Raw genomic sequence first — 53,279 nt, forward strand, 5'->3', positions numbered from 1 at the left:
CTTTGTATCTTGATGGTATTCCTTTAATGAAACGACTCTTTCAAGCTTGTTGCTCTACTAATGCTCCTCCTACTCTTGCTATACCTGTCTAAACCTTATTCTTTGTCTTTTTAAAAGAGCCGCACCCAAAAGAAACAGGACTTACCTATTGCGTAAGTCCTGAAATAATTATCTCTGCCAACAGCTTCGAAATCCTTCTATCACTTTCACTCGTGTGTAAGTTTTCCCCAAACTATTGCAAAAGCTCTAACACAGCTTTCGGTGAAAGTTTATCCTTAAACCAAACAACTTGAGCTGGTAAATTCTTCACCGTAACCCCAGCTTTATCCAAATTTAACCGTTCCGAAATCGCCAGAATCAAATTGTCACATTCGGCCTTGCGCACCTGAGCGAATTTCTTCCTTAAATACTCTGGACGCCAGTAACCAATAATTTCTAATAGGAAATTTCGCCCATCAGGATGAACAAGCCGAAAATCCGGCACCATCACACTACCAGGAATAGGAATTAAATCCACTTCTCGCTCTAACACCCACTGAGTTTTCTGAGATTCCCAACGCTTCGCAAAGGAAGCCTCTAACATACTGTCGTAGGGTTTACCAGGGGGATAGTGAGTCACCAAGCCACAGCGGTCATTAAGACTAAAATGCCCCGTTTTGATCGTACCGCTGTAAGAGTCACGGCTTTGTAACGTCGCCTTGAGACTCCATTTAGTAACGTGTAGTAAGGCTGGAATCAGTTTAGCGATCGCTAAACCATAGCGAGTACTCGGCTTAAATAAACTAGTCGGTCCATCAATAGTAATCGTGAAGCCATGATCCGCATCCCCTTCAATGTAGGTCATCAGCTGAAACAACTTCAAATAGCGGATTAATAGCTTATACTCCCCTGGAACATTGCGGTGAGCATTCAGAGTCATCTCAGATGCTCGATAAAAAATACCCTGGACTTGAGATAAATTATAGCGATGCAGTAATGCTTCTGGTGCTGGGTGATCGAACTGAGTCAGAATACGATTTTCGTGTAAATCCGCATAAAGTCCTTTAGAAATTTGCTCAGGCAACACTTCCTGGTTTAATTCCTGAGATAAAGCAGTGCTCACGCTTTCTAGAGTGGTCTGAGTTGCCTGGCGACTAGGGACAGATTGAGCCGCCAGAGCAAAGACTCGTTGGCGGAGTTCCTTAGGGTCTATGGGGCTAACAACTTCAAAGGTACTGAAGCTCGTTTTAAGAATATGGGCTAAACCTCGTTTAACCCGGTAGTCAGGGCTATCTCCTTCCCAATCGGACAACTTACGATCTAGGTTCCCTTGGGTACTACCAGTAGCCTCAATAAAGCAGTCGATTAACTCAGCTGCCATAGCACAGGTCTGATTGTTAATCAGCAACCGTTTGGGAATGATTTCTTCGCCATTTTGTCTACTAATTAGCAAATCAGTCGGTAGCATTAATAATTAAGTCGTTTTTTTCTTTCTTTGCTGTGATATCTTGCTTTTCTTGGCGGTGTCATGATAAAAGTAAACGGGTAAAGACATTGCCAGGTTGCCTGGTAAAGAGAATAAATGGTCAAGGAGGTTTTCAGCCAACTGTCTTTTCTACCATCAAAATTTATTCTTTACTCGCAATACTTCCTTTGACCCTAACCATTAAGGTTGGCTCGATTGAATTATACAGAGGTGCGAAATAACCATGAAAACCGCTCTATCCCCAGAATCCGCATTTTTCAGTTCCCATCGACCAAACCATAAATCTGTAGCGTCTACATCCGAACGCCAATCCAAGCTGGACATAGAGACAATGGTAAACCAGATGATTACCAGAGGTCAATTGAGCCGTCAAGAGTATTTACAGCTGACGAGTGCCTTCCTCTGCGATTACAATATAAACGACGCAGAACGCCACCAGATTAACCGGATATTTGATAATGTTCAGACTGGTCGTGTGAAATTAGTTGATTATCAAGTTAGTTAATTATAGACCCACAGTGACAACCACCCACACTTTACTATCTTGAAAGTGTGGGATGACAACCAAGCCTTTGTTATTAGCCGCAGGGTTCCGTGAAGCCATCCATCTTGGTTGTGATTATGTCAGAAACACTACCTTACCCCAGACTTATATACGCAATCCGCCCTGAGCATCCTTATGGATGGAGTATTGTTTTAATTATTGTCAAAGCGCGTCTGACAGCCATTGAATCCCACAACCCCCTTACCGCTAGGAGGTGGGACTTGAAGCCAAAATAATTAACCGGAATAATGAATCAGCTTGACTATTGCGTCACAATTAGGTTTCAGCATCACCAACTCAACTCTGGCATCTACTAATGGGATTACTATTGTACCGAAGTTTGCGGAATTATAAGTCATCCCAGGGAATAATTTGGTAAAAGCAAAAATCTAGACTAGCGAGGTATTCAAGTGTCGCAATCCAAAGCAACTGTGCTAGTTACGGGGGGAGCCGGATATATTGGCTCCCATGCTGTATTAGCACTCTTGGGAGCTGGCTACAATGTGGTGGTTCTAGACAATTTAGTCTATGGTCATCGAGACATAGTCGAAGATGTTCTCAAGGTGAAGTTAGTTGTCGGTGATACCAATGACCGGGTATTACTCGACAATCTTTTTAGTGACTATGATATCAGTGCAGTCATGCACTTTGCTGCCTATGCCTACGTAGGAGAGTCGGTAACTGACCCTGCTAAATATTACCGTAATAATGTAACCGGGACACTAACACTCCTGGAAGCTATGGTAGCAGCATCTATTAAGAAATTGGTCTTTTCCTCTACCTGTGCTACCTACGGGGTACCAAAAACTGTACCGATTCCAGAAGATCATCCCCAAAACCCAATTAATCCCTATGGGGCGAGTAAATTAATGGTAGAGCGGATTCTATCGGATTTCCATACCGCCTATGATTTAAAATCCGTAACCTTCCGCTATTTTAATGCCGCTGGTGCTGACCCAGAGGGTAGGCTAGGGGAAGACCACACTCCCGAAACCCACCTTATCCCCTTAGTGCTGCTCACTGCTTTAGGTAAACGGGAGTCCATCTCCATTTTTGGTACCGATTATCCCACACCTGACGGAACTTGTATTCGGGACTATATTCACGTCCAGGATTTAGCCTCTGCTCATGTTTTGGGGTTGGACTATTTGTTAAAGGGTGGGGATAGTGAAATCTTTAACTTAGGCAATGGCAACGGCTTCTCAGTCAAAGAAGTCATTGAAGCAGCCAGACTTGTAACTAAACAAGAGATCAAAGCTATAGAATGCGATCGCCGTCCTGGTGATCCGCCCGCTTTGGTCGGTAGTAGTGACAAAGCCAGAAAACTTCTGGGTTGGTATCCCCAATATTGCGATCTAAATACCATCTTATCCCACGCCTGGCAATGGCATCAGAAGCGCCATGGGGTCACCGATGCTGGCCTTAGGGTTCCCGCAGCATAAAGGATTAAGGATTAAGGATTAATGATGTTAGGCTTAGGGGTTCTATGTAAGGTATATTGAAGTCTTAACTATAATTGCCTAATCAAACGATGGAGTAGGAACATAGGGAGGGTGCATCTCATTTTTGCTGTTTGACACCGTGGTGCGTTACGGGCAGCAACATAACCAAGGGCTAGAGGCGGAAAATGAGGCCCCCCTGAAGCACCACTAGCAACTTTTTTACAAATATGAGATGCACCCCATAGGGACAGGGTTGGCGATTGGCTGGGTGTACCGGTGCGCTTACAGTCGTCGAATTAAATTCGCCACGGGTCGCACCGCAATGATAAACTTTTACTTCCCTGTGTTCCGATACTTTTTAGCTACCAAAGTCTACCAAAGGCAGACCTTAGCTCGCCAATGCAAGATGCAATAGCATCCAGGGGGTATCTCCGCGCTTCTCTGACGGAATATCCCGCGAGCGCCATAAAAATGTCAAAAAAGTTGGTTCCACCGGGATAGAGAGCGCAACTATTAAACCCTTGGTTTTCGGCTTTAATTTAAGTTACATAATAATCCCTGTCGGTGTTACCCTAATTTAAGTCTAACAAATCATAACAGTTTTTGGTAGACTCTGCGACATTTTCTCTAGTTGTTTACTAACCCTCTGTTTCCTTTCTTTCCCTTCTTACCTAGTATTCTAAATTTCTATCTACCACACCCCTGAAACGTTCAACGCTTTAGGGGTTAGTGTCGTTCGTCGATTTTTTGTTTGATTAGATTAGGGTGTGGAAAGGGTGATAGTTGATCACACCTGAGATTATAGCACTTGAAACGGGAATACTGATTCTATGCGCCATTTTCCATTTCCCTGAAAAAAGTGTTTATCTAGCAAAGTGTCAATCACCCCACCTAAATCGACAGGTAATGGTTGGTCTTACTGAGATTTGACCCTTAGCACTAAGGGTTTAGCTGGTAAGCACTTCCGAATAGCTCCCGAGTTGAGATTATCGGACAATTCCATAATTATGAGTGACCATTAGTAGGGTGGGCAAAGTAATCTAATCATGAATACTCACCCATAACCAAATGGTTTTTGCCCACCCTACAAGCTCCCGACTCCTAACTTACTATTTAGTGACCATTAGCGCGTGGTAATTGGGACATCTTGCTAAACCCAAGGGGACTCATCACTTTCACACGAGAGGTTGATCACCATGTATCGTGTACCAGTTTTATCAAAATCCGATGAACAGAAAAGTTTCCCTAGTTGTCAGTGACTTGTCCGGTGGTGGTGCTATCCGGGCATTTTTGCTAGGACAAGTCCTGAAAAAGCTCAACTATGCCATAGAGATTGTGGGATTTATGTTTGGGAAGGAGTTATATGCCACTCCTCCCTCTGGTTTTACCATTACTTCCGTCCCTGGTGGTAAATATCCTGGAGTCTTAACCGCTGCCCGAGACCTGTTAAAAAAGATAGATGGCGATATTATCTATGCCGTAAAACCCAAACCCACCAGTTTTGGTCTGTCTCTGCTGAAAAAGTTTACTAGCCGTCGTCCAATCATACTGGATATGGATGATTGGGAACTAAGTTGGTATGGTGGCGACCAATGGCAGTATCGTCCAACCCTTAAACAGTTCGGTAGGGATATTCTTACCAAAGATGGTCAATTGAAATATCCAGACCATCCCCTCTATATCAAATGGCTAGAAAAGTTTGTCAATTATGCTGACGCTATCACTATAGATACTCAGTTTCTCAAGGAACGCTTCGGTGGTGTCTATCTATCCAATGGTAAAGATACCGATATGTTTGACCCGGAGCAGTATGACCCAGAACTCAGCCGCAAGCGTTATGGGTTATCGGAGTATCGGGTGCTCATGTTTCCTGGTGCGCCACGACCCCACAAAGGAGTTGAAGATATTTTAGTAGCGCTAGAATATCTCAATCAGCCAGACTTAAGATTGGTGATTGTCGGAGGCAGTCCCTATGATGATTATGATCAACAACTCATTAAAAAATGGGGACGTTGGATTCTTAAATTGCCCAGAACCCCAGTCGAAGAAATGCCAGAGGTTCTGTCAGCAGCTCATATTGTGGTGGTTCCCCAGCGAGATACTCTGGCGGCTAGAGCTCAGTTTCCCTTAAAATTGACAGATGGTATGGCAATGGCTAAACCAGTTTTGTCTACCCGTGTTGGGGATATCCCAACAATTTTAGGTGATACCGGTTATCTGGTTGAGCCTAGTTCGCCACAACAACTAGCTGAGGCGATTCAACAGGTATTTCAGAATCTAGATGCTGCCAATCATAAAGGACTTCAAGCCAGGGAGCTATGCGTAAAGTACCATAGTGTTGATGCCATGGCGGCAGTTCTTGCAGATGTTATTGCTGATTTATAATCTGCTAAGCTGTTCAACATATAATTTGGCTCACTAAGTAAAAGCTTTTTTGTTGACTGTTTATGCTTGAATGGAGCATACGTAAGTCTTCCCCTATACCAACAGTCAACAGTCAACACTCAACAATAAAGAAACAGTAATCATGTCTCCTAATCGATTACTCCTAAGCTACGCACTACGGCATCCGACCTGGATTGTATTGACTGTCCTGCTGGGATTTTCCAGTGCCATGTTTAATAGTGTTGGTACAACCATAATTGTGCCGTTAGTGCTGGAATTTTTAGGTCAAAAGAAACTAGAGCTAAGCAAAGCCCCGCCTATCATTCAGAAAACCATGGGTCTTTTTGAGGGCTTTGAAGGGGGCGATCGCTTGCTGATTATGGTACTTGTAGTTCTCTTAGCCATTGTCCTGAAAAATGTAGCTAACTATGTCAATATCTTAGTGTCTACCCATTTATCCAAAAAATTAATTAATACCTTTCGTAAAGAAGGGATTAAATTACTTCTGGATGTGGATCTAGATTTTTATGCCAAAACCAAAATTGGTGATATTATAAATCGGATTAGTCAAGAAATTGGTCGAGGTGCAAATGCCATTAAACTTGCCATTCAATTATTTACGACGGTAATCACCATTTTTGTATTTGTATTTCTTCTAATCTCGATTTCGTGGCAACTCACTATTGCAACAAGCATTCTCTTACTTGGTGTATTCGTTATTAATCAATTTTTTGTTAAGCGCTCTAAAGAATTTGGTAAGGTTCTATCAGAAAAATCCCGAGGATATTCAGGAGCATTACTGGAAATTTTAACGGGAATTAGGTTAATTAAATCAGTTAGTAGTGAACAAGATGAATATCAACGAATTGAAAAATTTATTGATGAACGGGAACAGGCTGAATTTCAATCTCAAGCTAATTTTGCGGCAATTAACCCCATTAATGAAGTCTCGGGAATATTGGCAATTTTAGCCATCGTCTTTGTGGGTAAAAATCTCCTGTTGAAAGATAGTTCAGCAGAAGAACTGGAAGCGATATCTACTGTTTTGGGGATTTATTTATTCTTACTATTCCGTTTGTTACCAGTAATCAGTCAGTTGAATGGCCAAAGAAGTCGGTTTGCTAATGTGTCTGCTAGTACAGCAATCGTGGCGGATTTTTTGCGGCGAGACAACAAACCGATCATGAGCAATGGCAAAAATATCTACACGAAGCTATCCCAAGAAATTCGCATTGAAAATCTATCCTTTGCCTATCCTGGTCATCAGGATTCGGTACTCAATGGGGTGAATTTGTCGATTCCTAAAGGCACTACTATGGCATTGGTAGGTGCTTCCGGTGCCGGTAAGTCAACCTTGGCAGATTTGTTGCCACGATTTTATGACCCAGTTGAAGGACGAATCACTATCGATGGCACAGATTTGAAGGATTACGATATCAGTTCCCTCAGACAAGCGATGGGGGTTGTCAGTCAGGATACGTTTTTATTTAATAATTCGGTGCGCAACAATATTGCTTATGGAATGAAAGATGTTACCGAGGCAGATATTATTGCAGCAGCTAAACGAGCCAATGCCTATGAATTTATCATGCAATTACCCCAAGGGTTTGATACCAAAGTAGGCGATCGCGGTGTAATGTTATCCGGTGGACAACGCCAACGTATGGCCATTGCCCGGGCACTGCTGCGGAATCCAGATATTTTAATTTTAGATGAAGCAACCAGTGCCTTAGATACGGTTTCCGAACGGCTAGTACAACAAGCTATTGATGAACTCTGTCGCGATCGCACAACGGTAGTGATTGCTCACCGACTGTCAACGATCCAAAAAGCTCATCAAATCGTGGTTATGGACAAAGGGCAAGTGGTTGAGATTGGCACCCATGAAGAACTGCTTAAGAAGGAGGGTTACTACTCTCGTTTGTACAAGATGCAGTTTGAGCACAATAGCAATGGAGAGGTTAAAAATGTGGTCAAAAAGGAGTTAGTCAAGACCTCCCATGAAGTGCGAACTCACCTGACCCCAATGATTGTTTGCTTGCAGTTAGTGGTTAATGACCTAGTGGATAGCCCTCAGGAACGTCAGGAATTAACTGAAGAAGCCTATCACTCAGCAGTTCGTCTGCTTAAAACCTTGGAGTATTTAGAAGAAAGCTCAACTATAAAATCAATAGCCTAATTTGTGACCCCTTTTATCTAAAATCCCTAAAAGGGATGCAACATAGGATTGTGGGGTTATTGGTAATCGGTAAGCGGTCATTGGTAATCGGTAATCGTACTCCAGTTAACAATTGTAAGCATTCAGCTATCAGCGATCAGCTGAATGCTTAGTAGATAATTAATCATCATTTGTACTAATCGAGCCAATCCAGATCTCGAAGTCATAACCCTCTGCACGCTGGTCAACTCGCTTACCAATCACCCTCACCTTGCGATTAACAAATCGATCCAATATTTCTTCTTCACGACTGCTGACGTAGACACTCAGGGTTTCTGTTTGAGTTTCAAGCTTGAAGGGCATATCTCGTGTATTGGGACCAACCCGAACAGGGGATGATTGCAAAACTCCTGTTAAAGTTATCTCAGGTTCTGGTCGTTCACGATAAAAGGGTTTGTCCGCAAAAATTGTTAAAGTCTGTCTGTTGTTATCCATACTCGCTTGGGTGAGGAAGAGAGCCTCAGGTTTGACCAATCGCCTGTACCAAGGTGATACTGGTAATACTCTCAATGGTGTAGTTGAAGGTTTCCAGACGGTTGCCAAACCGTCTGGAGTGGTTTTGCCCAGTTCACATCCAAGACAACTAGCGCCCAGGAAGATGATTGCTATGAGTAGGATCCGATAATTTGTTTGCATAACATTTATCTTCCTGTGTACTATAAGCTAGTACTATGTGCTAGTTACGGATTAGTTACAGATTAGTTACGGATGTGGGATGCCCAGTAAACCACCTGGGAGCCTGTGGGGACATTAAATCCACGAATCCGAATCTTCCAAGTACCAGGTGTCAGACTACCGGAAACCCTTGCTCGCTCGAATACACTCACAGCTGAGAAACCCCTGGCTCTTTCAGTTCCTGTGGGATCAATCAGGTGGATATCAATGTCGTTGTGAGCCTGGGATGCAGATTCGGGCCACCACAGTGCACCATCAAAATCTTTTTTGCCAGCAGTGACATTAATTGGAATGTCAATAGTCATTCCGTTGCCTACTACTACTTTACCCCAATTTGCCCAACCATTAGTTGCCATCTTTAGAGGGCCAGCACCTTCTGTATTGTTATAGGGATAGGGATTCTGTCCGTAAAGAATCATGAAGGCGTAGGTTTGACCATGATCAAATGTTCCGAACTGTCGGAGCCAATTGCGGGAAAGCATAGCAGCAGCGGCGGCGTAAGGGGTTGCCCCACTAGTTCCTCCAAAGACCCTCAGAGCATTGTCAGAGACGTTACTAGCGGTTTCGCTAAATGTGGGAGTTTGGATATCTGGCTTGTAGCGACCATCAGTAGCTGGACCACGACCCTGGCTATTGTACTGGGTCTGATCAGTTGTCATGAAGCCGCCGACTCCGATTACCTTGTGAGCAATTCCGGGAGAACGAACTGTGCTACTGCTAGGTCCGAAGTTGCCATTAGCAGATACAAAAATCACACCAGCATCATAAGCATTATCAGCAGCGGTGGCGATTGTTCCTGTTTCCGACTCGTTGGCTTGAATCTCTCCAACAAGTACTTTATCAAACAGAGCGATTCCTCTTTGAATGCCCCTAAGGGTGGCGGTGGTATTGAGACCAAAGTTGCTATAGATGTTCCAACTGTCTAGCCGTATTCCAGTCACACCCCGATAGGCATTCCCCAATCGATTGTTACCACTGATAATGGCGGCGGAGCTAGTTCCGTGATTCCAGAAAGTGTCAAAGGGGTCGTAGCCAGGGTTTGAAGTATCGTTGCAGTTTGGACCACCGTTAACGCAATCTCTTACTAAGGCAATATTGCTTGGGGAGTTGAATAGGACATGGGTGCGTCTGATTCCAGTGTCGAGAAGACCAATCCAAGGTTGAGTTAGTCCCAGATTGAAGTAGGGATCGGATACAATTAAACCTCTACCGTCATCAACATCATTGTTGCTAATGGAGTCCGGTGGCTTTTCCCCTCCTTCTACTGGTTGAATGTAAGCAACATCTTGGGATTCAACCAATTGGTTAATCTTGCCAATCTGTGTCTTTCCAGCCACAGCATTGACAATCCAAAAGTGTTCAGTTGGTTTAAATGTACGGAATGCCTGGTTTTTTTTAATTAGATTCAACTGGGATTTAGTTCTTGCTGCTTTGAGCTCTTCAATCGCCTTGTGGCGTCGCGTACCTCGCTCTCCACGCTTCTCCCCTTGCCCTAATTCTGGCATGAGGGGAATTCGCCGGTCTTCCTTGAAAGTAACAATGACTTCAATATCATCACTCGGTCTCTTAATCTGGCGCAACCGCTCTAGGGCTGGGCTGATCTTTGAGGTCGGGCGAAGTTTACCTATGTCAGGTTTCTTTTCTATGGGAAAGTTCACCTTGTAGATATTCTGGTCTGGGATAAAACTGCTTTTAAAGTCAGTAAACGAACCAGTCTTAGGAATGAACACGGAATTGATAGTGTTAGCCCGGTCTACCGGTACTTGGTAAGGATTGTAAAACTCACCACTGATGGTTTGCTTGCCCTCACCCTTTACCATTAACGGGAACATTAAGGAAATGAGCAAACCTCCCGTCAACAAGAAAAAGCTTTTTCTCGTTACCATTTTGTTTTCCCTCGCGATCACTTAGAGAAATTTTTTTGAATTTACAGACCAGGACTATTGAAACAGTCAAGTTTTACTGTCAAACTTGACTACAGCAGCTATAGTAATTAGCAACATGTTGTGATCCTGCTCTATTGATATATCTGGAGAAGATCATGATTTTTATGCCAAGCGGGCTGGATTTGTTGTAAATGTTTACAATAAAGTCTTACCTTGATCGATATTTAATCGATAGTTATGTGAGCATGTGACAATCAGGGAATGATCTATCAACCACCACGCCCAAAAATTCCTGAGTGTAGCTGGCAGCGTCCCCTGGGACTAGGCTGGGATAACCCTTATACTGTCCGTTACCCAAGTAATCTTGATGATGGTCCCTGGCACGGCATGCCCTTGGGGGGATTTGGTGCTGGTTGTATTGGTCGCTCTCCCCGAGGAGATTTTAATTTATGGCACTTAGATGGGGGAGAACACATCTTTAAAAGCCTCCCCCCTTGTCAATTTAGTGTATTTGAACAACCAGAGCATTCTCTAGCCCAGGCTTATGCTTTATGTACTCAACCACCAGAGGATGCTCAGCTGGGCTCTTGGCAATGGTATCCAACACAAGGCAAAGGTGAGGAAAACAGCTCAGAGGTTTCTGGTCACTACTATGCTTTGTATCCTCGCAGTTGGTTTACCTATAAAAATGTCTTTCAGACTGAACTAAGCTGTGAGCAGTTTTCCCCAATTTGGGCAGGATGTTATCAGGAAAGTAGTTACCCAGTGGCGGTGTTTGAGTGGTCGGCTCACAACCCTACTGATACTCCCATTACCCTTAGCATCATGCTCACTTGGCAGAATATGGTGGGTTGGTTTACGAATGCGATTAAAAATCCAGAGGTGCGGGTAAGGGATGATGGTAGTCCGGTGTATGAGTACCAGCCTCGGTGGGGAGATAGTACGGGGAATTTGAATCAGTGGGTTGTGGATCACTATCGGGTCGGATTTGTTCTAGACCGGGTGAGACTGGGGGATGAGATTAAAGAAGGGGAAGGACAATTGTGCCTCGCTACAGTTACTAATCCCAGTATGGAGGTATTTTACCACGGTCGCTGGAATCCAGTTGGTGATGGTGCTGAGGTTTGGGATACCTTTGCTACGGATGGTAGCTTGGTAGACCATCAAGATGAAACCCCAGCGGCACCAGGAGAACAAATTGCGTGCGCGATCGCAATTCGCTTTACTCTTCGTCCAGGTAAAACCCGCAAAATTCCCTTTATCCTGGCTTGGGACTTCCCGGTGACAGAATTTAAATTAGGTATTAACTATTACCGGAGATACACGGACTTTTTTGGACGCAACGGTAATAATGGCTGGTCAATGGTGCGCACTGCTCTCAAGCACCATGATCTGTGGCGAGAACAAATTGAATCATGGCAAGAACCGGTATTAAATCAGGAAGATTTACCCAATTGGTTCAAGATGGCCTTGTTTAATGAGCTTTACTTGCTCACGGATGGCGGTAGTCTCTGGACAGCAGCAACTGAACTTGACCCGATTGGACAGTTTGGTGTATTGGAATGTCTAGATTACCGTTGGTACGAAAGCCTGGATGTGCGGCTCTATGGTTCTTTTGCCCTAGCAATGCTGTGGCCGAAACTGGATAAAGCGGTGCTAGAAGCCTTTGCCCGAGCTATCCCGACTAGCGATCAAACACTGCGTATTATTGGTTACAACCAAGCTCAAGCTGTACGTAAAATTGCGGATGCTACTCCCCATGACTTAGGAGCTCCCAATGAGCATCCTTGGCAACAGACTAATTATACTAGCTACCAGGATTGTAACCAGTGGAAGGATTTAGCCAGTGACTTTGTTTTACAAGTCTATCGGGATTTTGTTTTCTCTAGCGCTACAGATATAGAGTTTTTGTGGGAGTGCTGGTCATCCATTGTCAAGGCACTGGCTTATCTCAAGGGGTTTGACCAAGATGGGGATGGGATACCAGAAAACTATGGGGCACCAGATCAGACTTTTGATGATTGGCGATTGCAGGGAGTAAGTGCTTACTGTGGAGGGTTGTGGTTAGCGGCTTTGGAGAGTGCGATCGCAATTGGAGAAATTCTGACCAAGAATTATCCACCAACATCCCCATTAGTAGAAGTACCTGAGCTAGATTCCATTCAAGACACCATTGAGTGCTATCGTCAGTGGTTAGCACAAGCCCAACCAATTTATCAAGAAAAGCTGTGGAATGGGCAGTACTATCAACTAGATAGTGAAAGTGGCTCAGATGTGGTGATGGCAGACCAGTTATGTGGTCAATTTTATGCTCAGTTACTGGGATTACCGGATATTGTACCACCAGAGTGTACTCTCTCAGCCCTCAAGACTGTGTATGATGCCTGTTTTTTAAAGTTCCATCAGGGTCAACTCGGAGCAGTTAATGGAGTCAGACCCGATGGCACACCAGAAGATCCCGATGCGACTCATCCGATGGAAGTGTGGACAGGAATTAATTTTGGATTAGCAGCATTTCTGATTCAGCAAGGCATGAAGGATGAAGCTTTACGTATGACTGAAGCAGTGGTAGGGCAGGTTTATGATCATGGCTTGCAATTTAGGACACCAGAAGCGATTACAGCAGCAGGGACATTCCGGGCTAGTCACTATTTGCGAGCCATGGGGATTTGGGCAGTCCATTTAATGCTTAACGATAATACCAACTAGAAAAAGACAGGTAATGGCGGGGGTTGTGTACCCTTAGTTATGGCATTAGTGATGCGATGCTCCTTGGCCTTGGCCTATTGGCCACGCTACGCGAATGGGCCACGCTACGCGAATGGAGCCGCTACGCGAACGTATTGCCACACTATCAGCAAAATGGGCTAATCGCTGGTTTCCCAACAAAACATCCCATAGCCAAATTTTCTAATGTCCTGATTATCAACTAACCAATAAGAAGGTAGGTAAGGGAGCAAGCCTGATTGATAGTCCAAGCTACAGAAGCTTGGGTATCATCAGGATCATAGTTAATTTTATTGCTGTTTCGGTAAATTTTTTACCTGGTTGAGTGACTTTTTTATCTGCCAGAGGTTATTTTAACATAGTGAAACCAACCTTGGCAATAATTTGCTTTGGTTTCGCTACTCCTCAACTGCTCTCTACATAAAATCAAGGGTTTTAGGAGTAAAGTCAGTCAACCAGATTTGTTACTTATAACCATTGAGCTATCAGCACTTCAACAGTCAGTTTTTCAATAAATGAAAACTTACAAATTTGGCTGAGGGGAGCGAGTATATGAGTTATCTTCCACAACCTTGGCCTTTGGGCCACGCTACGCGAACAATCAGCGGATAGCTGATAGCTCTAGGCTGAATGCTTACTGTTCCGTTAGTCTAACTTTCGGTAATTATCTAAGTATAGGCTCTGAATTGGAGTGGTCAATTACAGATAAAACAAACAATTAAGAGGATCAAATAATGAAATTCACTTACCGTGGTATTACCTATGAAAATGAACCGGTAACTTTTGAGATGAAATCAGAAAAAATTGTTGGTAAGTATCGTGGTGTCCGTTGGCGACAACCAAAGCTCAACGGTGTGCTTTTACCGGAAGCGATCGCCAAATTAAAGTATCGTGGGGCATATTATCTTCACGTTCTTTGGGGTAAACCGATTGATTTTACTAAGCAACATTACGGAGTTAAGCATCCTTGTTCTAAATAGCTAAGCTATTGGCTTGTCCTGCATCAGCTATAGCGCAAATTGGCCTTAGCTGAATGCTTACATACATAAGCTATAGAGTATCTTGAAATTCTTCCTTAAGTTAGGCTTTGGGTAATCTACCATAGCAACACTATTACTAAACTAAGGCAAAAGGCTTCCATGGAAAAGGCTTCAATTGCTTACCCAAATTGCCACAATACTTGGCACAATACTATAGATGCTTTGGATGCCTTCCCGTAGGGGTGCGGAAAGCCCGTTATATCCTTGGGACGCTTCTGCTGAGGACAACCTCTGGATGATTGGTTCAGCTAGTGCGCCTCCTTATAGCTAGAAACTGGTGGCGAACACCAGGTTATGATATAGGTTAGTACCCAAAGACTAACTAGTCGAAACTAATCACCGTTCGCGTAGCGTGGCCCAAAGGCCATGGATGGATATGGCTGGAAGCTCCACCCCTGCAGTGGACAAGGGAAGTTCCGTAGCACTCCTTCTCAGGAGAATGACAAAGGCTTCCGAAAGAAAGTAAAAAATATTGTCAACAAGTCGAATTATGGAGCTAAGATAAAGGCAGAAAAACTTGCACCAATTCTAATAGGTGCGCTCTTACTTGGCGAATTTAATTCGCCACGGGTCGCACCTGAGGATGGCAAACTGATCACCGCTCCTGCAAAATCGACACTCCAATACACTCCCTCTGGTTCCTTAGAAACCGTGCCTTCAACTTCTTAAATCAGGATAAAAAGCAGAAGTCACTCGGCGAAGGAATTAGTCACAAGGTCTTTTACAACAGTCTTCTGGAAGTAAAACGGACACATCAACCTCAAAGGTAACTAAAAGGGAATAAGTCCCCCTAGGATCGAGGCCTAACCTATTGGAGTTAGATAAAATCTAAGCTCTATGATAGAGTAAAATTAAAAATCGTAGGCAAAACAACCTATCAAATACAAACCTATCAAACACAAATCTATATTTAGATACTGCGAATTAGCATTTGTCTATGACTAACTGATTCAGAAGCGAATAGTAGCAGGTGCTTACAAATTTTTTCCGATATCCACCCTAAGGTAATACTAGTTAAGAGGTTTTGCGTTTTATTCGATAGTAACTATGTCCCATCATCTCATCTTCAGAGAATCACGGACTCAGGTTTATGTACCTGTGAAAATTGCATCCTCACCTCCATCTACCATTCCCAAGACTTCTGTCTCTGCTGGGCAACTGGGGAGTTTGAATCATTGGATGTTTGTGTCTATTGGACTAGCTTTAGTGGTGATTGGATTAGTGGTGTATGGTAAGCTCCAATTCAAGGATAAGGACAAAAAGCTGAAATTGGAGCAGTATAAAACTGCTGATCTTCGGAAAAAGTTAAAGCTGGCGCTTAATACTATCCGGAAAATGGAATCCAATCCTGATTTGGTTCACTCGCGGGAATTTAATCTGGATTACCTCAGAATGCGAATGGAAGAAGAAGTATTCCACTTTGCAGTTATCAATCAAATTAAAATTAGAATAAAACAGTTAATCAGTATAGCATTACGACCTACTCAAGACTCTAGAAATGTTATCGGTGTCGCTAGTACGTCAGGTCGTCAAATTAATGAAACATTTGATGTTAAGTACGAGACAGAAATTCGAGGTAAACGCAGTGTGGGAGTGCTTTTCCGCATTCAAGTTAAATTAATGAAATTACCCACTCAACGCACCTCGGCAACCGTTAGCCAAATTATTGACTGTATAGAAACATTTCTTAGTCCAGATGCAGAAAATGATACCTGGCAACCAACAATTCAAGGACGTATTGTTTGCATGCGTTGGGATCAAAAGGCAAAACCAACGCCATTATTAGTATTAGAACAATCCACTGAAGGGGTTAACGTTACTCTAAGAACCAAACGGGTTGGGATGACGTAATACCAATTTTATTCATATTTTAGGAAATAGAGAGTAGGGAGTAGGAAGTGTCGGGAGATGGGGAGATGGGGAGATGGGGAGATGGGGAGATGGGGAGATAAAATTGGTATTAGCAATTAGCCATTAGCCATTAGTCATTATCGATTACCAATTACCGATTACCAATTACCGATTTCCCAAGCTTTGTCTTGATGCAGCGCGGTCATGGGGACGTTGCTGAATTAAGGAATGAATGCGCAATCATCTGGTGCATGTTAAAGCCCCCTAAATCCCCCAATTTTGGGGGACTTTGAACGTCTTATTCCCCCCAGAATTGGGGGGTTAGGGGGGCAAAACCATACCCAGAATCAGCAACGCCGTCATGGGGGAAACCACGGCAGTTGCTCATGGGGGGAACCACGGCAGTCGCTCATGGGGGAAACCCCCAAGACCGCGCTGCCTCCCCAAGACCGCACTGCCTCCCCAAGACCGCACTGCCTCCCCAAGACCGCGCTGCACCGCTGCTCCCTGCTCCCTGTTCCCTGTTCCCTGTTCCCTGTTCCCTTTGCTATATAGGGTGCCTTATTAAGGCACCCTACTATTTATAGAGTTTGGTTTCCAGTTTGACGTAAGTCCTATTTGGGTATTCCTTAACCAATTTTTTAAACAGGCTTTAATAATCTTTATGCAGCTAATAAATTGATTTCGATACTATAGATAATAAACGAGTAAAATACTCACAATGTTTATTAATCCTAGGGGGTGGTTCGGGAAGATTATTCCTTCCCATACACCAAATCAGTATACAGATATTTCTACAAAGAAAGATACATCATCACAGGATAACACTCCGTTAAAACCAGCTAGATTAGGTTTCCTACTAGCTGTTTTTTTTCCCCTATTCGGAGCAATTTCAACAGCTCGGGATGGGGAGGGAGTGCAACGGATGGAAAAACAAACCCAAACTTGGTTTTTTAAACTTAGGGGTCCGGTGACTGGCCCAGACAATATAGTGATTTTGGCAATTGATGAGGAGTCTCTGAATTTAAATCAATCCTATGATGATAATGATGAGTCTCAAGCACTAACTGATTTAGAACTTATCAAGAGCTGGCCCTGGAAACGAGCTGCTTATGCTAAAGCGATTGAGCGTGTAATGGCTGCTGGAGCTAAGTCTGTTGCCGTCAGTATTGTGTTAGATAGTCCCAGTAGTTACGGTGAGGCAGATGATAAACGGTTAACAGAGGTGCTGGAAAATTATGGCGAAAAGGTTACTCTGGCCGCTATATATGATACTTACGAAACTGTTGAAGGTGAGGCTATCAAGCTAGTTAAGCCAAATTCTTTGTTTGAGACACCCCAGCTATCTGTAGGTTCGATTAATTATCCCATTGAGCCAGATGGCAGAATCTATCGTCTAGCCAATCAGTTTCCCAAAGTTTGGGCTAAGAATAATCCAGAATTGGCACAAACATCTGATCAGCTGATTTTTACAGTACCTTCCTTTAATGAGGCTACCTTGGCAGCTGCTCAGGAATCAGGACTGAAGACGAAGCCCAAACCAGAGAATATTTTCTTCTACGGTTCGGATGCATTTAGATCTATTCCCTTCTGGTATGTCTTAGATGATAATCGCTGGCAGACTCGCCTAGACGATGGTAAGTATTTCCAAGACAAGATTGTGTTAATTGGACCAACTGCTAGCTCATTACCAGATTTTCATCGGACTCCTGTGTCCGATAGAATGGCTGGGGTAGAAATCAATGCTAATGCGATCGCAACACTACTCGAAGGTCGTACCATTGTTCAAGCAATTCCCAATCCTATCCACAGAGGAGTGTTGATCTTCTTGGGGGTTACAGTAGTAAGGTCCCTATTCAGTCGGATTAAGCGATGGCAAGTTTGCCTAGGCTGGACAGTGCTCGGGGTAATCACTTGGGGAGGAATCAGTTATCTATTTTTCGTGTATGAGGGGCTAATTTTGCCTACAGCAGTCCCTATAGTTAACATAACTCTCAGTGGTGTTTTCTGTAGCGCTATGGGAGCAATGCAAGACCTGAAGAATAAACAGCAACTACGCCAAACTCTCAAACATTACGTTTCTGCCCCCATTGTCCAAGAAATTATCTCTGGACAAGATGATTTACGCAATTTGCTGGAGGAAAGGGAAGAAGAACTATTTGCTACTAAGTTAAGTGGACGCTATCAAATCATCAAACGACTTAGTGCTGGAGGATTTGGCGAAACCTTTATTGCTGAAGACACCCAGCGACCGGGAAATCCGCACTGTGTGGTCAAACAGCTCAAACCTGCTAGCAATAATCCTCAACACTGGCAACTGGCTCGACGGTTATTTCAAACGGAAGCAGAAATTCTCGAAAAGTTGGGCAAACATCACCAAATCCCTGAGCTGTTAGCCTATTTTGATGAAAATCAAGAATTTTATCTAGTTGAAGAGTTTATTAAAGGTCATCCTCTCAGCGATGAGTTACCAGCGAAACCTATTCCTGAAGCCAACGTCATTGCCATAGTGGTAGATATTCTAAAGGTATTGCAGTTTGTCCACAGTCACAGTGTGATTCACCGAGATATTAAACCCGATAATCTAATTCGGCGCAAATCAGATCAGAAGCTGGTGCTAATTGACTTTGGCGCTGTTAAAGAAATTACTAATCAATTGCATTCAAGACGAAACCTGACTAATTTCACTGTCGCCATTGGTACTAAAGGTTATATGCCTAATGAACAAGCTGTGGGTAGTCCAAGATTTAACAGTGATATTTATGCCACAGGTATGATTGCTGTGCGATCGCTTACTGGCATAACTCCTAGCAAATTACCCACAGATCCCATAACTGGAGAAGTAATTTGGCTCAATAAAGCACAGGTCAGTCCTGAATTAGCTACAGTGGTCAACAAAATGGTGCGCTATAGCTTCCGAAGTCGCTACCAGTCCGCTGAGGAGGTATTAGAAGCACTGAAACCTTTAACCAAAACCTTGCCAACATTCTCGTTTAGTAGCCTTGATTCATCGGTAGCGCTAGAATCTGAGGCTTCCACCGTGCCAGCACCACAGAAAACCATGGTTGATAGTGACTGTTCGAGTTCACAGAAAACTGTTCCGTTGTCGGAATCTACCACAGTGCTAGAGGAGGAAACCATGGTTGATAGTGACTGTTCGAGTTCACAGAAAACTGTTTCGTTGTCGGAATCTACCACAGTGCTAGAGTCTAAGGAAACCTTATTCTAGTGATTATAGCGGTTTTTAATTAGGTGAGGTACAAATTTTGGAGTTTTAGGGAACAGGGAACAGGTAACAGGGAACAGGGAACAGGTAAAAAATCATGTGTACCTCATTAGGCTATAAACCGCTATAGTCGTCAGTCAATAGGGCAGTTGAATGTTGAGTGTCCACTTTCAAGATTAAACCTTCAACCTTCAACCTAGCAACCTGGTAACCTTGAACCTTCAACCTGCTAACCTTAAGCCACTGCTAGAGGATTCAACCATCGCAAAATTTCCCGTTGCAAGCGATTTAAATCGCGATAGACTTCTTGCTTGACCCACTGACCTACGGCATCCAATGGGGTAAACACTGCCCCTGGGTTTAAGGTGACATCTTGCCCTAAAGGTGTTAAATGATTTCCTGGTATCCGCTGTAGGACAACCATATTTGGAAAACGTTTCTGTAAGGCTTGGGTCAAGCTAACACTTTGGTCAATCTCGTCATCAGTGAATTTAATCAGTAAATTACGCTGGATTTGATAGCGTTGAGTAATCAGAGAGTTAGTTTCTTGGGGTGAGGGAGTAAACTCGACCTGGAAGATAGGATTGAGGTTTAACTGTTCCACAAAGGGAATGGCACGGTCAGCGGAATAGTTGTTATAGGAAATCAAGATATTACCAGCTCGTTCTACACTGAAGAGGCTGCCAATCAACAAATGCAGTTTGCACCCCATGCTGTGGCCGATACCATAGATGGGTAGATACCGTTTCCGTAAAGCATTGGTTACCTGTAAGCGATTGAGAGTAGTCTCGAAGCGATTGAGTACATCTCGTGCGATCGCAATATGGTCGAGGGTATTCACAAACGGTGTCGCAATCACTGCATACCGTTGACGTGCTAATTCTTCCAGTAACAATCGGTAGGTTACTTGGGGAGCTGTAGCAATAAATGCCCCACCCAGAAAATGGATAATCCCGGTGGGACGATTGGGGATTAAAACCCAGTTACCAGATATCTCTTGCCAGTCCATGCCATACTATATAGGGTTTACTTCTTTTATTGTAAAGATGTTTGTAGAGTACTCTAGAGTATGGTATTAATCTAGTAATATCTAGAAGTTAAGAATTCTGAATTTACAATTCAGAATTCTCTTGACCTGGTACCATTAGTCGAAATTCATAAGTGTTGGGAGTAGACAATAATTCTGCACCCCTAGGATTAAGATATCGCCCGTTGAATTTTAACTTCATGCGACTCTTGAAGCTACCAGCGCAGTAGCTGGGATTAGTATTAGCTCCAGGTGTGAAGGAAATCCTGTATTGAATTTATCCTAGTGTAAGGTAGGCTTCGATATTAGGTAAATCTTGAGTAACACTCGTCATATCTTCAATTATTAACTCTTTACCGCACTCATTAATAATTTGCTTGTTAGAAGCTAAGGCTTGAATTGCCGAGGTAATAAATTCTGATGCGGTGTTGATATCACCAATAACTGGTTCTTGAGCATTTAACCCTGAGGCAAAAGCGAAAACCATAAGCGAAAACCATAGCAGTTGCAGCAGCAATTAACGTATTTTTTACCTTCATCTTGAGCCTCGTTTAGTTGAGATTGATTATGAGCACACAGTTGAGAACAAATCTTGAGTGCCCATGACAATTAGCACTGCTAATGGCGCAGTATCAGGAAAACTGGTTAGCGGCACTTATCCATACAATTCCCCAAAGTGTCTAGTGAGGTAACAGTCTATAGGCAACTATAGGTAGAGGGGAGATGAAGAAGATGAGGACTAGTGATTTTATAAAAAAAGCTATACTTTATAGATAGATTTCCAACTATTTTGAATGAGATTGAGACTTTATTAGTTAATCACTCTGATTCTTTGTCTATCGTTTCTGATATATTCTAAGTATCGCATTACTTTGTAAAAGTGTAGGCTACACAACTCTAAAGCACTTAGGCAATAACTCTACTTGTGAGGGTGGGTTAGTCACACACCCTACTAACTAAAGACTCATCACTAACTCACTAAAGATTCAGCACTGACCTTAGTCAACTCTCGAATCTGCTCAATCAAATTGTTAATACCATCAGTATTGAGGCGATAACTGATGGGATGGGCAATCAGTCGTGCTGTACTCTCATACAAAATGTCAATTTCAATTAAGCCATTCTCTTTTAAGGTACGACCTGTGGACACCAAGTCCACAATTGCCTCCGACATCCCGGTAATTGGACCAAGTTCAACAGAACCGTAGAGGGGGATAATTTCCACTGGCAAATCCAGGTTATTGAAATATTCCCGAGCACAGTGAACAAACTTGGAGGCTACGCGACCATGAGCTGGCAAATCCAAAGGGCTTCGATAAGAGCTAGCTGCACGAACTGCTAATGACATCCGACAATAACCAAAGTGTAAGTCACCTAAGGTAGCGACTATTGGGGCTTTTTCCCGTAGCACATCGTAACCAACTATCCCCAACTGAGCTTGACCATATTCGACGTAAACCGGTACATCTTGAGCTCGTACCAGTAGAGCTTGAGCAGTTTGACTGGGGTCTTGAATCTGGAGTTGGCGGTTGGCGGAGTCTAGGAAGGTACTAAAGTCTAAGCCAACGGATTGCAGTAGCTTGATGCTGTCTTTTAGGAGTGCGCCTTTGGGTAATGCGATGGTAATCATATGGGGAGCTTCGGGAGCTTTGGCAGGAGGTCAATTAGTTGACTGATCAGATCAACTATACCTGTAGAAGCTCCATTATAGAAGCCCGTGCTCCTCAAATTATCACCAACCCGACATATCCTTAGGTGCGCTCTTAGCATTAAGAATTAAATTCGCTCAAGGTGCGCTTTCCAATGGGCGAATAAATCGCCCTTGGGTCGCACCTTTCGGCAAAGCCGACGCTACGCGAACGGGTCGCACCTGTTGAATACTTATGATTCCGGAGGGTACGTCATTAGTTATTTGTTAAACCTTTAAATCAGGAATCAGCTCTAGCACAGTTTTTTTAATGAAATCCCGCTGATAAAAGTCAGGATCAACAATCCTTCGATTCCAGACCACAATGTCTAAATCTATACAGCGCGGTCCATTTTTATTGGATTGCTTAACCCGCCCTTGGTCAATTTCGACTTGTTTAAGTTTTTGACGAAAGGTCTCAAAACCGTCTTCTGTGTGAATTAAAAAGGCACCATTTAGAAAATCAGGTTGCTCAGTAAAGCCTATGGGTTTTGTTATGTAAAAGCGAGATTCATTAACAAAATTATCAGTTTTTGATAAATTATATTTGGCTAGTTTTACATTTTTATCAGGTTCAATGTTAGAGCCAACACTTACTACTACTTCATTCACTACCACTTCATTCATCGTTTAGCACTCAATTCTATAGACACAGAATCGGAAAATCGCAAAGCAAAAGGTTTATCAACTTTCACCTTAGCCCATACTATCCGGGGATTTTCCATTACAATATCTAAAATCATCTGGGTTAGCTTTTCTAGTAAATTAAACTTACTTTCTTCCACTGCTTTAATTACACGCTTGCTTAGGGTTTTATAATTTAGGGTATCTTCAACGCGATCGCTTTTTGTAGAATTTCCTGGGGTAAAGCCAGCCTTAATATTAATCACAACATCTTGTTTAGTTTTTCTTTCCCAGTCATTAAATCCTATTATCGTGCGGAGTCTTAAATTTTTTATTTCCAGCAGCGCTTCAACATAACTGTGTTGTTTTTTGCTCCCGAAATCATTAACTTTTATTGATGTGATATCAGTAAGTTGTGTCATATCTTTGATGTATATAGTCTTGATTAAGTGTTCAGCTATCAGCGGTCAGCTATCAGCGGTCAGCTATCAGCGGTCAGCTATCAGTTATCAGTTAAGCTGTTCAGCATTTAGATTGGGATACCTTTGCTCAAAGGGAACAGGGAACAGCGGATCTGGGAACGGGTAATAACCAATTTAAATGCACATTAGCTGATCAGTTATCAGTTATAATTGAAAAGCTTACGGCTTACAGTTGATTACAAATGTTGACCGCCATCCACAAATAAAAACTGTCCGGTAACAAATTGATTAGAGAGCAAATAGCGAACAGCCTGACAAATCTGATCCACATTGCCCTGGCTATGCATGGGTACTCTTTGTCTAAGTGTTTCGATATACTGTTCACTTGCCCCGGCTGGAAGTAAAATCCACCCAGGGCAAATTCCATTCACTCGAATATCTGGAGCCAACTCTAAAGCTGCCATCTCCGTTAAGTTAGCCAAGGCTTTCTTAGCTAATGTATAAGCAGAATAGGAAAAATCATTCTTGTTGATTCTGGTATCAATAATATTGATAATGTTCCCTTTTTGATAAAGACGAGCAAAATCACGGGTAAAGAAATACGGAGCCTTAAAGTTTACAGCAAAGTGACTGTCAAACCAGTCAAGTTCCGTTTCTTTAAGGGTTGCTGGTTCAAAAATGGAAGCATTATTCACCAACACATCAAGCTCAGGAACATCTGCTTTCACCTTTGGCAAAAGATTGAGCATATCTTCGTCACAGGTTAGATCAGCTTGGTAAAACCGACAATTTCGCTCTAGGGACTGGATCTGTTCTGCTAGGATTTCCGCGTCTTGGCGAGAACGGTTGTAATGAATCGCTAGATCATAGCCCTGTTTCGCCAAGTCTAATGCGATCGCTTTACCAATCCTTTTGGTGCCACCTGTAACCAATGCCCAAGCCATACTGGTTTATCTTTCTAGGTTTTAAATTATAATTACTCTGTGATTCACTTTATCTTAACTAAAATAGTATATCAAGTAGCTTGTCGTGTCTATCAATGACTTGGCTGTTAACTACAGGTAGTAGGCTTCGTTAATAACCCAAGCTACAGATAAAGTCGCTGCGTAAGTCTTATAATTGTGTTGATAGTCAAGCGTCAACCGTCAACTATCAACAAAATCAATGCGTATCCTTTTAGTAGATGATGAAATTGAGCTGACTGACCCCCTGTCTCGGGTATTAACTCGTGAAGGTTACACTGTAGATGTGGCTTACAATGGTGCCTCAGGAAATGAGTTAGCTTGCGTTGGCGCTTATGACTTGTTAATCTTAGACTGGATGCTACCGCACATGTCTGGGTTAGAAATTTGCCAACAAATGCGATCGCATGACACCACTACCCCAGTTCTTTTTCTAACCGCCAAGGACACTGTAGATGACCGAGTGATGGGATTAGATGCTGGTGCTGACGACTATCTAGTTAAACCATTTGAACTGCGGGAGTTACTCGCTAGAGTCCGGGCTCTGCTTCGGCGTTCTGCTGCGACGGATGCCAATCCCAGCCAGCGGTTACGGGTTGGACAAATAGAATTAGACTTAACCAATCAAATAGCTTATCGCCACGGACGCCCAATTGAGCTATCGGAAAAAGAAAGCCAACTGCTAGGGTACTTCATGAGCAATGTTGGTCTATTATTATCCCACAAGCAAATTTATCAACATTTGTGGCCATCTGAGGAAATCCCAAAAAGTAACAATTTAGCTGCTCTAGTTCGTTTGTTGCGTCGCAAAATCGAAGTTAAGGGTTCCGTACCTCTGATCCATACAGTTTATGGTAAGGGTTATCGGTTTGGTTGATTGTTATTTGTTAATAAATAATTTAAATGATTTATTGATTAGCCTGACTACAGGGGCTAAAGGAAATGCGATGCAGCCGACATGGTCCGTATTTTTGCAGTGCTAACCGATGCTTTTTGGTACCATAGCCCATGTTGGCTGTCAAATCATACTCTGAATACTTGGTAGCTAGACGAATGATTAAATCATCACGCCACACCTTGGCTACAATACTGGCTGCAGCAATATGAAGCGATCGCTGATCCCCCTTTACTAGATTTCGTTGTGCTATCGGTAAATCTGGCAACCCGTGTAACCCATCAATCAGACAAATATCGGGCTTAACTTTTAATTTAAGCACAGCCCGTTTCATAGCTAACAATGAGGCTTGTAAGATATTGAGCTGGTCAATTTCTGCACTAGTGGCATAACCAATAGTCCAATCCAGTGCCAATCCCTGAATTTCTTGAGACAGCCTTTGGCGTCGTTTCCGGGACAACTTTTTACTATCTTTAACGCCAGCTATAGCCAGTTGTGGCAGGACAGATACAGGTAAAATCACTGCTGCTGCCACAACTGGACCAAATAAGGCACCTCGCCCTACTTCATCTACTCCAGCCACTAAGGAAGGAGTACCGGATAAATCCGGTAACTCAAACACTTCAGTGACTTTGTCCGTTGTCATTTATCTGCTGAAGAGCGGCGACGGCGGCGGCGCACGATGGGGGGACTGTTAATGGTGCCATTGGCAGTAGTGAGTTGATCAGATCCAGTTTCTGGAATTGGTGTGGCAGCACTAGATTCCACCAAGTCGGATTCCTCTAACTCTAGCTGATCGTCGATGGAGGATTGACTATTAGTTGAATCGGTAGTTGAATCGGTAGTTGAATCGGTAGTTGAATTGGATAATTCTTCTTCATTATCCTCGATTTTTTCTCCCGGCAGTAACACTGAGATAATTGCTGACCTAGGATCTTTCACCTCTCGGTCTAAATTTAGTATAGGGGAAATGCCCATCAACGCATAAACATCTTGTTCTTCTGGGCTCATTTCAACCCTGACCAATTCTGGTGGTTCTTTCTCTTGAGCAAACTTGACTAGCTGGGGTTTTTCTACTCCTGAGGTCGATACGTCGGTTTCTGTGATGGCATCAAAGTTGGATGAGACAGAGATCACCCGATTGACTCCCCTAGTAATTGGTTCTTCCCTAATCACCGGGTCATCAATACGACGGCGGCGGCGGCGGCGATTATTTACCGCTCCCCGTTCCTGATAACTGGGGTGATTGAGCAAGTCCAAATCATTATCATTCTCAGAAGATAAGTCTACGGGTTCGGGGAACTGTGGAATGCTTCGCTCCGCCGGTAAGGGGATCGGTGCTAAGGTCTCTAGTGCTTCTGCTTCGACTTCACCGGGAAGATGTGCCAGATGTCCTAACCCGCCACAGGTAGCACAGGTTTTACCAAACAACTCGTAAATATTTTGCCCTTGGCGCTTGCGAGTCAGTTCCACTAAGCCAAGTTCCGAAAGCTGGGCAATCTGTGGTCGGGCTTTGTCCTCTTTTAGGGCTTGATTGAAGTGTTCGAGAACCTGTAACTGATCCCGCCTGGTGTCCATATCAATAAAGTCAACAACGATCACCCCAGCTAGATTACGTAGGCGCAGCTGGCGGGCAATTTCTGTTGCTGCCTCACAGTTAGTCCACAAAACCGTTTCCCGCGCTGTAGCTGAGCGGGTAAAGGAACCAGAGTTCACATCAATTACGGTTAGAGCTTCGGTAGGTTCAATGATAATGTAGCCACCAGATGGTAAATCTACTCTTGGCTTGAGGGCTTCTCGAATTGCAGCATTGACCCGGAAATATCCCAAAATTGGCATGCGATCGCGATGATGGTCAATCAAGACCCCCTCTGGTGCTTGACCTCCGCTCCAGCTCAACAAGTGTTGTTTAACCCGTTTAACTGCAGTACTAGAATCGACCACAATCCGATTAACATCAGCAGTGTACATATCCCGCAGGACACGCTGAATAAAATCATCATCCCGATTAAGTAGGGCTGGTGCTCTGGTAGAGGTTGCTTCGAGCTGGACAGCTTCCCATTGTCTTTGCAGGTTTTCCAAATCTTCCATAATGGCTTCTTCGGCTCTGCCTTCAGCTTCGGTGCGCACCAGCACTCCCATGCCCGATGGTTTGATTAGAATTGCTAGAGCTCTGAGGCGATTGCGTTCACTTTCGCTCTTAATCCGCCGAGACAAGTTCACTCCTCGGCCATAAGGCATCAGCACCAAATAGCGACCGGGTAAACTAATATTACCTGTAAGCCTGGGCCCTTTATTACCAGTAGGTTCTTTCATCACTTGCACCAACACCTTCTGCTGGGGAGTCAGCAGTTCGGTGATCGCACCAGACCGGCGTTTCAAGCGCAATGGTCCTAAATCTGTCACATGAATAAAACCATTGCGATCAGGATCCCCAATGTTGACAAATGCTGCATCAATACCCGGTAAGACATTTTCTACAATGCCTAGATAAATATCACCGACCTGGTGATTACCGGTGGCAACTACTAGTTCTTGAATTTGATCTTCCCAAAATACAGCAGCAAGTTGATGTTGCTCTGCAATAATAATTTGCTTTGGCATGCAATTTCCTCAAAACTTCGTGGTACGCTTAGTCCTACAGTTAACGATAGGAGTCGTACTCTATTTCTAGGTCTGAAATGTTCGGTGATTTACTGCCATTAAACTGATCGGCCACAGGGACTAATAAATAGACTATGAATAACTAGAGGTGCGACCCGTGATGGCGAGCAATCCCTGGCCATCACGGAAAGCCCACTTAACTATTTTGTTGCTCATTGTTTGTTCGCGTCGCGTGACCTACGGTCAATCGAAAACTGTAGTCAATGGCTGTAGTCAATGGCTGTAGTCAATGGCTGTAGTCAATGGCTGTAGTCAATGGCGGTGAAACTGTCTCGAAGCCCCGTCTGTTTAAAGGGGGGTGCTGACAGGGGGTTTCGTGGTTTGGTGAATGGGATTGTAGCGGCTCTGCTGATTGTACCACTTGGAGGTGCGACATTAGTTCTCTACTTTAAGACTCGCTTTCCAGTAGGATGTTCTGTCGCAAAGTCGAAAATTTTTGAGGTGCGCGCCCGAACGCGCCCTGCGTTGGGCTTTGCCTAAAGGCGCGACCCAAGAAGCCCGGGTTACCGAGCCAAAGTAAAGCGCACAATCACGCGAATTTAAATAGCCAAGTAAGAGCGCACCTATGTGTAATTGTCTCGCAATCTGCCTCGCCTTTCCTATAATCCCGTAGGGACTTCGGGGGATGTTAAGCCTGACAAATTGATCACGTGACTCTTGTGGATTCAAATAATTCTAACCGATTTTCTGAGGATTTTGACTAACAGTTGTGAAGCCCTGTCTCTATCCAGTCGCACTCTGAAATATAGACAAAGGATTACTTTGCCACTGATATAACTGATACAAAAAAGGAGGTTAAGCCACTCCCCCCATCAAGAAGTGTGACCAGTGGCAAATTTAATTCCCATTAGGAAAGCGCACCTATGGTGACATACTCCCACACTGACAAGCACGGTTCAGTGTGGGCTTCTTACCAACTCCAGCTATTGCTTAGGATACTCGGTAAGCTTTATTAACGATACGGGATGCCCCTCCGCACCGGAACAATACAAAAAGTTCTATTTTTAAACACGCAGGTGGCGGTTAGCTCTTAATTTGTCTTCCCTGCTATTTTTATTATAACGTTTTTCAGGCTGTTTATCAGAGTTCCTGCCCGCGATTCATCCCACACCTCAATGCGCAGCATGAGTGTGGGATGAATCGCGGAGGAAGCTAAAACAGGCTATGCGCGATGGTTTTGGCTAACCACAGCTCCGATAGCTGAAAGTCAGTTGACCCCTTATCGGCACTGTTCGGGATTTACCACAAACTACCCAGTTGCTACCAATCTATCCAAAAGTTTTAATTTTTTGTTAGCTGACTATTTCCTGACCAGAGGTCTGGAAATTCTTCAGGGTTTCTGTCTATATCTCCTGAATCTCCCTGTTTCAGCAGCTTTACTGCTTAGATTTAGGGTCTTGAGGCACATATGTTTGCGGTTAGCTCTTAATTTATCTTCCCTGTCTTGATGCAGTCGCTAATGGGGGAAACCCCCAAGACCTCGCTGCATCGCTACCATTCCTAGTGTATCACATTGGTAAGATCCTTTGGGACTCTTACCCTGCGCTTCCCATAGGACACCTAGCCAATAAAGGTAAAGTGCGGGGCTTTTCGCGGTTCAGCTAAGGAGCGAAATCTCCTTTTTGGTACCGATGTGATCGTAGCCTAGAAGCTTACGCTTTGCAATTTAAAAGCTGGTTTCGGTTACCCCACCCAAATTATAAAATATGCCTAGGGACTGCGCTCAACCATTTTGTTCAATTAATTTTGACAGCTTGAGATTGGCGCAGAGACTGAATCGTTGTGATCGTATGCTCAGCCACCAAGCCAATTTCCGCCATGGTATTAAAGCGTCCAATTCCAAACCGGATGGAGGCATAAGCCAGATTTTCCGGATGTCCTAGAGCTAATAGTACGTGGGAAGGAGCTACAGTTGCTGAGGAACAAGCCGAGCCAGAAGAAACGGCGGCCACAGGGTGTAATCCTAGTAGGAGGGCTGCGCCATCTACTCCCTCCACACTAATGTTAAGGTTTCCGGATAATCGCTGGGTAGGATGACCATTGATCTGGATACCTTCTAGTTTAGAGACAGTGCTCCACAGACCCTCCCGGAGTTCTATCAACCGTTGAGATTCTGAGGGTTGTTCTTCTAACCCCAGTTCCACAGCCTTAGCAAACCCCACAATCTGAGGGGTATAAAGTGTGCCAGAACGCATCCCTCGTTCATGTCCACCGCCATGGAGCTGGGGTGCAAGCCTTACTCTCGGGTTACGACGCCGGACATAGAGAGCCCCAATGCCCTTTGGTCCATAAATTTTATGGGCTGTCAAGGACATTAAATCAATCTTCATCGACTGCACATCCAAGGGGATTTTGCCAATAGCCTGGGCAGCATCTGTATGGAAGAGTACATTGTGCTGGCGACAAAGATCCCCAATCTCGGCCAAAGGCTGCAACACTCCAATTTCATTATTGGCTGCCATCACTGACAATAATATGGTATCAGGACGGAAAGCCTGCTCTAGCTGGCCTAAATCCACTAGTCCATCATCTTTTACCGGTAGAAATGTCACCTCAAACCCTAGGGTTTCTAAATAGTGACAGGGGTCAAGAACAGCATTGTGTTCAGTTTGCACGGTAATCAGGTGACGTCCTTTACTTAAATAAGCCTCAGCCACCCCTTTAATGGCTAGATTGTTAGCCTCTGTGGCACCACTGGTAAAAATGATCTCTACCGGTGTGGCATGGATAGCATCTGCCAGAATCTGACGCCCTTGTTTCACCGCTGCTTCAGCTTCCCAGCCATAGGTATGGCTGATACTCGATGGATTGCCAAAATGTTCAGTGAAGTAGGGTAACATTGCCTCAAGCACCCGTTCATCCATAGGTGTTGTGGCATGGCAGTCTAGGTAAATTGGGCGATGCATGGTTTTTCGTTAGTTAAAAATTGCAGCTGGATATTCCGCCTACACTCGTATAGTTAGGAGGGGAGGAATGCTGCGTCCCACTAATGGTTTTCCTGATTTTGATAGGACTGCTACGGGATACATTATGATAAACCTGCTCCCCATCACCTGATCACCCCATCATCAGGTGATAGGGACCACAGTTTTTGAGACTGCTTTCCTAGATCACCAAGGGCTACAGGTTAAAATCCCATTACCCAAGCGATGCAGTCGGCCAAAGGGGGTTTCCCCCCACTCGCTATTGCATCAAGAATGGATGGTTCATTTTCCATTGTCCATTTTTTTGCAGCTTTCGCTGTTCATTCTCCTCACAACCCACTCCACCCTTTAAGAATTTAGTGCAGTTCATCAAAACGGCAATTTTGACTGAATACGCTTTAACTCGAGACATGTTGAACAGATTGATTTAATTTTCCCTGGTGTCAAGGCAGAATTAACTACACGAGTTTTGAGACCGCATTTAGGACAGATGGGTTGATGATTGATGATCACCCACATGCCCCACTTGAACTCAATTACTTTTTCAAGCTCAAGCTGTTTCAGTCCTTGGGCAAGTCGCTCTTCTGAATACCGGCACTTCCTGTTCAATTCATCTTGAGTCAGTTTCCCATAGTCAGATGTACAGAGCAGATGAATGATTTTACCACAGGTTTCTTGTAAGTTACTTAATTGTTCTTGGGGAGCTACAGGCTTCTCCGGTTTGGTGTAGCGGGGAGGGCACAGTGGGTAGCTCGAGAAATTCACTCGATTGTGTGTAGTGACTTTCTGTGTAGTGACTTTCTGTGTAGTGACTTTCTGCTTCCAACGGACTAACGTTGAAGAACCACCGTGGCCACTTGTCATGGGAATGTAGCACTTATCTGACTTAATTTTGAGTTGCTGATTTTCCTGAGCAAGGGTATTGCTTTGCTTAGCGGTTACCCTTTTCTCCCAGTTCTGATGCTTTAACATATGGTGTAGATGTAATGTAGATGTTCAACCATTTTCACAACCATCCTAATTTTGTTAAAAATATTGGACAACCGTGATTATACGTAAGATACTCTTTTGCCCACCGGGGAGTTACCACTGAGTTTTCACGGAGAAGATTAGCGATGCTCCATTCATGTTTGGGCAGCATGGTGGTATAGCGCTACGCTTAGCGTCAGAAGTCAGAAGTCAGAAGTCAGAAGTAAGCTAGACTCACGTTTCGGAGTTTAGGAGCGATGCAGCGCGGTCTTGGGGAGGCAGTGCGGTCTTGGGGGTTCCCCCCATGAGCAACTGCCGTGGTTTCCCCCATGAGCGACTGCATCAAGAGAATGTCCTAATTTGAATGCTTAGTGCTATATGGACGCGCTTCCCTTGTGGCTATGCGATCGCATGGTTGCCAGCTGGGGTCAATTTCGATTTCTAGTGCTCCCTACCAAAGCCGAGAATGACCACGCCCGAGCCCACACTTACCAGATCGGGAAGTGTTACATTATGTCACCAGAACAGAGTGGTAAAAAAATTGGACACAAGTAAAGACAGTTCCTTAAAACACAGCAAAATTCACCAAAGGCTAAGTCAATTGATTAAGGTACTGGCTCAAAAATTGGGTAGTGTCCGGGAACTTGCTAGGCAAGTCAATGTCACTAACAATACCTTGACAAATTGGATGAATTGTGATAATACTCCCAGCTTAGAGAAGCTAGAGAGGCTGGCTAAAGGTATTGGTTGGACAACGGAAGAGTTGATCAGCTTCTTGGTCAGTGAGGAAAACCCGATCGAAGCGATTGAACGGAACCAGAAATCGAGTTCCTCTACTTTGACACCACCTATTTCCATGGAGCAGATTTTGGCAGAGCTTCAGTGGCGACCAGTACAGCAATTAGTTGAGATTAATTTAGCGATCGCTAAACGGTTGCAAAGGGAATTCAGTGGTTCGACAGATACCACCGGCCTAGAGGAGGTGTTAAATCAGTCTCCTAAATTTGAGGAACTCAAGGGAGTGAAATTTATTTCACTGAGCTTAAAGGCCAGGCGACGATTAAAGAATTGGGTGACAATCTGCCAAAGTTATGTAGGCTTGAGTCCAGAGGAATTTATCCAAGTCGCTGTCGAGAAGCACAAAATTGACCCAGGAACCTTTGGGCTATTTTATAAGAGCATCATGGAACTCTCTAGTACTCCGTTTCCCCAGAGTTACTATGAGTGGCTTTTCCCGTTAATTTCTCCAGTGAGTGGTTGGATTGGGTCAGCACAAGAAACTCCTATTCTAGATTTTTCGAGAACTTACACAGAAACTTACACAGAACCTTGGAGTCATTTTATTGAGAATTTAGAAGACAGTGGTAATGGAGTGACTAGCAAGTCTAGTTCAGTTCTGTGTTAACCAGGTTTTATTAACGGTTGACGATTGACGGTTGACTGTCAACGGTGAAGATAAGTAAACTTTCTACACATAAACCGTTGCGGGTAGTGCATCAGAGAAGTGTGGGAATGGTAAGATGGCAGAGGTAAATAAAATACTTCAATGTTATGGAATGTCCTCTGTGTGGTCATCACAAGACTCATAAACACGGGAAAACTAGCAAGGGTTGTCAACGCTATTACTGTCGAGTTTGTCGGCAGACTTTCACAGAAACCTTTGATACTATCTATTACCGATCGACTTGTGAACCCTGAACAAATCCGTGCAGTATTACAAGCGATCGCAGCAAGGTTGCAGTTTAAGAGGAGTTAGCCGTACTACGCATCTGGCATACAACACAGTGGTGAGTAATGTCCGAAAAGCTTCTCTATTTGGACAAATGGTTCATAACGCTCTTGTGCAAAAGGTAGAAACAGAGCAGATAACTAGCGATGAGTTTTGGTCATTTGTGCAAAAAAACAATTTCACTGTCTCCGAGATCAGATGATAGTGGGAGATTGCTGGATTGGGATAAATCAAGATCTTGGAAACGGACTAATTCTTGCTGCTAGAGTGGGCAAGCATACTGACGAGTTGATCTCTCAATTGCTAGTTAACACAGAAGGCAAAACAGATTGTCAACAATGGCATACAGATGGTTGGGGTGGGTATGAGCGAGTTCTACCAACTGATGTCAAACACATCTGACGGTAAAGACCAGACCCAAAAATTAGAGCGAACGTTCCGGAATTGTCCGCCAGCAGACTCGACGGTGGCATCGCCGACAGAACTTGCTTTGCCAAAGCCTGGAAGCAAACTGAGGCAACAGTAAGGTTAGTGGTCAGCTATTTCAATTGGATTTGGATTCATAGTCGTGCATCACAATACAGCAGCACAAAGAGCCGGATTAGCTATCGCTCCTTGGAGCTGGCATGATTTAATCACCTATTCCACACTTTGCTAACACCATTACTGCTATTGAGTAGTGCATCCTGCCATTACCGTGACAATCACGATTTAGCTATCCCACACTTCTTTAACAAAGTAGGGGGAGTTTGAGGGGGCGAAATTCCCCCACCTGGCCTTTGGCCACGCTGCGCGAACGTCCAGGTGTTGAAGTTACCGTAAGTAGAGGGTCGCCTTTACAGGGGACTGGCTATGAGGAAAAGGGTTAAAACTTATTAACTAAGGCTCCACTCTACTAAGGTTTCGTCTCTAGGATGGATAGCCCTCTCAAAATCTTTGCCGACGGGTTGAGGATTTATCACGAATTGTATATACTGATATGTAGGTCGATAGCAAGTGCAGAAATAATGAGACATCAAGCCGTAAAAATCAGAATTTACCCTACACAAGAGCAAGTCCATATACTTGCTCAGCACTTTGGTTGTGCTCGTTGGTGGTGGAATTATGCTCTAAATCAGTGCATAGAAACCTACAAGGAAACAGGTTTTGGATTGTCTCGCTCTGCACTCAATGCTATGTTGCCAAAACTCAAAAAAGAAGAGAAAACCGTATGGCTAAAGGATTGTTACTCTCAGATTTTGCAATCGGTCAGTCTCAATCTCAGCCGTGCATATCAAAACTTTTTTGAAGGTAGAGCTAAATATCCTAAATTCAAGTCATATCATCACCGTCAATCAATCCAATATCCGCAGTACGTAAAGCAGGTAGGTGACTATCTCAAATTTCCCGGAAAATTGGGAATTGTCAAAGCAGTAATCCACCGACCACTGGAAGGGGAAATCAAGACTGTTACAGTAAGTAGAACCCCTTCTGGTAAGTATTATGCTTCTGTACTGATGGAGTACGAGAGTGACACAGTCAATATGTCCGCCGACGGAAAGGTTATTGGTATTGATTTAGGCATAAAAGATTTTGCTATCACCTATGACGGCGAAAAGATTTCTAAGTTCAGTAATCCCAAACATCTGGCTAAGTATGAAAAGAAGTTAGCCAAAAAACAGCGTATTGCTGCTCGAAAGAAAAAAGGCAGTAGTGGACGTAAAAAGGCTAGAAAAATTGTAGCTAAGGTATACGAACAAATCGGAAATGTCCGCCAAGACTACCTACACAAGCTATCTAGAAAAATAGTAGATCAGAACCAAGTAGTAGTAGTCGAAAACCTAAATGTCAAGGGCATGGTTCGTAACCACAAATTAGCTAAAGCAATTTCTGATCTGAGCTGGGGAACCTTTGTCAATTTCCTTTCTTACAAATGTGAAAAAGAAGGGAAGGTATTGGTAGAGATAGATCGGTGGTTTCCCAGTTCTAAAACCTGCTCTAATTGTCACTATCGAATTAAAGAGTTACCGCTTGACGTAAGAGCTTGGACTTGTCCAAGTTGCGGAACGCTCCACGATAGAGATGGTAATGCGGCAAAAAATATTAGAGCAGAAGGAATCAGAATGCTATCCTCCTCTGGGACGGGGGAGGTCAACGCCAGTGGAGAAGAAGTAAGACCAAGACGTGGACGTCCGTCCAAGTTAAGGCATTCTTCCGTGAAGCTGGAAGCCACGACCTGGCCGTAGGCCACGCTTTCGGCAAAGCCGACGCTGCGCGAACGCGAACAACGAAGTAGGTCGTGGTAGTTCACTGCACCACCCCTGAATCCTTACCTTGGAGGTTGCAACAAAAAGTTACGAGGTAGTATTTCTGTTAAGATAGCACTGGGGGTCGCCTGGTTTACTGACAAAACTTCCAGAATGCTTGTCCGATGGGGGCTAAGCGCGTTTATAGCCATCAGACCGTGAAAAGCTTATAAGCGCGGTAGTTGTGGTCGCGAGTTCACCCGCTCGATTCACCTGTTAAACAACAGATACCGAATAGGCTTTTTCCTTGGAGCCGAAAAAGTTTATAGAGAAAGGGATTTGGGGCTTTATTCCCAACTTTTGTCAGTCAAACAGGGTCAAAACGTTTTGATGATTGCTTCAAAACCAAACACTAAAAAAAGTAATTTAAACATTATTTTGGGGTATCATTATTGATACTGGAATAGTAGCATTAACAACTTATAAAATTCCAATATATTTGGATAAATAATTCTATGAAAGTTGAGGTTGAACAAGATCTGTACCCTTCTAGGGGAGACAATAGTGGATTTATTAAAAGAAAAGAGCCAATCATTTATGGTACTATTGAACAATTTAAAAATGCTCAACTTGATCACAAAGAAGTTACTTTTTATAAAAAAAATGGGTACTTGATTATTGAAAATATGTTCTATTTTCATGAATTAAATAATTGTAAAAATGAAGCTAAAAAAATAAATAAATTTTACTTAGAAGAATCTGAAAATCCAGAAATTATTAGAGAGATAGACTCTAAAATCGTAAGGTCTGTATTTAATATTCATAAAACTAATGAAATATTTAAAAAACTCTGTTACAGTCGGAAGATTTTAAATATTGCAGAAGCATTGCTAGGAAGCCCAACGTATATTCATCAATCAAGAATGAATTGTAAAGATAGATTTGATGGTAAAGGGTTTTATTGGCATTCAGATTTTGAGACTTGGCATAGTGAAGATGGTATGCCTAACATGAGAGCTGTAAGCTGTTCTATTTTGCTTACTGATAATAATGAGTTTAATGGTCCATTACTACTAGTACCAGGCTCTCATAAATACTTTATTCAATGTCCGGGGAAAACTCCAGAAGCTCATTATAAACACTCTTTAAAGAAACAGGAATATGGCGTACCTACAAAAGACTCAATCACCAAAATAATCAAGAAACATGGTATAACTTCGTTTAAAGCCAAAGCAGGTTCGGTTATATTTTTTGATTGTAATATAATTCATGGTTCATCTGACAATTTATCACCATTTCCTAGATATAATCTTTTCTTTGTTTACAATAGTATATATAATAAATTGATATCTCCCTATGCTGGCACAAAACCAAGACCAGAATTTATTGCATCAAGAGAGCATTAATTTATTATAGATATAGATAAATCAAATAGAATTTATCTATAAATTATCAAAAAGTCGTAAGCATTCAGCTCTCAGCTCTCAGCTCTCAGCTCTCAGCTCTCAGCTTTGAGCTTTTAAATAAAACAAGTAAGCATTCGTTTAATCTTTGTTACGTCAGCTGAATGCTGACGGCTGACGGCTGACGGCTGACGGCTGACGGCTGAATGCTTACAAAAAGTCTCTGTTGGAGTTGATTATTTTATTAGCTTTCCTCACTATTTATTTCATAAAAACCTTCTTTATTATGTACCTCGTCTCCAGTCAAAGGAGGATTAAATACACATATCATACGCATGGTTTCTGTTGCTCTTAAATAATGTCTTTCGTGCTTGTTCAAAAAATACAAAGTACCATCTGAAATAGGATGTATTTCACCTGTTTCTATGTCTTCTATTTCTCCATTTCCAGCTACACAATAAACAGCTTCGAGATGATTTTTATACCAAATATAAGTTTCTGTTCCAGCATGAATTAAAGTATCATGTAGAGAAAAGCCAACTTGGTCATCTTTTAATAAAAAACGACGACTTGTCCAGTTGCCATTTGGTGCTTTAACTTCCCGCTTTGTTCCAATAATTTCTTTTAAGCGACGTACAATCATATAGTATTTCTTATTTACATATACTAATTATTACATATTGTATCCCACATTCCGCAGGTTTGTCACACCAGTAGATAATATTTTTGGCAGGGAGCACCAAGAAACTGAAGAATCCTGTGATGCTCATGAGTTAAGTTGACAATTTGCTCGACTCCGCCTAGGATAACTAAATGAATCGACTGAAAGCACTGAAATACCCACCGCATTGTCGGGGTAGCCGTCGGCTTACCCAATTGGTTGTTAATAGTTTGCTTAGTCCGGGCGAGAGCTTGGCGTAAGGCTCTTTGGGCGAGAGTGTAAACCAATAAACACAGACGGTCATCAAAGAGAAGCAGTGGTTCACTCCCCTCTCCGACGAAGATGTTCAGTGGCAATGCCATTCAAAGAATTTTTCAAATAGGTATAGTGGAGCGCTGACTAAGCCCTTACCATTGATAATCATGGCTTTTACCGCTACGACCGCACTGAGCTTCTCTTGGGAGTGGGTTCCCAACTCCTGGTTAATTTGTTCCACTAGCCCGATCTGGTCAATGATGCCTGCCACTATGCCACAGTGGTCAAGATCTTGTACTCTAACTCTAATTGAAGATGCTATTGGTTTCATCCATAGAAAATACCATAGTTATCCTCTCTAACCTGCGGAATGTGGGTTGTATGACTAATTTTCAGCAAAAACTTCTCTTACCGCTTCTGATAATTTATTTAATCCTATATTTAACACCTCTTCTTCAATAATCAGTGGCGGTAAAAATTTAACTACTTGACTGTTGCTACCACAAGTTTCCACTAATATTTTTTTTTCAAATGCTCTGGTGGAAACTTGTTTTGCAAAACCTTCTTTCGGCATTTCTAGTCCCCAAATCATACCTCTACCTCTAGCTTGCATTTGTAATTCTGGTAATTCATCAGCCAGTTTTTGTAATGATTTTTGAATAATCTTAGATTTATATTCAACAGCCTTGGTTAAATCATCGTTTTCCCAATAACCAAGTAACTCCGTTGCAGCAACAAAAGCCAAATTATTACCTCTAAATGTACCTGTATGTTTTCCAGGAAGCCATTGATCAAGTTCTGGACGAATCAATAGTAGTGCCATTGGTAGCCCACCTCCAATGGATTTAGATAAACAAATCATATCTGGCAGAATTCCAATTTTTTCAAAACTAAAAAAGGTACCTGTTCGTCCATTACCGACTTGTATATCGTCAATAATAAATAATATATTAAACTCACGACATAATGCCTGAAGTTTTTTTAACCAAGTTTCACTAGCAATATTAATACCGCCTTCTCCCTGTATAGTTTCCACAATTATTGCGGCGGGTATCTCAATACCACTACCGGGATCTATTAATAGTTTTCGCAAATAGTTAATCGTGTCAACGTCTTTGCCGAAATAGCCATCAAAAGGGACATGATCTACATTTATCCTGAGACTATAAGCTTTATCATGATAAAACTGATTGCCTGTTATAGCAAGTGATCCCATCGTTAAACCATGATACCCATTGGTAAAAGCAATGATATTAGAACGCTTCTTGACCATACGAGCCAGTTTCAAGGCTGCTTCAACTGCATTAGTACCAGTTGGTCCAGTAAATTGCAGTTTATATTCAAGATTTTTGGGTACAAGAATAGTATCTGAAAACTTTTGCATAAAATTCATTTTGGCAACAGTTGCTTTGTCTAGTGAGTGTACAATACGATTGTTTTGCAGATAGTCTATCCAAGCCTTTATCACTTTTGGATTATTATGTCCATAATTCAAAACCCCTGATCCGGCAAAAAAATCAATATATTTATTTCCCTGTTCATCATAAATTACTGCACCTTCAGCCATATCAAAAACAGCAGGAAAAGAACGAATATAACTTCTGACATTTGACTCTAAAGACTCTATAATTTTCATGATTTGATTTATAAATTAATTTTTATTTAATTGAAGAGGAAAAAATTTATATAAAATCTCAGGAGCGTGTGATTCTGTATCAAAATGAGAAACATCAAGAAATGAATTGGTTTTGCAATTAGCTTTATTTTCCTCGGCAAAACCCATAAAAAGATTTTGTGATAATTTATTTGCCGGTGAAATGGTTGTTTCTAAACTTTGAATATCACTAAAATTTGGTTGTTTGGTTAGCCATTTTAACATATTCGTGGCAACTTTTCTGCCTCTGGCTTTTTCGGCAACGGCTACCTGCCATATAAACAGGCATTTCGAATTTTCGGGCTTTAAATAACCAGAGATGAAACCGATTATTTTCTGCTCATATTCTGCCACAACACAAGTATTTTTAAAATCACTACAAATAAGATAATAATAGTATTGGGAGTTAACATCTAAAGGTGGGCATTTTTTTATTAGATGATAAACCTCAAGTCCATCTTCTAACCTTGGATGTCTGTAAGTTATAATAGAATCTGCTTTCATATTTAGTTGACTTATTTTTTAGTTTTTGTTATTGAACCAATCATCACAACACATGCATAATTGTTCAAAGCAAAGGGACATCGAGTTATGGGTACTCTATTTCATTTGAGCATTTTTTTTGAGTGAAATAGTAATCGACAAGCTATTATACCTGCATTTCATTATTTTTATTTGTTAATTTTTATTAATCGCTAATACAATGAATTCCCACAAGACCTGAAGGGGTGACGAAATAGCCTGAAACGCTTTAAATGTAAAGTGTTCACCATTTTGTGGTAAAAAAAAGATAGGTCGATTATTTGCAACAAGACCTACCAATTGAAAATGTTACCTGCATTAACAATTGTAGTGTTAGATATTGGCCAGGAGTAAGATGAGTATCCAACACCGTCTGGTAGAATTGTTGAAAAAACTGGCATCCGGACAGCAGTCACCCTGACTATAGATCCGGTAACCATTAACCTAAGGCTTAAAGCCTATGGGGGAAAGAGCTTTGGTGCTTGCCTGGCACAAATTGCCGGAATTGGATAGAATCAGTGACGGGATTTGCGATCGCACAACTCCTCCAAGGGCTAAACTGTCTTAAGCCTTAATCCTTTATTTTTTTATGCTACCTGGTCAAGAACCCCCAGAACTCCTGAAAAAACACCTATTTTTCCAAGGAAGACGATTTAGCTTCGAGGTGAATAATCTACGTCTTCCTAATCAATCAGAAGGGCAATGGGAATGCATCCGTCACCCTGGTGGTTCCTTGGCGGTACCGGTAACACCCGATGGTAAACTGGTACTAGTACGGCAATATCGGTTTGCTGTTAGTGGGCGTCTTTTGGAATTCCCTGCTGGTACGGTAGAATCCCATGAAAACCCAGCTGAAACTATTAAACGGGAGATAGAAGAAGAAACTGGCTATCGTGCTCATAGCTGGAAATCTTTGGGTAAATTTCCCCTTGCTCCTGGCTATTCTGATGAGTACATTTATGCGTTTCTGGCGCAGGATTTGGAGAAATTGGAAGCCCCTCCTAAGCAAGATGCTGATGAGGATATAGAGGTGGTTTTAATGACACCAAAGGAGTTAGAACAAGCTATCTTAGAGGGTGAGCCAGTGGATGCTAAATCTATTTCCAGCTTTTTTATGGCTCGCCCGTTCTTGAATGAGTAACCTGATTCTCTTCTGGCATCGCCGTGATTTACGGATTTCTGACAATGTGGGACTAGCTGCTGCTTTTGAGCTAAGTCCCAAGCTTGTTGGTGTTTTCTGCCTTGACCCTATTATTATAGAGCGCGATGATATTGCCCCAGCAAGAGTAACTTATATGATTGGCTGCTTAGAACAATTGCAGCAAAGTTACAGGCAAGCTGGTAGCCAACTATTAATCCTACATCAAGACCCTAGGCAAGGAATTCCTAATTTAGCTACTGCTCTGGAGGCTAAAGCTGTTTGTTGGAATTGGGATGTGGAACCTTATTCCAAGGAACGGGATCAAGCTGTAGCAGCAGCTTTGAAGGAAAAGGGTATTGCTGTCTATAACTATTGGGATCAGTTATTACACGCACCAGGAGAAATTTTTACTAAGTCTGGCAATCCCTATAGTGTCTACACTCCTTTCTGGAAAAATTGGCAAGGTCAATCTAAGGCAGAACCTGTAGCAACTTTGAGTCGGGTTGAATCCTTGAGGGAAATAGAACAAGACAATGCCCTAGCAGCAGGGGTGATTGATTTGCCTAGCGCTAAAGATTTGGGGTATGTCTGGGACAATGAGCTGTTAGTGCCACCAGGGGAAAAGGTAGCCCAAGAGATACTGGAGAAATTTTGCGATCGCACTATTGGGGATTATCAGGAACAACGTAATTTCCCAGGGGTAGATGGTACCTCGAAACTTAGTGCTGCTCTCAAGTTTGGTGTGATTGGGATTCGCACGGTTTGGCAGGCCGCTCAGAATGCTTATAATTTGAGTCGCAGTGATGAAGCTCGTCAAAGTATCCAAACTTGGCAACAGGAACTGGCTTGGCGGGAATTTTACCAACATGCCATGTATTTCTTCCCAGAATTAGCACAAGGACCTTATCGCCAGAAATTCCAAGATTTTCCCTGGGAGAATAATCCAGAATTCTTTCAAGCTTGGTGTGAGGGCAAGACTGGCTACCCGATCGTTGATGCTGCGATGAGGCAGTTAAATGAAACCGGATGGATGCATAACCGCTGTCGGATGATTGTTGCTAGTTTTCTGACTAAGGATTTGATTATTAATTGGCAGTGGGGGGAAAAGTATTTTATGCAGCGGTTATGGGATGGAGACCTGAGTGCTAATAATGGTGGTTGGCAATGGAGTGCCTCTAGTGGTATGGATCCTAAACCATTGCGAATTTTTAACCCAGCTAGTCAGGCTAAAAAGTTTGACCCGGACGGTGAGTATATTCGGAAATGGTTACCGGAGTTGAGTTCTGTGGATACGGAGTATGTGGTGAGTGGGAAGATTCCTGAAAGCGATCGCGAAATGTGTGGGTATCCAGCACCAATTGTCGATCATAATCAGCAGCAGCGTCGGTTTAAGGAACTATATAAGGAATTGTAGTGATGCCAAGGCGTTGCTTAATAATGGAATGATTTTAAGAGTGAGGTGGAATGGGCATCAGGCGTGGAACTGGCATCTTGTGTAGAACTGGCATCTTGTGTAGAACTGGCATCTTGCCAGTTTCCTCCTTATTTTCGAGCGGGCAGGATGCCCACTCTACTCCTATTGATTCCAAGATTCAGCAATGCCGATGCCAAAGATGGTGCGTTACGGGGCGGGCTGTCCCAACAATGGCGCTCGGGCTTGAACATGAGGGCAAGCCCGCCCCTAAGGCACCCTAGGTACTCTCTTCTTGCTCCATGGGCAGACTTATATCAAAAAAAAGAACAAACTTGGCATGAGGCATCAGAGGTTTCAGAGCCTGCAAATAGCTCTTGGCATCCGAACGGTTATGGAACCGAGCGAAAACTACTGGTTGCCTCCGTGGCAATAGCCGGATCATAACCCATGGGTATAGGCATGCACCATAAAACATAAAATTAAGTTATCTCCTGTAAGGGGGACCAAGAGCCAGCCTTGAGCCTACGGAAATCCCTAGGCTGGCTCTTCCCGTGGATTTTATGTCCACAATTTTATTTTAGCACAAATAAACTTAAATTATAACATATTTTGAAAATTTTTGTAAAAAATTCTTGAGGTAGTCGGGAGCGGTGCGACCCTGATCTAAACAACCTACCCTTGTGAGTCTCTGGATAGTTCATTTGTTCTGCAACTTTGACCTACTCCCAACTACACTAAGTGTAATTTTAGGGATTAGTAACAACTTACTAGTGGCTCATGTGGGAGACAGTCGTATTTATTTAATTAGAAAAAAACAGATATGTCAATTAACTGAAGACCACTCACTAGTAGCGATGTTACTTGCCAGTGGTGAAATCACCTATCAAGAAAGTCTTGACCATCCAGATAGTAATATTCTTACTAAATCCCTGGGTTCCAAACCAAGTCTTAGTGATGGTTATGTCCAAGATTTGAGCCGCTTTAGTCAAGACTTATCCCTAGCTCTAGAAGATAGGGATATCTTGGTGATCTGTTCAGATGGTGTCTGGAATTTAGTGTCAGATCCTGAACTAGCGGAAACCTTTATCAAAACTCAGCCTTTACAAGCAGCTGTTGACGAAATTATCCAAAAAGTTATAGATAAGGGAGCATCTGATAATGCTACAATATTAGCATTGGAGTGTTGTATAAAAAAGGCTAATTGAGGCATCTGCAATTAAATAAAGTATAGCATTTATAAATGAGATGTAAACCTAGGATGTCTTTTTTTATTGTCTAATAACACTCCAGAGCTTCCCTCTTGCCTCTTGCCTCTTGCCTCTTGCCTAAGGGAGTATGTTCACAACTCAAATCCAAACGCTATAACTTATGTACACCAATCAACAGAGAACCAATATAGCCTCTCGTCTTACCGAAATCCTTGACAAACGCAAACCCTTTATTGAACGCCTCACCAGTGTAGAAAACCACCTAAAAACCCTTTACTCCACACTACTTGAGCTAGAAAAACACCGCCAGAAGCTAATTAAATTACCTGATAATGCTGAAATAGCTGGTAACTTACAACAAATCAATTTCCCTGGACTACTGAAGCGCTTGGAATTTCAGACTAATAAACTCGCTCAACTTCATAAACGTTTTGACCGTGGCACCCTTAATATTGGTGTAGTGGGCTTAATGGGGCAAGGGAAAAGTACACTACTCAAAAGTTTGAGTGGACTTTCCGATGATGAGATTCCTGCTCGTGAAGGAGGAGCCTGCACAGCAGTTCGGAGTACAGTCTATCATCAAAATCAACCAACCTATGCTAGAGTAACATTCCATGATGAAGACTCATTTCTCAAAGAAGTTATTGGCTCCTATTACGAAGAACTAGGCTTAGTACCCAAACCAAAGAGTCTGGATGAATTTGCTAGCCAGCTTCCCGAACTGCCTAGTGATGCTGCGACTAAAAAAGCCATGTACCAACGGCTGCGCAACGAATATTATGCTCATTTCAATCAGTATCGCCATCTACTGGAAGCAAACTCCCCTCGGGTATTAGATCGGGTTCCCAAGGAAGAAATACGAAACTATGTAGTTCACCAACAAGATGCCAATAGTGACTTCGCGGTTTTGGCAGTCAGAGAAGTAGAGATATTCTGTCCTTTCAGTAGATCCGAAGTTGAAAAGATCGCCTTAGTAGACATACCCGGTTTAGGAGACCTCAGAGTAGGGGATGAAAACCTGATGCTACAAACCCTAGGGGAGCGAGTGGATGTAGTTCTTTTTGTGCGGAGACCAGACTCTGTACGCTACGGCTGGGAAGCAAGAGATACAAAACTTTATGACACAGCCCATAAAGCCCTGAATGACCTGCCAGAGCGGTCTTTCATGGTACTCAACAAAATGAGCAGTGCTGATAAATACAACTCTAAAGGCTGTGAAACCCTTAAAAGAACTATTCGCGAAAACCACATAGAGGTGGTTAATTGTGTAATCGCTGACTGTTCTAATCCTGACCAAGCAAATCAAGTTCTGGAGTTAATTCTAGACTACCTAGTTAACAACATTGAAGACCTCGACAGTAAATATGCCAAAGCTTACCAAGACCATATAGATATCCTCCACAGAGACTTAGACACTGATTTACAGAAAGCCAGTAAAGCCCTAGCTGGATTTGGGGATGAAGACCAGTTATTTGTGGAGCGATTCAAAGAGTTTAAAGAAGAACTATCTGACAGTCTTGAAAAATTCCTCAAAAAACTCAGAAAAAATCGGGAAACAGTTGATCCTTACTTTAAAGCGAAAGTCGATACTGTAATGAAAGCCTGCCAAAGTGACCCGGGAATTCCAGCACTAGAAGAAATTGAAAGACAACGCACAGACCGATTCGGAGGTTCTTACAGGTCTACCTACTACGGGTCGATTGCAGCGATGCGAGCGAACCTTTCAAAGCATTTCCTTTCCTTAAACGAAGGGCTACAGCAGTCGGTGGAGCAGCTCAAATCAGAAGTAACAAATGTGCTGGTAAACCTGAAAAAGGGGCACTTGGGGAATCTCACTAAAGAGCGTGATGCCAAGTTTCTAGGGGTGATGACCGAGTTACTAGATAAGTATAACAATCAATTAGAGCTAGGGTTCCGAACCCTTTGGGAGTCTCAAGTTTCCTATGAAGGATTAATTATACATAGTATTCGACAGCACTTTGATGACGAACTTGAACCCGATCTAATCAACAACAACACCCTGAGCATTACAAATTCCGAGTCAGGAAAATCCCAAGTTGAAGAGTTTAATCAACAAGAAGTAAAAAATCGTCTAGAAGCGCTTCATAAAAAAGTGGTCATTAAATGCAAGCAAACCTTAGATCAGTGGTTAACTGAGCCAAGCCAAGTCAGATACTTCATCATCGGAGAGTTTTTTGATCGCATTCACTATGCCAAAGATATAGGAGACCAGTGGCGGACTTTTCTAAGAAAGGAAGAAATTCGCTCGAAAGTATGGCCTGAGTTCCAAAGGCTCAAAGAACATAAACAAATTCAGCAGGAGTGGCAAAATTTGCTCCAAAAAGCAATCAGCAGCAACACATTGGAATCTATGCAGTTTTTGAATTAACTTTGCGTAAGCTATCAGCCTGCTTGACTGACAAAAGTTGAAGTGGAAAGAGCGAAAAGTAAGAGTAGTCAGGGTGTGCATAAGGTTAACAAAAGTACACCGGCTCATCTGATTGACCCATGATGTGATGAGTTAAAATACAGAAAAAACTCTTGAGCAAGCAAACCCAAATGCAGATTAAGGTCGCAATACATCCAGCAGAAGAAGGTGGTTTTTGGGCAGAAGTACCCGCACTACCTGGCTGCATTACTGAGGGAGACACAATGGAAGAGGTTTTAGCAAATCTTCAAGATGCAATTGAAGGTTGGTTAGAAGTTGCCAGCAATTCCTATATTCCTGAACCAAACAGCAAAATTGTGGAAGTTACAGTATGAAATCTGTTTCTGGCAAAAAATTCTGTAAAATTGTTGAGAAAAAAGGATGGGTTTTGAGAAAAATTACAGGAAGCCATCATATTTATGAAAAGCCAGGAGATATACTAGATTAGTTTTTGCTAGCATGCCTATTACCTATTGCCTCTTGCCTATTACCTATTGCCTCTTGCCTATTACCTATTGCCTCTTGCCTCTTGCCTTCCTAAAATTGTAGAAACCTACAATGTCTATTACCTGTATAGTATGCGGTCATATCAATACTGGCAGTAACAACTACTGCACTAGTTGTGGTGCGGCTCTTGAGTTTGAAGACACTGTTAGTTCATCAGCCTACCATTTGCCTGCTGGCACACTCCTAAGGCAGAGTCATTATCGGATAGAAAAAGTCCTAGGAGAAGGGGGATTTGGCATTACCTACCAAGGAATTTACCTACCTAACTCTGCCAAGGTTGCCATCAAAGAACTCTGGCCAGAAAAAGCAGCTAGGATTGGGAAAACCATTACTTGGCCCCCTTCTATTGCTCCGATTGACCGACAACGACAACTCCACAAATTTCAGTTAGAAGCCAGTTACTTACAAAAATGCCCCCACCCTAATATTGCTCAGGTTTATGATTGGTTTGAGGAGAATAATACTGCCTATTTAGTCATGGAGTTTATCTCTGGTAAGTCCTTATACAAAATCTTACAACAAGAAGGTGTTCTTTCGGAAGAGAAGCTCAAGGGCTATTTTATCCAAGTAGCAGAAGCGTTAAAAGTTGTTCACTCTAATCAACTATTACACAGAGATATTAAACCAGATAATATTCTAATTGATCACCAAGATCGAGCCGTATTGATTGATTTCGGTGCTACCAAAGAATTCATGGCCGGTCAAACCCGTGAAATGAGTGTAACCTTGTCACCAGGATACGCTCCTCTTGAGCAATACAGTTACCGGAGTAAGCGTTGGCCAGCTACGGACATCTATGCTCTATGTGCGTCAATGTATGAATTACTCACTGGTCAATTACCCGCTCAAGCTACGGAAAGGGCTGGATCAGAAACGTTAATTCCACCACGACAGTTAGCTGCTCAGATTACACCCCAAACTGAGCAGGTAATCTTAACTGGAATGAGAATGAAGGTAGAGGAGCGATTTCAGACAGCCGAGGAACTGATTGATGCCCTCAAAGGCAAGTTTGTTTCTCCCAGTCAAAGGAAAGCGTGGGGATTAGTTAAGCAAGGAAAGTTAGCAGAGGCGGTTCAAGCTTATCAACAGTGTCTAACTAATCAGCCCAACCATGGTGAAGCTGCGGTTGAACTAGCCCTAGTTCAGATCCATCTCAATGATGCTCAGGCTGAGGTAGCAGCACAAACAGCGATTCAACTACAACCAAATGATGGCAGGAGCTATGGGGTTTTAGGACTAGTCAACTGCCGTAAATCAAATTGGTCAACAGCGGTAAAACAGTTGCAAAAAGCAGCAGACTTAGCTCCCCAAGAGGTTTGGATACAAGCTAATCTAGCTTGGGCATGGGGAAAGCTTGGCAATTGGCAACAGGCAGAATCTGCTGTTTCCAAGGCACTGCAAATTGATAGTAACTGTACCTTTGCCCTAGGGTTACAAGCTTGGATTTATGTCAATCAACAGCAATGGAAACGAGCAATTCGTACTGCTACCCAGGCACTGTTCAAGTCAAAACAGGCTCAGTCTAGGGAATCCCAACAACTACAACAATGGATATATCCCTATTTAATCATTGCTTTGGAAAAGGCAGTTGTTACCAGACAGTCTAGGGACGTGGAGCGCCGGATTATAGAGTTTACCACTCAAGTCCCCGATAGTGCAGTTGCTTGGGGATTGAAAGGTTGGAAGCAAGCTGTGCAAGGGTTGTGGCCTGAGGCTCTTGCCAATTTTGAGCAAGCCAGCCAGAAAGCAGACGTTCCTAGCTGGGTATCCCTGAATCAAGGAATCACTCAGGAACACTTGCAGAATTCTCAGGGTGCTATCCAAACCTATCAAGCCTACATTCAGAAATTTCCATCTGATGCCTTTGCTTTATTCCGTCTAGGCACTTTACTAGGAAAAGTGGGACAATGGGCACAAGCACGCTCCTATCTGGAAAAAGCAGTGCAGTTAAAACCAGACTATGCTGAGGCTTACCACAACTTAGGTTGGGTTTTACTTAATATCAGAACTGTAGATGGTCAGGTTGAGAATTTTCGTCCCCTGTTGTCCGCCTATCGTCAAGCATCTGAGTTTTACCTGCAACAGTACCAATCGGAATTAGCTGGTGCAATTAGACAAGCCTTTCACATAGCTGGGGTTGAGCTTTAGCTTGATCCGCCAGAAGCCCCACGTCCGCACCTGCATGTCGGCGTGGGATGAATGGCGGACAGGAACTTTGTTTTTTTTATTTTCATATATAATGGATATAGCAGGGAATACAAATTAAGAGCTAACCGCCACCTGCATGCCTAAAAAATAGAATGAGTTGTATTGTTCCGGTGGGTCGGGGCATCCCGTGTCGTAAATAAAGCTTGTCGAGCATCCGTTCGCGCAGCGTCGGCGAAAGCCGATACCGTTGGGTGGAGTTGGCAAGAAGCCTACACTGAACTCTAAGAGTCAGTGTAGGAGTATGTCACATCACTTCTATACACGAGCGTAAAGAGTCTGTATCCATTCCCATTCTTGGGCTAAACCTTCGGATAGGGATACTTGAGGTTGATAACTTAGCAAGGTTTTGGCCTTGGTAATGTCTGCTGCCGTGTGACGTGCGTCTCCTTTGGCTTTTTCGATGTAGTTTTTCTTAATGGGATGTCCAACAATTTCTTCAATCGTGTCGAGAACATCCGCTAGCACCACTCGGCTACCACCACCAATGTTAAACACTTCCCCAACAGCAGCTGGTGTGGTACCTGCAGCCAGATTCGCGGCTATGATGTCTTTAATAAAGGTGAAGTCTCGGGTTTGCTTTCCGTCACCATATATGCTAATGGCTTCATCCGTGAGAATGGCTTTTAGGAATTTGTGAAATGCCATGTCTGGGCGCTGCCTCGGTCCATATACGGTGAAATAGCGTAAGGCAGTAACTGGTACACCAAAGTTATGGTAATACAGTAAGCATAGGTGTTCTGCGGCTAGCTTGGTTACCCCATAGGGGGAAACCGGTTGGGGAAGAATTGTTTCAGATGTCGGTAGGGCTTCCGCATTACCATAAACTGAAGAGCTGGAAGCATAGACTAATCGCGTCAGATGTTTGGCATCTTTGGCGGCTTCGAGTAGGATTTGGGTAGCATTAATATTGCGCTCGGTATAATCCCGAAAACCATCCCCCCAACTGGCACGAACTCCAGCTTGTGCTGCTTGATGATAGACTACCTCTACATCGGTTAGGAGCGATCGCCAATCCAGGGTCTGAATATCACTTTCGATTAACTCAAAAGCGGGATGCTCTTTAAAATTTTCAATATTCCGGCGCTTGAGGTTGGGATCGTAGTAATCGTTAAATTGATCAATACCAATCACTCGCTCACCTTGATTCAAAAGGGTTTCTACTAGGTGAGAACCGACAAAACCCGCAGCACCAGTAACGATATTAAGAGCCATAAAATTTAAGATTTCAAACTATTGGTTAAGCGTTGGTCAGACTAGTTTATTTGTAAATCTAGATTAAATCTAGTCTGGCACACTATCTGAAATTGTGACTAATTTTTTTTTAGTAAAAATGGCTTCAATAATTTGGTAAGGTCATAGAATAAAATAGACTATTCAGCAAAGAGTGTATAAAAAAAGTGAAGATTTTGGTAATTGGCAATGGGGGAAGGGAGTACGCCCTGGCCTGGAAACTACTGCAATCTCAAAGTATTGAGCAGGTGATATGTGTTCCTGGTAATGGTGGCACCGCTACACTAACAGGTTGCCAAAATCTTTTATTAAACGTTCAAGATTTTGATGGAATTGCTGAGTTTGCTCTGGTTAACGATATAGCTCTAGTGGTGGTTGGTCCAGAACTACCACTGTCTTTAGGTATTACAGACTATCTCCAAAGTAAACATATCCCTGTATTTGGTCCGACCCAGGAGGGAGCGCAAATTGAGTCGAGTAAGTCTTGGGCAAAGGATTTGATGCAGTCGGCTGGTGTTCCTACCCCAAGTTTTGCTGTGTTTACGGAACCAGAACCAGCATTGGCTTATGTCAAAACCCAGGTAGCACCAATTGTGGTCAAAGCCGATGGCTTAGCAGCGGGTAAGGGGGTAACTGTTGCGGCTACGATAGACGAAGCAGAAACGGCTGTGCAGTCACTCTTTCAGAATGGGTTTGAGACGGTAGTGATTGAAGAGTGTGTCACCGGTCAAGAAGTTTCGGTTTTGGCTGTTACCGATGGCTTGACGGTTCGTCCCTTACTACCAGCTCAGGACCATAAGCGAATTGGGGAAGGGGATACCGGTCCGAATACCGGAGGGATGGGAGCTTATGCTCCTGCACCGATTGTTACCCCAGAGCTAAGCACACGGATTGAAAAGGAAATTCTTAATCCTACCCTTGAGGCTTTAAAGGTCAGGGGAATTGATTATCGGGGGGTTCTCTATGCAGGATTGATGATTACTCCAGAAGGAAACCCAACGGTTCTGGAATTTAATTGTCGCTTTGGGGATCCAGAAACTCAAGCTATCCTACCCTTGCTAGAAACTCCCCTAGATCAAGTGCTTCTGGCTTGTACCCAACAGCGACTGGCGCAATTACCAACTATTACCTGGAAGCAAGGGGCTGCGGCTTGTGTGATTGCTGCCTCGAAGGGGTATCCGGGAGCTTACGAAAAGGGTAAGGTAATTACTGGTATCGAACAAGCTGAGCAACACGGAGCAGTAGTTTGCAGTGCTGGTACTACCTTGAAGCAGCAGGAGCTAGTTACCAGTGGTGGTCGGGTTTTGGGGGTTACCGGCACCGGTGAAACAATAGCGCAAGCTTTATCAGTTGCTTATAGCGCTATGGATTGTATCCAGTTTGAAGGGATGTATTACCGTCGGGATATTGGTTATCGGGTTTTGCAGGATGTTGATTGATGCGATTAGCCCGAAGGGCGTTGGCTAGCGATCGCATTCCTGAGTTATTGCTGAGTTATTGCTGCCATTGATACCACCAACACCAGACCAGCAACACTCCCTCAACGGCTATTACCCATGGTCAACCCATCAAGCCATATTAATATCGCACACTACCCGAAAACCAATGTTGACGTCGATATCGTCTGCTGGGATATAGCTGAAGCGGCAAGCCGAGCGGCATATCCCAGGAATGATATCCCAGGAACCACCACGTAAAAGCCTGGAATGATGATCATACTCATTAATACTATTGAGCCAAGCACTACCATCAACCGGAGCGCTTAGGTAGTTTGGGTACCAATGGTCACTACACCACTCCCAAACATTCCCATGCATGTCATACAAACCAAAGGAATTGGCTACACCAAAGCTACCTACACCAGTAGTTTGTTTTCGATATACTCCTTCTGGCTCAGAGCTGTATCTACAGTTGCCATCGTAATTGGCGACATCGGTGGTAATAGTTTCACCAAAGTGGAATGGGGTACTGGTACCAGCCCTACAGGCATATTCCCATTCCGCCTCACTCGGAAGCCGATAGTTTCGTCCAGTCAGCTTAGATAGTATAGCACAAAATTTCATCGCCTCATACCAAGACACCTTTTCCACTGGCAGAGTATCGCCTTTGAACTTAGAGGGCTGGGGGTTTAGGGAAGGGGAGACTTGGAATAAGGTTGCTACAGCCCGCCACTGAGCCTGGGTAACCGTAAACTTTCCCATGAAGAAGGGAGAGACTCTGACCCCATGCTGTGGACTTTCATCATCGCTATGTCCCTTCTCAGTTTCTGGTGAACCCATCAGGAATCTTCCTCCAGGGATGTACACCATATCTAGCCCTAAACCATTGCCTAAGTCTTCTGTGAAATATTGGGCTTGGTGACGGCGGCGCTTTTTAATGTCACCGTATTTATCTAGAGTTACCACATCGAAGTCAAAAGAGTTTAGGGTCACTCCCTCGAATGGTGAGGGGTCAGAGTTTTGAAATTGGTTAAAAAATCCAGCTACAGCTATTCCTAAACTGCCAAACCCCCCCACGTGATTTGATTGCGGTCTATTAACAGTAGAATCATCTGGTTTCTGGGATGGCCGTGGAGGATTAAGTTCGGAGTTTATTGCTTGTAACTTTTCCCAAAGAACCTGAGTATCCTTAGGACGTTGATAAACTCGCACCATCAGACTATCCAGAAAATCCCCTAACTCCGAAGAAATCTGTGGTGCATGGGGTCGCCACATTAAGATATCATTACCAGCATCATACAAATCTGAGGGTTCTTGCCCTGTCAGCAAATAAACAAATGTCCGTCCTAGGGCGTAGAAATCCGATTGGGGTACCGCTTGACCATGGATTTGTTCTAGGGGAGTATACCCAGGGGAAATCATACTGGTAACATTCCCAGCAGATTGTTTTACCATATAGGTTTCGGTAACTTGGCGTGCTGTGCCAAAATCAATTGGGTGCGGCTCTTTTAAAAAGACAAAGAATAAGGTTTAGACAGGTATAGCAAGAGTAGGAGGAGCATTAGTAGAGCAACAAGCTTGAAAGAGTCGTTTCATTAAAGGAATACCATCAAGATACAAAG

The 53,279-nt window shown here is 43.1% G+C and carries 46 protein-coding genes and 2 pseudogenes; 27 read left to right on the forward strand and 21 right to left on the reverse strand.

Features of this window, described 5'->3' with window-relative positions:
- Positions 1-232: 232 nt before the first annotated feature.
- Positions 233-1,447 (reverse strand): DUF790 family protein, encoded by a 1,215-nt coding sequence (locus F6K46_RS19290; RefSeq protein ID WP_293060209.1) that lies wholly within the window; start codon positions 1,445-1,447, stop codon positions 233-235.
- Positions 1,448-1,688: 241 nt separating this feature from the next.
- Between F6K46_RS19290 and F6K46_RS19295 the strand changes: the two genes are divergently transcribed.
- The 4 genes from F6K46_RS19295 (at position 1,689) to F6K46_RS19310 (ending at position 8,015) form a co-directional block, all read left to right on the forward strand.
- A complete protein-coding gene (locus tag F6K46_RS19295) occupies positions 1,689-1,970 on the forward strand; it encodes a hypothetical protein (protein WP_070391671.1) in 282 nt (93 codons plus the stop codon).
- A gap of 449 nt (positions 1,971-2,419) precedes the next feature.
- The gene (gene galE / locus F6K46_RS19300; RefSeq protein ID WP_293060213.1) at positions 2,420-3,451 is read left to right on the forward strand and encodes a UDP-glucose 4-epimerase GalE; all 1,032 of its coding nucleotides are present in this window, start codon (positions 2,420-2,422) and stop codon (positions 3,449-3,451) included.
- Between the two features lie 1,227 nt (positions 3,452-4,678).
- A complete protein-coding gene (locus F6K46_RS19305; protein WP_075905823.1) occupies positions 4,679-5,836 on the forward strand; it encodes a glycosyltransferase family 4 protein in 1,158 nt (385 codons plus the stop codon).
- Positions 5,837-5,978: 142 nt separating this feature from the next.
- Complete coding sequence (locus F6K46_RS19310; protein ID WP_293060218.1) at positions 5,979-8,015, forward strand: ABC transporter ATP-binding protein; 2,037 nt, start codon at positions 5,979-5,981, stop codon at positions 8,013-8,015.
- A 159-nt stretch (positions 8,016-8,174) separates the two neighbouring features.
- On the opposite strand, the gene F6K46_RS19315 is transcribed toward F6K46_RS19310, so the two are convergent.
- Together F6K46_RS19315 and F6K46_RS19320 are read right to left on the reverse strand one after the other, a co-directional pair.
- Positions 8,175-8,690 (reverse strand): hypothetical protein, encoded by a 516-nt coding sequence (locus F6K46_RS19315; protein ID WP_293021964.1) that lies wholly within the window; start codon positions 8,688-8,690, stop codon positions 8,175-8,177.
- Between the two features lie 62 nt (positions 8,691-8,752).
- On the reverse strand, positions 8,753-10,615 hold the full coding sequence (locus F6K46_RS19320) for a S8 family serine peptidase (RefSeq protein ID WP_293021965.1): 1,863 nt from the start codon (positions 10,613-10,615) through the stop codon (positions 8,753-8,755).
- A 261-nt stretch (positions 10,616-10,876) separates the two neighbouring features.
- Between F6K46_RS19320 and F6K46_RS19325 the strand changes: the two genes are divergently transcribed.
- The 8 genes from F6K46_RS19325 (at position 10,877) to F6K46_RS19360 (ending at position 19,462) form a co-directional block, all read left to right on the forward strand.
- A complete protein-coding gene (locus tag F6K46_RS19325) occupies positions 10,877-13,324 on the forward strand; it encodes a GH116 family glycosyl hydrolase (RefSeq protein ID WP_293060220.1) in 2,448 nt (815 codons plus the stop codon).
- A gap of 39 nt (positions 13,325-13,363) precedes the next feature.
- On the forward strand, positions 13,364-13,486 hold the full coding sequence (locus tag F6K46_RS19330) for a hypothetical protein (RefSeq protein ID WP_269086958.1): 123 nt from the start codon (positions 13,364-13,366) through the stop codon (positions 13,484-13,486).
- A gap of 428 nt (positions 13,487-13,914) precedes the next feature.
- Positions 13,915-14,064, forward strand: coding sequence for a hypothetical protein (locus tag F6K46_RS19335; RefSeq protein WP_293060222.1), 150 nt, complete (start codon positions 13,915-13,917; stop codon positions 14,062-14,064).
- A 12-nt stretch (positions 14,065-14,076) separates the two neighbouring features.
- Positions 14,077-14,322 (forward strand): DUF4278 domain-containing protein, encoded by a 246-nt coding sequence (locus F6K46_RS19340; protein ID WP_075897424.1) that lies wholly within the window; start codon positions 14,077-14,079, stop codon positions 14,320-14,322.
- 426 nt (positions 14,323-14,748) lie between these two features.
- On the forward strand, positions 14,749-15,051 hold the full coding sequence (locus F6K46_RS19345) for a hypothetical protein (RefSeq protein WP_293060225.1): 303 nt from the start codon (positions 14,749-14,751) through the stop codon (positions 15,049-15,051).
- Between the two features lie 429 nt (positions 15,052-15,480).
- Positions 15,481-16,233: a hypothetical protein gene (locus F6K46_RS19350; protein ID WP_293073141.1), complete on the forward strand. Its 753-nt coding sequence runs from the start codon at positions 15,481-15,483 to the stop codon at positions 16,231-16,233.
- Between the two features lie 279 nt (positions 16,234-16,512).
- Positions 16,513-16,788, forward strand: a complete 276-nt coding sequence (locus tag F6K46_RS19355; protein ID WP_293117253.1) for a hypothetical protein — start codon at positions 16,513-16,515, stop codon at positions 16,786-16,788.
- 166 nt (positions 16,789-16,954) lie between these two features.
- Positions 16,955-19,462: a serine/threonine-protein kinase gene (locus tag F6K46_RS19360; RefSeq protein ID WP_293060230.1), complete on the forward strand. Its 2,508-nt coding sequence runs from the start codon at positions 16,955-16,957 to the stop codon at positions 19,460-19,462.
- Positions 19,463-19,694: 232 nt separating this feature from the next.
- On the opposite strand, the gene F6K46_RS19365 is transcribed toward F6K46_RS19360, so the two are convergent.
- The 6 genes from F6K46_RS19365 to F6K46_RS19390 form a co-directional block, all read right to left on the reverse strand.
- A complete protein-coding gene (locus F6K46_RS19365) occupies positions 19,695-20,468 on the reverse strand; it encodes a DUF1350 family protein (RefSeq protein ID WP_293060232.1) in 774 nt (257 codons plus the stop codon).
- A 295-nt stretch (positions 20,469-20,763) separates the two neighbouring features.
- The gene (locus F6K46_RS19370) at positions 20,764-21,003 is read right to left on the reverse strand and encodes a hypothetical protein (RefSeq protein WP_293117256.1); all 240 of its coding nucleotides are present in this window, start codon (positions 21,001-21,003) and stop codon (positions 20,764-20,766) included.
- A 453-nt stretch (positions 21,004-21,456) separates the two neighbouring features.
- Positions 21,457-22,116, reverse strand: coding sequence for an ATP phosphoribosyltransferase (gene hisG, locus F6K46_RS19375; RefSeq protein WP_293060240.1), 660 nt, complete (start codon positions 22,114-22,116; stop codon positions 21,457-21,459).
- A 285-nt stretch (positions 22,117-22,401) separates the two neighbouring features.
- On the reverse strand, positions 22,402-22,800 hold the full coding sequence (gene folK / locus F6K46_RS19380) for a 2-amino-4-hydroxy-6-hydroxymethyldihydropteridine diphosphokinase (RefSeq protein ID WP_081431096.1): 399 nt from the start codon (positions 22,798-22,800) through the stop codon (positions 22,402-22,404).
- Positions 22,797-23,219, reverse strand: a complete 423-nt coding sequence (locus tag F6K46_RS19385) for a FolB domain-containing protein (protein WP_293060243.1) — start codon at positions 23,217-23,219, stop codon at positions 22,797-22,799. Before F6K46_RS19385 ends, folK begins: the two co-directional genes overlap by 4 nt.
- Positions 23,220-23,455: 236 nt before the next feature.
- A complete protein-coding gene (locus tag F6K46_RS19390; RefSeq protein WP_075897454.1) occupies positions 23,456-24,163 on the reverse strand; it encodes an SDR family oxidoreductase in 708 nt (235 codons plus the stop codon).
- 220 nt (positions 24,164-24,383) lie between these two features.
- Here F6K46_RS19390 and F6K46_RS19395 point away from each other — a divergent pair, with 220 nt between their 5' ends.
- Positions 24,384-25,058 (forward strand): response regulator transcription factor, encoded by a 675-nt coding sequence (locus tag F6K46_RS19395; protein ID WP_075897456.1) that lies wholly within the window; start codon positions 24,384-24,386, stop codon positions 25,056-25,058.
- Positions 25,059-25,089: 31 nt separating this feature from the next.
- On the opposite strand, the gene F6K46_RS19400 is transcribed toward F6K46_RS19395, so the two are convergent.
- The 5 genes from F6K46_RS19400 to F6K46_RS19420 form a co-directional block, all read right to left on the reverse strand.
- A complete protein-coding gene (locus F6K46_RS19400) occupies positions 25,090-25,722 on the reverse strand; it encodes a ribonuclease HII (RefSeq protein WP_075897458.1) in 633 nt (210 codons plus the stop codon).
- On the reverse strand, positions 25,719-27,680 hold the full coding sequence (locus tag F6K46_RS19405; protein WP_293060247.1) for an Rne/Rng family ribonuclease: 1,962 nt from the start codon (positions 27,678-27,680) through the stop codon (positions 25,719-25,721). Before F6K46_RS19405 ends, F6K46_RS19400 begins: the two co-directional genes overlap by 4 nt.
- Positions 27,681-29,476: 1,796 nt before the next feature.
- On the reverse strand, positions 29,477-30,646 hold the full coding sequence (locus F6K46_RS19410) for an aminotransferase class V-fold PLP-dependent enzyme (protein ID WP_293060249.1): 1,170 nt from the start codon (positions 30,644-30,646) through the stop codon (positions 29,477-29,479).
- 387 nt (positions 30,647-31,033) lie between these two features.
- A complete protein-coding gene (locus tag F6K46_RS19415) occupies positions 31,034-31,636 on the reverse strand; it encodes a hypothetical protein (RefSeq protein WP_293021984.1) in 603 nt (200 codons plus the stop codon).
- A gap of 214 nt (positions 31,637-31,850) precedes the next feature.
- On the reverse strand, positions 31,851-31,976 hold the full coding sequence (locus tag F6K46_RS19420) for a hypothetical protein (protein WP_293060251.1): 126 nt from the start codon (positions 31,974-31,976) through the stop codon (positions 31,851-31,853).
- A 35-nt stretch (positions 31,977-32,011) separates the two neighbouring features.
- Between F6K46_RS19420 and F6K46_RS19425 the strand changes: the two genes are divergently transcribed.
- The 5 genes and pseudogenes from F6K46_RS19425 to thpD all read left to right on the forward strand — a co-directional run bounded on the left by F6K46_RS19425 (position 32,012) and on the right by thpD (position 36,993).
- Complete coding sequence (locus tag F6K46_RS19425) at positions 32,012-32,188, forward strand: hypothetical protein (RefSeq protein WP_293060253.1); 177 nt, start codon at positions 32,012-32,014, stop codon at positions 32,186-32,188.
- Positions 32,175-33,038, forward strand: coding sequence for a helix-turn-helix transcriptional regulator (locus tag F6K46_RS19430; RefSeq protein ID WP_293060255.1), 864 nt, complete (start codon positions 32,175-32,177; stop codon positions 33,036-33,038). The genes F6K46_RS19425 and F6K46_RS19430 overlap by 14 nt, the downstream gene beginning before the upstream one ends.
- Before the next feature lie 146 nt (positions 33,039-33,184).
- A pseudogene (locus F6K46_RS19435) lies at positions 33,185-34,020 on the forward strand (IS1 family transposase).
- Between the two features lie 349 nt (positions 34,021-34,369).
- Positions 34,370-35,587, forward strand: coding sequence for an RNA-guided endonuclease TnpB family protein (locus tag F6K46_RS19440; protein ID WP_293060257.1), 1,218 nt, complete (start codon positions 34,370-34,372; stop codon positions 35,585-35,587).
- Positions 35,588-36,102: 515 nt separating this feature from the next.
- Positions 36,103-36,993: an ectoine hydroxylase gene (gene thpD / locus F6K46_RS19445; RefSeq protein ID WP_293060260.1), complete on the forward strand. Its 891-nt coding sequence runs from the start codon at positions 36,103-36,105 to the stop codon at positions 36,991-36,993.
- Between the two features lie 241 nt (positions 36,994-37,234).
- On the opposite strand, the gene F6K46_RS19450 is transcribed toward thpD, so the two are convergent.
- The 5 genes and pseudogenes from F6K46_RS19450 to ectA form a co-directional block, all read right to left on the reverse strand.
- On the reverse strand, positions 37,235-37,633 hold the full coding sequence (locus tag F6K46_RS19450; RefSeq protein WP_293060261.1) for an ectoine synthase: 399 nt from the start codon (positions 37,631-37,633) through the stop codon (positions 37,235-37,237).
- Between the two features lie 62 nt (positions 37,634-37,695).
- Positions 37,696-37,947 (reverse strand): annotated as a pseudogene (locus F6K46_RS19455) (IS1634 family transposase); the annotation flags it as partial.
- A 50-nt stretch (positions 37,948-37,997) separates the two neighbouring features.
- Positions 37,998-38,237, reverse strand: a complete 240-nt coding sequence (locus F6K46_RS19460; protein WP_293060263.1) for a DUF4277 domain-containing protein — start codon at positions 38,235-38,237, stop codon at positions 37,998-38,000.
- Positions 38,238-38,291: 54 nt separating this feature from the next.
- A complete protein-coding gene (ectB, locus tag F6K46_RS19465) occupies positions 38,292-39,542 on the reverse strand; it encodes a diaminobutyrate--2-oxoglutarate transaminase (protein ID WP_293060271.1) in 1,251 nt (416 codons plus the stop codon).
- A gap of 15 nt (positions 39,543-39,557) precedes the next feature.
- Positions 39,558-40,064 (reverse strand): diaminobutyrate acetyltransferase, encoded by a 507-nt coding sequence (ectA, locus tag F6K46_RS19470; protein ID WP_293060280.1) that lies wholly within the window; start codon positions 40,062-40,064, stop codon positions 39,558-39,560.
- A 607-nt stretch (positions 40,065-40,671) separates the two neighbouring features.
- On the opposite strand from ectA, the gene F6K46_RS19475 reads away from it, so the two are divergent.
- The 8 genes from F6K46_RS19475 to F6K46_RS19510 all read left to right on the forward strand — a co-directional run bounded on the left by F6K46_RS19475 (position 40,672) and on the right by F6K46_RS19510 (position 48,928).
- Positions 40,672-41,223, forward strand: coding sequence for an NUDIX hydrolase (locus F6K46_RS19475; protein WP_293060296.1), 552 nt, complete (start codon positions 40,672-40,674; stop codon positions 41,221-41,223).
- Complete coding sequence (locus tag F6K46_RS19480; RefSeq protein ID WP_293060304.1) at positions 41,216-42,637, forward strand: FAD-binding domain-containing protein; 1,422 nt, start codon at positions 41,216-41,218, stop codon at positions 42,635-42,637. The genes F6K46_RS19475 and F6K46_RS19480 overlap by 8 nt, the downstream gene beginning before the upstream one ends.
- 45 nt (positions 42,638-42,682) lie before the next feature.
- A complete protein-coding gene (locus F6K46_RS40185; protein WP_366510730.1) occupies positions 42,683-43,081 on the forward strand; it encodes a hypothetical protein in 399 nt (132 codons plus the stop codon).
- A gap of 236 nt (positions 43,082-43,317) precedes the next feature.
- The gene (locus F6K46_RS19490; RefSeq protein WP_293060313.1) at positions 43,318-43,842 is read left to right on the forward strand and encodes a PP2C family serine/threonine-protein phosphatase; all 525 of its coding nucleotides are present in this window, start codon (positions 43,318-43,320) and stop codon (positions 43,840-43,842) included.
- Between the two features lie 163 nt (positions 43,843-44,005).
- Positions 44,006-46,234 (forward strand): dynamin family protein, encoded by a 2,229-nt coding sequence (locus F6K46_RS19495; RefSeq protein WP_293060314.1) that lies wholly within the window; start codon positions 44,006-44,008, stop codon positions 46,232-46,234.
- A gap of 170 nt (positions 46,235-46,404) precedes the next feature.
- The gene (locus F6K46_RS19500) at positions 46,405-46,608 is read left to right on the forward strand and encodes a type II toxin-antitoxin system HicB family antitoxin (protein WP_008182203.1); all 204 of its coding nucleotides are present in this window, start codon (positions 46,405-46,407) and stop codon (positions 46,606-46,608) included.
- Positions 46,605-46,721, forward strand: a complete 117-nt coding sequence (locus tag F6K46_RS19505; RefSeq protein WP_229424272.1) for a type II toxin-antitoxin system HicA family toxin — start codon at positions 46,605-46,607, stop codon at positions 46,719-46,721. Before F6K46_RS19500 ends, F6K46_RS19505 begins: the two co-directional genes overlap by 4 nt.
- Positions 46,722-46,831: 110 nt before the next feature.
- Complete coding sequence (locus tag F6K46_RS19510) at positions 46,832-48,928, forward strand: serine/threonine-protein kinase (RefSeq protein WP_293060315.1); 2,097 nt, start codon at positions 46,832-46,834, stop codon at positions 48,926-48,928.
- A gap of 315 nt (positions 48,929-49,243) precedes the next feature.
- On the opposite strand, the gene F6K46_RS19515 is transcribed toward F6K46_RS19510, so the two are convergent.
- The gene (locus tag F6K46_RS19515) at positions 49,244-50,200 is read right to left on the reverse strand and encodes an NAD-dependent epimerase/dehydratase family protein (protein WP_293060316.1); all 957 of its coding nucleotides are present in this window, start codon (positions 50,198-50,200) and stop codon (positions 49,244-49,246) included.
- A gap of 185 nt (positions 50,201-50,385) precedes the next feature.
- Here F6K46_RS19515 and purD point away from each other — a divergent pair, with 185 nt between their 5' ends.
- The gene (gene purD / locus F6K46_RS19520; RefSeq protein WP_293060323.1) at positions 50,386-51,657 is read left to right on the forward strand and encodes a phosphoribosylamine--glycine ligase; all 1,272 of its coding nucleotides are present in this window, start codon (positions 50,386-50,388) and stop codon (positions 51,655-51,657) included.
- A gap of 129 nt (positions 51,658-51,786) precedes the next feature.
- On the opposite strand, the gene F6K46_RS19525 is transcribed toward purD, so the two are convergent.
- Positions 51,787-53,112 carry an SUMF1/EgtB/PvdO family nonheme iron enzyme gene (locus F6K46_RS19525; RefSeq protein ID WP_293060327.1) on the reverse strand — a complete coding sequence of 442 codons (1,326 nt, stop codon included), beginning with the start codon at positions 53,110-53,112 and terminating at the stop codon, positions 51,787-51,789.
- Positions 53,113-53,279 lie beyond the last annotated feature (167 nt).

This window comes from Moorena sp. SIO3E8 (assembly GCF_010692445.1).
Classification (GTDB): domain Bacteria; phylum Cyanobacteriota; class Cyanobacteriia; order Cyanobacteriales; family Coleofasciculaceae; genus Moorena; species Moorena bouillonii.

Excerpts from the sequence above, each read along its gene's own strand:
- F6K46_RS19525 (WP_293060327.1), bottom strand. The coding sequence starts at position 53,112 with ATGGTAAAACAATCTGCTGGGAATGTTACCAGTATGATTTCCCCTGGG.
- F6K46_RS19400 (WP_075897458.1), bottom strand. The coding sequence starts at position 25,722 with ATGACAACGGACAAAGTCACTGAAGTGTTTGAGTTACCGGATTTATCC.
- F6K46_RS19440 (WP_293060257.1), top strand. The coding sequence starts at position 34,370 with ATGAGACATCAAGCCGTAAAAATCAGAATTTACCCTACACAAGAGCAA.
- F6K46_RS19450 (WP_293060261.1), bottom strand. The coding sequence starts at position 37,633 with ATGATTGTACGTCGCTTAAAAGAAATTATTGGAACAAAGCGGGAAGTT.
- F6K46_RS19510 (WP_293060315.1), top strand. The coding sequence starts at position 46,832 with ATGTCTATTACCTGTATAGTATGCGGTCATATCAATACTGGCAGTAAC.
- F6K46_RS19390 (WP_075897454.1), bottom strand. The coding sequence starts at position 24,163 with ATGGCTTGGGCATTGGTTACAGGTGGCACCAAAAGGATTGGTAAAGCG.
- F6K46_RS19410 (WP_293060249.1), bottom strand. The coding sequence starts at position 30,646 with ATGCATCGCCCAATTTACCTAGACTGCCATGCCACAACACCTATGGAT.
- F6K46_RS19425 (WP_293060253.1), top strand. The coding sequence starts at position 32,012 with ATGGACGCGCTTCCCTTGTGGCTATGCGATCGCATGGTTGCCAGCTGG.
- F6K46_RS19305 (WP_075905823.1), top strand. The coding sequence starts at position 4,679 with ATGAACAGAAAAGTTTCCCTAGTTGTCAGTGACTTGTCCGGTGGTGGT.
- F6K46_RS19340 (WP_075897424.1), top strand. The coding sequence starts at position 14,077 with ATGAAATTCACTTACCGTGGTATTACCTATGAAAATGAACCGGTAACT.
- F6K46_RS19420 (WP_293060251.1), bottom strand. The coding sequence starts at position 31,976 with ATGCAGTCGCTCATGGGGGAAACCACGGCAGTTGCTCATGGGGGGAAC.
- F6K46_RS19515 (WP_293060316.1), bottom strand. The coding sequence starts at position 50,200 with ATGGCTCTTAATATCGTTACTGGTGCTGCGGGTTTTGTCGGTTCTCAC.
- F6K46_RS19405 (WP_293060247.1), bottom strand. The coding sequence starts at position 27,680 with ATGCCAAAGCAAATTATTATTGCAGAGCAACATCAACTTGCTGCTGTA.
- F6K46_RS19460 (WP_293060263.1), bottom strand. The coding sequence starts at position 38,237 with ATGAAACCAATAGCATCTTCAATTAGAGTTAGAGTACAAGATCTTGAC.
- F6K46_RS19330 (WP_269086958.1), top strand. The coding sequence starts at position 13,364 with ATGGCATTAGTGATGCGATGCTCCTTGGCCTTGGCCTATTGGCCACGC.
- F6K46_RS19365 (WP_293060232.1), bottom strand. The coding sequence starts at position 20,468 with ATGGACTGGCAAGAGATATCTGGTAACTGGGTTTTAATCCCCAATCGT.
- F6K46_RS19395 (WP_075897456.1), top strand. The coding sequence starts at position 24,384 with ATGCGTATCCTTTTAGTAGATGATGAAATTGAGCTGACTGACCCCCTG.
- F6K46_RS19315 (WP_293021964.1), bottom strand. The coding sequence starts at position 8,690 with ATGCAAACAAATTATCGGATCCTACTCATAGCAATCATCTTCCTGGGC.
- F6K46_RS19345 (WP_293060225.1), top strand. The coding sequence starts at position 14,749 with ATGGATGGATATGGCTGGAAGCTCCACCCCTGCAGTGGACAAGGGAAG.
- F6K46_RS19295 (WP_070391671.1), top strand. The coding sequence starts at position 1,689 with ATGAAAACCGCTCTATCCCCAGAATCCGCATTTTTCAGTTCCCATCGA.
- F6K46_RS19500 (WP_008182203.1), top strand. The coding sequence starts at position 46,405 with ATGCAGATTAAGGTCGCAATACATCCAGCAGAAGAAGGTGGTTTTTGG.
- F6K46_RS19320 (WP_293021965.1), bottom strand. The coding sequence starts at position 10,615 with ATGGTAACGAGAAAAAGCTTTTTCTTGTTGACGGGAGGTTTGCTCATT.
- F6K46_RS19505 (WP_229424272.1), top strand. The coding sequence starts at position 46,605 with ATGAAATCTGTTTCTGGCAAAAAATTCTGTAAAATTGTTGAGAAAAAA.
- F6K46_RS19415 (WP_293021984.1), bottom strand. The coding sequence starts at position 31,636 with ATGTTAAAGCATCAGAACTGGGAGAAAAGGGTAACCGCTAAGCAAAGC.
- F6K46_RS19385 (WP_293060243.1), bottom strand. The coding sequence starts at position 23,219 with ATGACACAACTTACTGATATCACATCAATAAAAGTTAATGATTTCGGG.
- F6K46_RS19325 (WP_293060220.1), top strand. The coding sequence starts at position 10,877 with ATGATCTATCAACCACCACGCCCAAAAATTCCTGAGTGTAGCTGGCAG.
- ectB (WP_293060271.1), bottom strand. The coding sequence starts at position 39,542 with ATGAAAATTATAGAGTCTTTAGAGTCAAATGTCAGAAGTTATATTCGT.
- thpD (WP_293060260.1), top strand. The coding sequence starts at position 36,103 with ATGAAAGTTGAGGTTGAACAAGATCTGTACCCTTCTAGGGGAGACAAT.
- F6K46_RS19290 (WP_293060209.1), bottom strand. The coding sequence starts at position 1,447 with ATGCTACCGACTGATTTGCTAATTAGTAGACAAAATGGCGAAGAAATC.
- ectA (WP_293060280.1), bottom strand. The coding sequence starts at position 40,064 with ATGAAAGCAGATTCTATTATAACTTACAGACATCCAAGGTTAGAAGAT.
- folK (WP_081431096.1), bottom strand. The coding sequence starts at position 22,800 with ATGAATGAAGTGGTAGTGAATGAAGTAGTAGTAAGTGTTGGCTCTAAC.
- F6K46_RS19360 (WP_293060230.1), top strand. The coding sequence starts at position 16,955 with ATGTTTATTAATCCTAGGGGGTGGTTCGGGAAGATTATTCCTTCCCAT.
- F6K46_RS19495 (WP_293060314.1), top strand. The coding sequence starts at position 44,006 with ATGTACACCAATCAACAGAGAACCAATATAGCCTCTCGTCTTACCGAA.
- F6K46_RS19475 (WP_293060296.1), top strand. The coding sequence starts at position 40,672 with ATGCTACCTGGTCAAGAACCCCCAGAACTCCTGAAAAAACACCTATTT.
- hisG (WP_293060240.1), bottom strand. The coding sequence starts at position 22,116 with ATGATTACCATCGCATTACCCAAAGGCGCACTCCTAAAAGACAGCATC.
- F6K46_RS19480 (WP_293060304.1), top strand. The coding sequence starts at position 41,216 with ATGAGTAACCTGATTCTCTTCTGGCATCGCCGTGATTTACGGATTTCT.
- F6K46_RS19310 (WP_293060218.1), top strand. The coding sequence starts at position 5,979 with ATGTCTCCTAATCGATTACTCCTAAGCTACGCACTACGGCATCCGACC.